The organism is Variovorax beijingensis, from assembly GCF_003951285.1.
In the GTDB taxonomy this organism is placed as follows: Bacteria; Pseudomonadota; Gammaproteobacteria; order Burkholderiales; family Burkholderiaceae_C; genus Variovorax; species Variovorax beijingensis.
This window is the reverse complement of sequence record NZ_RXFQ01000005.1, coordinates 298,838-354,386: the sequence shown is the minus strand read 5'-3', so window position 1 is coordinate 354,386 and position 55,549 is coordinate 298,838. Positions and strand designations below refer to the sequence as shown.

At 69.5% G+C, this 55,549-nt stretch carries 50 protein-coding genes and 1 tRNA gene (2 of these 51 cut by a window edge); 15 read left to right on the top strand and 36 right to left on the bottom strand.

The features are described from left to right. Positions 1-472, top strand: the 3' portion of a protein-coding gene (gene pdeM, locus EJO66_RS11020; RefSeq protein ID WP_125965287.1) for a ligase-associated DNA damage response endonuclease PdeM. The gene continues 212 nt to the left of window position 1, outside the view; 472 of the gene's 684 nt are visible here — the last part of the coding sequence; its start codon lies beyond the left edge, outside the window; its stop codon occupies positions 470-472. A 119-nt stretch (positions 473-591) separates the two neighbouring features. On the opposite strand, the gene EJO66_RS11015 is transcribed toward pdeM, so the two are convergent. Genes EJO66_RS11015 through EJO66_RS11005 form a run of 3 tightly spaced genes read right to left on the bottom strand, consistent with a single transcriptional unit; the run spans position 592 to position 2,648 of the window. Next, positions 592-1,110 carry a TPM domain-containing protein gene (locus EJO66_RS11015; RefSeq protein ID WP_125965286.1) on the bottom strand — a complete coding sequence of 173 codons (519 nt, stop codon included), beginning with the start codon at positions 1,108-1,110 and terminating at the stop codon, positions 592-594. A gap of 2 nt (positions 1,111-1,112) precedes the next feature. Then, complete coding sequence (locus EJO66_RS11010) at positions 1,113-2,042, bottom strand: TPM domain-containing protein (protein ID WP_125965285.1); 930 nt, start codon at positions 2,040-2,042, stop codon at positions 1,113-1,115. A gap of 12 nt (positions 2,043-2,054) precedes the next feature. Further along, on the bottom strand, positions 2,055-2,648 hold the full coding sequence (locus EJO66_RS11005; protein ID WP_124958968.1) for a LemA family protein: 594 nt from the start codon (positions 2,646-2,648) through the stop codon (positions 2,055-2,057). 56 nt (positions 2,649-2,704) lie between these two features. Here EJO66_RS11005 and EJO66_RS11000 point away from each other — a divergent pair, with 56 nt between their 5' ends. Beyond that, positions 2,705-3,463: a Rossmann-fold NAD(P)-binding domain-containing protein gene (locus EJO66_RS11000; RefSeq protein WP_125965284.1), complete on the top strand. Its 759-nt coding sequence runs from the start codon at positions 2,705-2,707 to the stop codon at positions 3,461-3,463. 7 nt (positions 3,464-3,470) lie between these two features. On the opposite strand, the gene EJO66_RS10995 is transcribed toward EJO66_RS11000, so the two are convergent. The 7 genes from EJO66_RS10995 to EJO66_RS10965 all read right to left on the bottom strand — a co-directional run bounded on the left by EJO66_RS10995 (position 3,471) and on the right by EJO66_RS10965 (position 10,343). After that, positions 3,471-4,145 carry a cysteine hydrolase family protein gene (locus tag EJO66_RS10995; RefSeq protein ID WP_124958901.1) on the bottom strand — a complete coding sequence of 225 codons (675 nt, stop codon included), beginning with the start codon at positions 4,143-4,145 and terminating at the stop codon, positions 3,471-3,473. Beyond that, positions 4,142-5,074 carry an ABC transporter permease gene (locus EJO66_RS10990; RefSeq protein WP_125965283.1) on the bottom strand — a complete coding sequence of 311 codons (933 nt, stop codon included), beginning with the start codon at positions 5,072-5,074 and terminating at the stop codon, positions 4,142-4,144. Before EJO66_RS10990 ends, EJO66_RS10995 begins: the two co-directional genes overlap by 4 nt. After that, positions 5,071-6,222 (bottom strand): ABC transporter permease, encoded by a 1,152-nt coding sequence (locus tag EJO66_RS10985; protein WP_164547810.1) that lies wholly within the window; start codon positions 6,220-6,222, stop codon positions 5,071-5,073. The genes EJO66_RS10990 and EJO66_RS10985 overlap by 4 nt, the downstream gene beginning before the upstream one ends. Then, positions 6,215-7,747: an ABC transporter ATP-binding protein gene (locus EJO66_RS10980; protein WP_125965282.1), complete on the bottom strand. Its 1,533-nt coding sequence runs from the start codon at positions 7,745-7,747 to the stop codon at positions 6,215-6,217. The genes EJO66_RS10985 and EJO66_RS10980 overlap by 8 nt, the downstream gene beginning before the upstream one ends. Positions 7,748-7,769: 22 nt before the next feature. Further along, positions 7,770-8,879 carry a BMP family ABC transporter substrate-binding protein gene (locus tag EJO66_RS10975; RefSeq protein ID WP_125965281.1) on the bottom strand — a complete coding sequence of 370 codons (1,110 nt, stop codon included), beginning with the start codon at positions 8,877-8,879 and terminating at the stop codon, positions 7,770-7,772. Positions 8,880-8,949: 70 nt separating this feature from the next. Continuing rightward, positions 8,950-9,336 carry a VOC family protein gene (locus tag EJO66_RS10970; protein ID WP_124958897.1) on the bottom strand — a complete coding sequence of 129 codons (387 nt, stop codon included), beginning with the start codon at positions 9,334-9,336 and terminating at the stop codon, positions 8,950-8,952. 2 nt (positions 9,337-9,338) lie between these two features. Then, positions 9,339-10,343 carry an isopenicillin N synthase family dioxygenase gene (locus tag EJO66_RS10965; protein WP_125965280.1) on the bottom strand — a complete coding sequence of 335 codons (1,005 nt, stop codon included), beginning with the start codon at positions 10,341-10,343 and terminating at the stop codon, positions 9,339-9,341. A 195-nt stretch (positions 10,344-10,538) separates the two neighbouring features. Between EJO66_RS10965 and rutR the strand changes: the two genes are divergently transcribed. Then, positions 10,539-11,261 (top strand): HTH-type transcriptional regulator RutR, encoded by a 723-nt coding sequence (gene rutR, locus EJO66_RS10960; protein WP_125965279.1) that lies wholly within the window; start codon positions 10,539-10,541, stop codon positions 11,259-11,261. A gap of 1 nt (position 11,262) precedes the next feature. Here rutR and rutF read toward each other — a convergent pair whose 3' ends face one another. Genes rutF through rutA form a run of 6 tightly spaced genes read right to left on the bottom strand, consistent with a single transcriptional unit; the run spans position 11,263 to position 15,571 of the window. Further along, a complete protein-coding gene (gene rutF / locus EJO66_RS10955) occupies positions 11,263-11,805 on the bottom strand; it encodes an NADH-dependent FMN reductase RutF (protein WP_124958894.1) in 543 nt (180 codons plus the stop codon). Positions 11,806-11,833: 28 nt separating this feature from the next. Beyond that, positions 11,834-12,433: a malonic semialdehyde reductase gene (locus EJO66_RS10950; protein ID WP_125965278.1), complete on the bottom strand. Its 600-nt coding sequence runs from the start codon at positions 12,431-12,433 to the stop codon at positions 11,834-11,836. Continuing rightward, the gene (gene rutD / locus EJO66_RS10945) at positions 12,430-13,230 is read right to left on the bottom strand and encodes a pyrimidine utilization protein D (protein ID WP_125965277.1); all 801 of its coding nucleotides are present in this window, start codon (positions 13,228-13,230) and stop codon (positions 12,430-12,432) included. Before rutD ends, EJO66_RS10950 begins: the two co-directional genes overlap by 4 nt. Positions 13,231-13,232: 2 nt before the next feature. Beyond that, positions 13,233-13,625, bottom strand: a complete 393-nt coding sequence (gene rutC / locus EJO66_RS10940; RefSeq protein WP_124958891.1) for a pyrimidine utilization protein C — start codon at positions 13,623-13,625, stop codon at positions 13,233-13,235. Between the two features lie 27 nt (positions 13,626-13,652). Beyond that, positions 13,653-14,444, bottom strand: coding sequence for a pyrimidine utilization protein B (rutB, locus tag EJO66_RS10935; RefSeq protein WP_125965276.1), 792 nt, complete (start codon positions 14,442-14,444; stop codon positions 13,653-13,655). 14 nt (positions 14,445-14,458) lie between these two features. Beyond that, a complete protein-coding gene (gene rutA / locus EJO66_RS10930; protein WP_125965275.1) occupies positions 14,459-15,571 on the bottom strand; it encodes a pyrimidine utilization protein A in 1,113 nt (370 codons plus the stop codon). A gap of 218 nt (positions 15,572-15,789) precedes the next feature. Between rutA and EJO66_RS10925 the strand changes: the two genes are divergently transcribed. The 3 genes from EJO66_RS10925 to EJO66_RS10915 are packed head-to-tail and all read left to right on the top strand — an operon-like array spanning position 15,790 to position 17,861. Beyond that, positions 15,790-16,242 (top strand): YybH family protein, encoded by a 453-nt coding sequence (locus EJO66_RS10925; protein ID WP_124958888.1) that lies wholly within the window; start codon positions 15,790-15,792, stop codon positions 16,240-16,242. 51 nt (positions 16,243-16,293) lie between these two features. Continuing rightward, positions 16,294-17,304 carry a YheT family hydrolase gene (locus EJO66_RS10920; RefSeq protein WP_124958966.1) on the top strand — a complete coding sequence of 337 codons (1,011 nt, stop codon included), beginning with the start codon at positions 16,294-16,296 and terminating at the stop codon, positions 17,302-17,304. Between the two features lie 5 nt (positions 17,305-17,309). Continuing rightward, entirely contained in the window at positions 17,310-17,861 is a 552-nt protein-coding gene (locus EJO66_RS10915; RefSeq protein ID WP_124958887.1) for a DUF2946 family protein, read from the top strand. Positions 17,862-17,927: 66 nt separating this feature from the next. On the opposite strand, the gene EJO66_RS10910 is transcribed toward EJO66_RS10915, so the two are convergent. The 4 genes from EJO66_RS10910 to EJO66_RS10895 all read right to left on the bottom strand — a co-directional run bounded on the left by EJO66_RS10910 (position 17,928) and on the right by EJO66_RS10895 (position 24,537). Beyond that, positions 17,928-18,536 carry a c-type cytochrome gene (locus EJO66_RS10910; protein ID WP_124958886.1) on the bottom strand — a complete coding sequence of 203 codons (609 nt, stop codon included), beginning with the start codon at positions 18,534-18,536 and terminating at the stop codon, positions 17,928-17,930. A gap of 116 nt (positions 18,537-18,652) precedes the next feature. Then, entirely contained in the window at positions 18,653-20,077 is a 1,425-nt protein-coding gene (locus EJO66_RS10905) for an efflux transporter outer membrane subunit (protein ID WP_125965274.1), read from the bottom strand. After that, positions 20,070-23,234, bottom strand: coding sequence for an efflux RND transporter permease subunit (locus EJO66_RS10900; RefSeq protein ID WP_124958884.1), 3,165 nt, complete (start codon positions 23,232-23,234; stop codon positions 20,070-20,072). Before EJO66_RS10900 ends, EJO66_RS10905 begins: the two co-directional genes overlap by 8 nt. Positions 23,235-23,250: 16 nt before the next feature. Continuing rightward, positions 23,251-24,537 (bottom strand): efflux RND transporter periplasmic adaptor subunit, encoded by a 1,287-nt coding sequence (locus tag EJO66_RS10895; RefSeq protein WP_125965273.1) that lies wholly within the window; start codon positions 24,535-24,537, stop codon positions 23,251-23,253. A 178-nt stretch (positions 24,538-24,715) separates the two neighbouring features. Here EJO66_RS10895 and EJO66_RS10890 point away from each other — a divergent pair, with 178 nt between their 5' ends. Together EJO66_RS10890 and EJO66_RS10885 are read left to right on the top strand one after the other, a co-directional pair. Further along, entirely contained in the window at positions 24,716-25,396 is a 681-nt protein-coding gene (locus EJO66_RS10890) for a TetR family transcriptional regulator (protein ID WP_124958882.1), read from the top strand. A 43-nt stretch (positions 25,397-25,439) separates the two neighbouring features. After that, positions 25,440-25,514: transfer RNA gene (locus EJO66_RS10885), tRNA-Arg, on the top strand. A gap of 321 nt (positions 25,515-25,835) precedes the next feature. On the opposite strand, the gene EJO66_RS10880 is transcribed toward EJO66_RS10885, so the two are convergent. The 10 genes from EJO66_RS10880 to EJO66_RS10835 all read right to left on the bottom strand — a co-directional run bounded on the left by EJO66_RS10880 (position 25,836) and on the right by EJO66_RS10835 (position 43,489). Then, complete coding sequence (locus EJO66_RS10880) at positions 25,836-27,707, bottom strand: sensor histidine kinase (RefSeq protein WP_164547809.1); 1,872 nt, start codon at positions 27,705-27,707, stop codon at positions 25,836-25,838. A 14-nt stretch (positions 27,708-27,721) separates the two neighbouring features. Continuing rightward, the gene (locus tag EJO66_RS10875; protein WP_223262263.1) at positions 27,722-28,384 is read right to left on the bottom strand and encodes a response regulator transcription factor; all 663 of its coding nucleotides are present in this window, start codon (positions 28,382-28,384) and stop codon (positions 27,722-27,724) included. 68 nt (positions 28,385-28,452) lie between these two features. Next, positions 28,453-37,185, bottom strand: a complete 8,733-nt coding sequence (locus EJO66_RS10870) for a hemagglutinin repeat-containing protein (RefSeq protein WP_125965271.1) — start codon at positions 37,183-37,185, stop codon at positions 28,453-28,455. Between the two features lie 21 nt (positions 37,186-37,206). Continuing rightward, complete coding sequence (locus EJO66_RS10865; RefSeq protein WP_223262262.1) at positions 37,207-38,958, bottom strand: ShlB/FhaC/HecB family hemolysin secretion/activation protein; 1,752 nt, start codon at positions 38,956-38,958, stop codon at positions 37,207-37,209. A 221-nt stretch (positions 38,959-39,179) separates the two neighbouring features. Next, on the bottom strand, positions 39,180-39,617 hold the full coding sequence (gene aroQ / locus EJO66_RS10860; RefSeq protein WP_124958878.1) for a type II 3-dehydroquinate dehydratase: 438 nt from the start codon (positions 39,615-39,617) through the stop codon (positions 39,180-39,182). A gap of 18 nt (positions 39,618-39,635) precedes the next feature. Further along, the gene (gene aroE, locus EJO66_RS10855) at positions 39,636-40,457 is read right to left on the bottom strand and encodes a shikimate dehydrogenase (protein WP_125965270.1); all 822 of its coding nucleotides are present in this window, start codon (positions 40,455-40,457) and stop codon (positions 39,636-39,638) included. A 14-nt stretch (positions 40,458-40,471) separates the two neighbouring features. Then, complete coding sequence (locus EJO66_RS10850) at positions 40,472-41,695, bottom strand: CaiB/BaiF CoA transferase family protein (protein ID WP_185738312.1); 1,224 nt, start codon at positions 41,693-41,695, stop codon at positions 40,472-40,474. Then, positions 41,692-42,147 carry a MaoC family dehydratase gene (locus tag EJO66_RS10845; protein ID WP_125965269.1) on the bottom strand — a complete coding sequence of 152 codons (456 nt, stop codon included), beginning with the start codon at positions 42,145-42,147 and terminating at the stop codon, positions 41,692-41,694. The genes EJO66_RS10850 and EJO66_RS10845 overlap by 4 nt, the downstream gene beginning before the upstream one ends. Positions 42,148-42,172: 25 nt before the next feature. Next, on the bottom strand, positions 42,173-42,559 hold the full coding sequence (locus EJO66_RS10840) for a VOC family protein (protein ID WP_124958875.1): 387 nt from the start codon (positions 42,557-42,559) through the stop codon (positions 42,173-42,175). Continuing rightward, on the bottom strand, positions 42,560-43,489 hold the full coding sequence (locus EJO66_RS10835) for a ketopantoate reductase family protein (protein WP_125965268.1): 930 nt from the start codon (positions 43,487-43,489) through the stop codon (positions 42,560-42,562). A gap of 87 nt (positions 43,490-43,576) precedes the next feature. On the opposite strand from EJO66_RS10835, the gene EJO66_RS10830 reads away from it, so the two are divergent. Beyond that, a complete protein-coding gene (locus EJO66_RS10830) occupies positions 43,577-44,539 on the top strand; it encodes a LysR family transcriptional regulator (protein WP_124958873.1) in 963 nt (320 codons plus the stop codon). A gap of 12 nt (positions 44,540-44,551) precedes the next feature. On the opposite strand, the gene EJO66_RS10825 is transcribed toward EJO66_RS10830, so the two are convergent. Further along, complete coding sequence (locus tag EJO66_RS10825; RefSeq protein WP_125965267.1) at positions 44,552-45,490, bottom strand: MurR/RpiR family transcriptional regulator; 939 nt, start codon at positions 45,488-45,490, stop codon at positions 44,552-44,554. A gap of 102 nt (positions 45,491-45,592) precedes the next feature. Here EJO66_RS10825 and EJO66_RS10820 point away from each other — a divergent pair, with 102 nt between their 5' ends. Then, positions 45,593-46,762: a M20 family metallopeptidase gene (locus EJO66_RS10820; protein WP_124958871.1), complete on the top strand. Its 1,170-nt coding sequence runs from the start codon at positions 45,593-45,595 to the stop codon at positions 46,760-46,762. A gap of 25 nt (positions 46,763-46,787) precedes the next feature. Then, positions 46,788-47,789, top strand: a complete 1,002-nt coding sequence (locus EJO66_RS10815; protein ID WP_124958870.1) for a Bug family tripartite tricarboxylate transporter substrate binding protein — start codon at positions 46,788-46,790, stop codon at positions 47,787-47,789. Positions 47,790-47,815: 26 nt separating this feature from the next. Here the strand turns inward: EJO66_RS10815 and EJO66_RS10810 are convergent, their stop codons facing one another. Continuing rightward, the gene (locus tag EJO66_RS10810; RefSeq protein ID WP_125965266.1) at positions 47,816-48,703 is read right to left on the bottom strand and encodes a LysR family transcriptional regulator; all 888 of its coding nucleotides are present in this window, start codon (positions 48,701-48,703) and stop codon (positions 47,816-47,818) included. A 105-nt stretch (positions 48,704-48,808) separates the two neighbouring features. On the opposite strand from EJO66_RS10810, the gene EJO66_RS10805 reads away from it, so the two are divergent. Continuing rightward, a complete protein-coding gene (locus EJO66_RS10805; RefSeq protein WP_125965265.1) occupies positions 48,809-49,441 on the top strand; it encodes an FMN-dependent NADH-azoreductase in 633 nt (210 codons plus the stop codon). 54 nt (positions 49,442-49,495) lie between these two features. Next, positions 49,496-50,227 (top strand): glutathione S-transferase, encoded by a 732-nt coding sequence (locus EJO66_RS10800; protein ID WP_125965264.1) that lies wholly within the window; start codon positions 49,496-49,498, stop codon positions 50,225-50,227. Positions 50,228-50,230: 3 nt separating this feature from the next. Here EJO66_RS10800 and EJO66_RS10795 read toward each other — a convergent pair whose 3' ends face one another. From EJO66_RS10795 to EJO66_RS10785, 3 genes are read right to left on the bottom strand one after another with little or no spacing between them, the layout of a single operon-like run. Continuing rightward, positions 50,231-51,013 carry a citryl-CoA lyase gene (locus EJO66_RS10795; RefSeq protein WP_125965263.1) on the bottom strand — a complete coding sequence of 261 codons (783 nt, stop codon included), beginning with the start codon at positions 51,011-51,013 and terminating at the stop codon, positions 50,231-50,233. Then, positions 51,010-52,545, bottom strand: a complete 1,536-nt coding sequence (locus EJO66_RS10790; RefSeq protein ID WP_125965262.1) for a class I adenylate-forming enzyme family protein — start codon at positions 52,543-52,545, stop codon at positions 51,010-51,012. Before EJO66_RS10790 ends, EJO66_RS10795 begins: the two co-directional genes overlap by 4 nt. Before the next feature lie 37 nt (positions 52,546-52,582). Next, positions 52,583-53,575 (bottom strand): tripartite tricarboxylate transporter substrate binding protein, encoded by a 993-nt coding sequence (locus EJO66_RS10785; protein WP_125965261.1) that lies wholly within the window; start codon positions 53,573-53,575, stop codon positions 52,583-52,585. 99 nt (positions 53,576-53,674) lie between these two features. Between EJO66_RS10785 and EJO66_RS10780 the strand changes: the two genes are divergently transcribed. Beyond that, positions 53,675-54,514 (top strand): IclR family transcriptional regulator, encoded by an 840-nt coding sequence (locus EJO66_RS10780; protein WP_125965260.1) that lies wholly within the window; start codon positions 53,675-53,677, stop codon positions 54,512-54,514. Between the two features lie 15 nt (positions 54,515-54,529). Here the strand turns inward: EJO66_RS10780 and rsmI are convergent, their stop codons facing one another. Further along, positions 54,530-55,477: a 16S rRNA (cytidine(1402)-2'-O)-methyltransferase gene (gene rsmI / locus EJO66_RS10775; protein WP_124958862.1), complete on the bottom strand. Its 948-nt coding sequence runs from the start codon at positions 55,475-55,477 to the stop codon at positions 54,530-54,532. Between the two features lie 45 nt (positions 55,478-55,522). On the opposite strand from rsmI, the gene EJO66_RS10770 reads away from it, so the two are divergent. After that, positions 55,523-55,549: the beginning of a YraN family protein gene (locus EJO66_RS10770; protein WP_125965259.1), read on the top strand. It continues 345 nt past the right edge of the window; the window shows 27 of its 372 coding nt (coding positions 1-27); its start codon is at positions 55,523-55,525; the stop codon falls past the right edge of the window.

The following is a 55,549-nucleotide window of genomic DNA, read 5'->3' as shown; positions in this document are numbered from 1 at the left end:
GGTCGCGGGCCATGCGCCGCAGCGCATCGTTTTCCTTGGCGATTTCCTGCATGCGGCGCAGGCGCGCACGCCGCAGGTGCTGGCGGCGCTGGCCGCCTGGCGCGCGGCGCATGCGCCCATCAGCATGACGCTGGTGCGGGGCAACCACGACAGCCGCGCGGGCGATCCGCCGGCCGCGCTCGGCATCGAGGTGGTCGACGAGCCTTACCTGCTCGGCCCTTTTGCCTGCTGCCACCATCCGCAAGCGCATGCCACGCACTTCGTGCTCGCGGGGCACCTGCATCCCGTGTGCAGGCTGCACGGGCCGGGGCGCGACAGCGTGCGGCTGCCGTGTTTCGCGAGCGATGCGCGGCAGGCCGTGCTGCCGGCCTTCGGCGAGTTCACGGGCGGCTGGCTGATGGAGCGCGCGCCGGGGCGGTGCTTCTATGCGGTGGGTGGAAAAAGCGTGTGGGCGCTGCCCGCATCGGAGTAAGGTATTGGCTCCTTCCCCTCCCGGGGGAAGGTTGGGATGGGGGCAGGCAGAGCGTGACCACTGCCACCGCCGCTTGCCCCACCCCGGCCCTCCCCCGGAAGGGGGGGAGAGAAAGAAAGTCAGAGCACGACGGGCTCGTCGGGCAGCTCGTTGGTGTCGGGCTGGTCGTGCGCCAGCGGAAAGTGCGCCACCAGCAAGGCCGACATTTCTTCCAGCGCCTGCGTGAGCCCGTCCTCGAAGCGGCCTTCGCGGAAGGCCGCGCCCATGCGCTGCGCCATCGTGGCCCATTCGGCATCGTCGACGCGCGCATCGATGCCGCGGTCGGCCACGATCTCGATCGCATGCTCGGCCAGCAGCAGGTAGATGAGCACGCCGTTGTTGTGTTCGGTGTCCCATACGCGCAGCTTGCCGAACAGCGTGACGGCACGCTCGCGCGCCGAGGCGTCGCGCCGCAGGTAGGACCAGGGCAGGCCCGCTTCCACGCAGATGCGGATCTCGCCGCTGTGGCGGCGCTCGCTCGCGGCCACGCGCGCCGCAAGGCGCTCCATGGCGGCATCGGGCAGCACGCGCCGCACATCGGCCTCGTCCATCCACTGGTGGCGCCAGATGCGGGCGAGCTTCGAGAAAAGCGTTGCCATGCCTACCAGTCCCCCGAGGCGCCGCCGCCCCCGAAATCGCCGCCGCCGCCAGAGCTGAAGCCACCGCCTCCGCTGCTGCCGCCACTGCTCCAGCCACCGCCACCGCCGCCGCCCCAGCCGCCGAATCCGCCACCACCACCGCCGCGCCGCCCCGGGCTCGTCGCGGCCACGGCCGAGAACAGCGACACCATGAGCGCCGCCATGCCCGCCAGCACCGCGATGACGATGCTGGTCGTGATGAGGAAGGCAATCACGCCGATGCCGCCGCCCATGACCACCGAGCCCAGCTTCTTGCCGACGATCGAGCGCACGATCGGCGCTGCGACGAAGACGCCGATGAACAGGAAGATCGCGAGGTTCTCCCAGTCGATGCCTTCGCTGGAATCCTTGCTGTCGCCGCCGCTGGAAGGCGCGGGCAGCGCCTCGCCGTCGACCAGCCCGATGAGCCGGGCCACGGCCGCGTTCAGCCCGCCCGCGAAGTCGTTGTTGCGAAAGCGCGGCTTCATCTCCTCGTCGATGATGCGGATGGCCGCGAGGTCGGGCACCGCGCCCTCGAGCGCCTTGGCCACTTCGATGCGCATCTTGCGATCGTTCTTGGCCACGATCACCAGGATGCCGTCGCCGACCTCCTTGCGCCCGATCTTCCAGGCGTTGCCCACGCGGTTGGCGTAGCTCGCAATGTCCTCGGGCTCGGTGGTGGGCACCATCAGCACCACCATCTGCGAGCCCTTGCGCTGCTCGAACGCGGCCAGCTTGGCTTCGAGATCGGCGCGCTCGGATTCGGCCAGCGTCTGCGTCTGGTCGATCACCCGCGCCGTGAGCGCCGGCACCGGCAGCAGGCCCTGCGCCCATGCCGCTGCCGCAAGCCCGCCCCACGCGGCCGCAGCCAGCAGGACGGTGGCCAGCGCGCGGCGGATCAGGGCAAGGGCCATCAGGAGGGTGTCTTACTTTTTAGGCGCACTGAAATCGACCGTCGGCGGCGTCGAGATCTGCGCTTCGTTCTGCACCGAGAAGTTGGGCTTGGGCTCGTAGCTGAAGATCTTGGCCGTGATGTTGGTCGGGAAGCTGCGCGCCAGCACGTTGTATTCCTGCACCGTCTGGATGTAGCGGTTGCGCGCCACGGTGATGCGGTTCTCGGTGCCTTCGAGCGTCACGCGCAGGTCGCGGAAGGCCTGGTTGGCCTTGAGCTCCGGATAGCGCTCGACCGTCACCATCAGCCGCGACAGCGCGCTCGACAGCTCGCCCTGCGCCTGCTGGAACTTGTTGAAGGTCTCGGGGTTGTTGAGCGTCTCGGGCGAGACCTGGATGGAGGTGGCCTTGGCGCGCGCCTCGATCACCTTGGTGAGCGTGTCCTGCTCGAAGCTGGCTTCGCCCTTCACGGTGGCCACGATGTTGGGCACCAGGTCGGAGCGCCGCTGGTACTGGTTGAGCACCTCGCTCCAGGCCGACTTGCTGGCCTCGTCGAGCGACTGGAACTGGTTGTAGCCGCAGCCGCTCAGGGACAGGGCGGCCGCAAGAATCAGGAGCCAGCGTTTCATCATCGTCATTTGCATTACCTCCGCAGAAGGAAGCCGAAGTTAGCATAGAAGGCTCCATGGCCCTCGATCCTCTCCATGCCCTGCGGGGCGCGAACCGCGCAGTGATGCCCGCTGCGGCGGCGGGCGCCGGCACGCTGCTGATGGCCGGCGCGACCGGCGCCCTGGGCCAGGAGCTGCTGCGCCGGCTCGCGGGCAGCCACCGCTTCGCCCATGCGCGCGTGCTGGCGCGCGAGCCGATCCGCGACGGGCTGCGCGGCGTCGAAACCTACCTGAGCCCCGGCCTGCCGATCGCGCAATGGCCGCTCACCTCGGCCGACAGCGCCGTCATCGCCTTCGACCCGCCGCGGCTCTACCACGACCGCGAACGCGCGCTCTGGGTGCCGCAGCCTTCGGACCTGCCCGAGCTCGCGCGCTGGCTGCGCGCCTGCGGCGTGCAAACGCTGGCCATCGTGCAGCCGCACGACCAGGGCAAGCTGCCCGAGGCGCTCAAGCGCGGCCTCGCGAGCCTCGACGAGCAGGCCATGGTCGCCAACGGCTTCGACCGCGTGATCCTCGTGCGTTCGGCGCGCAAGCCGCTCCATGCGAAGTTTGCCAACCCCGCCGAAAGGCTCGCGGCCTGGATGCTCTCGATCGTGCGCTTCATGGTGCCGAGCAGCGAGCAGCCGGTGCGCGCGTCGAAGGTGGCCGAGCTGGTCGACCTGGCGCTGCGCATTGCGCCGCCGGGCGTGCACGTGGCGGCGCCCGAGCTGGTGTGGGAGTCCGCGCAGGGCGACATGCAGGCCGTGGCCCGCCGCTGGCTGGGGCTTCCAGGCTGACGGGCCTTCAGCCGCGCCACTGGCGCAGCAGTTCGGCCGAGTCCATGACCAGCCCCAGGTGCAGCGACACCATCGCGAGCGCCGCGCCTTCCAGGTGCGCATCGGTGCCGCGCACCAGGTCGCGCAGCACGATCACGCGGTAGTTGCGGTTGCTGGCGTCGAAGGCCGTGTTGAGCACGCAGCAATCGGTGAAGCCGCCGTTGAGCACCACCGTCTCGATGCGCTGGTTGCGCAGCAGGAAGTCCAGGTCGGTCGGATAGAAGGCCGAGAGGCGCCGCTTGCTGTCCACGCGCATGTCGCCGGGCGCCACGCGCGTGACCCACTCGGTCCACTTCGAGCCTTCGATGGCGTGCGCGTCGGCATTCGGAATCGCGCCCACATGCAGCGGAAAAGTGCGGCGCCATGCGGACGGAATGCCGTGGACGTCGTCCACGCCGCCGGGCCGCAGCACCGACCGGATGTGCACGATGCGCACGCCCAGCGCGCGCACCGCGTCGTGGAAGCTGTCGATGGGCGCCACCACGTCGCGCGCCCGCGGGGCGGGGCAGGGGCAGTCGGGGCTGTCGTCCAGGTGGCCCCGGTGCATGTCGATGGACACGACCGCGGTGGTGGCCGGGTCCAGGTAGTCGGCGAACTGCGCCGCGTCGAGCTCGCGCTCCTCGTTGTAGACCCAGGCCTTCATCGGCGCTCTTCCCGCACGTAGGGTTGGCCCAGCGCACCGGGCTCTTCGTCGGCGCCGCGCCGCGAGAGCGCGACCCACACCATCACCCCGAGCGTCACCGCATAGGGCGTCATCATCACGAAGTACTGCGGCAGCTGCACGCCGGCCGCCGCGAGCTGCGGGATCAGCGCCTCGATGCAGCCGAACAGCAGCGCGCCCACGAGCGCCTTCCACGGCGACCAGCGCGCGAAGATCACCAGCCCCACCGCGATCCAGCCGCGCCCGCCGGTCATGCCCGCGATCCACAGCTTGGTGCTGACCACCGAGATGTAGGCGCCCGCCAGCCCCACCAGCGCCGAGCCCGCGAGCACCGCGGCCAGCCGCCACACGGTGACGCGGATGCCGGCCGCATCGGCCGCCTGCGGGTTCTCGCCCACCGCGCGCAGCCGCAGCCCGGCCGAGGTGCGCGAGAGAAACCACGCCACCGCGAGGAAGATCGGCAGCGTGAGCCACACCATCGCGTTCTGCTCGAACAACCGGCCGGCGCCGGGCAGGAGCGACAGCGGCCACAGCGCCATCGCGCCGATGCCTGCGGTGGCATGGTTGGTCCATTCGGCCAGCGAGCCGACCAGCGCCGTGAGGCCCTGGCAGAAGAACACCAGCGCGAGCCCCGCGATCACCTGGTTCACGCGCAGCCAGATCACCATTACCGCGAACAGCAGCGACACCGCGCTGGCCGCGAGCATCGCCAGCACCAGCGACACGGCCGGCTGCCCCATGGCGATCTGCGCGCCGATGCCCGCGAGCGCACCCACGAGCATCAGGCCTTCGGCGCCGAGCGACAGCACGCCCGCGCGCTCGCTGATGATCAGGCCCAGCGCCGCGAACGCATAGGGCACCGCGAAGTCGGGCGTGCTCGCGAGCCAGTTGAGAACAATGCTTCCGCTCATTGCACTGTCTCCGCACCCACGCGGCGCAGCCGATGGCGGATGAAGAAATCGCTGGACGCCACGCACACCACGATGATGGCCTGGATCAGCTGCACCATCGAGAACGGCACCTGGTAGAACACCTGCAGGCTGCGGCCGGTGACGAACAGCGCCGCCACCAGCAGCGCCACCACGGTGGCCGCGAGCGGGTTGTTGCGCGCAAGAAAGGCAATCAGGATGCCCGAGAAGCCGTACCCCTGGTAGAACGCCTGCGTGAGCCGCCCTTCCTGCCCGGAGGCCACCGCCAGGCCCGCGAGCCCGGCCATCGCGCCTGAGAGGAGCACGGCGCCGTAGATGGTGCGGCGCACCGGCACGCCATTGGCATGCGCCACGCGCGGATTGGCGTCGACGAAGCGCAGGTACAGCCCGGCGCGGCTCAGGCCCACCAGCCACCATGCGAGGAGCGCCACCACGGCCGCGAGCACGATGGCGCTGCTCACGCCGGCGCCCAGTTCGGGCAGCCGCTCGAAGGCGCGGAACTGCGGCGAATAGGGGAAGTTGTCCTTCGGATCCTTCCAGCTGCCATAGACCAGGTGCAGCAGGAAGTTGGCCGCCATGTAGTTGAGCATCAGCGTGGAAATGATCTCGTTCACGCCGAGCCTGATCTTCAGCCACGCCGGCCCCAGCACCCAGAGCAGCCCGCAGCCGATGGCGGCCGCGAACATCAGCGGCAGGCGCAGCGGCTCGGGCCCGATCTGCCACATCGAGACGGCCGTCGCGCCGATGGCGCCCCAGATCATCTGGCCCTCGAGCCCCAGGTTCCAGAAGCGCGCGCGAAACGCCAGCGAGCCGGCCAGGCCCACGAGGATCATGGGTGCGGCCTGGAACAGCACGGCGCGAAAGTTCTGGCCGTCGAAGAAGGTCTGCATCACGAACTCGTTGGCGAGCTCGTCCGCGGGAACGCCGGCCGCCACCAGGATGGCTGCGGAGATCGCAAGGCCTGCAAGGAGCGCCGCCGCAAGGATCAGCGCCTGCCGCCGCCATCCCATGTGCTGGCGGATCTCCAGCGCATAGCGCCGGCGCGCCAGCGGCTGGCGCCGCGCCCGTTGCGCGGCATCCGGATCGGTCTGCGCCGGCTGCGCGATGGCCGCGAGCGTGGCGTCAACCATGGTCCACCATCGCCTGTCCGATGGCCTGCCGGTCGGCGGGCTGCGCGAATTCGCCGGCAATGCGCCCGCGCGTCATCACGCCCACGCGGTCGGCCAGCTGCAGCACCTCGTCGAGGTCCTCGCTGATCAGCAGCACCGCGGCACCGCCGTCGCGCGCGGCGCGCAGGCGCGCATGCACCTCGGCGCTCGCGCGCACGTCGAGCCCGCGGCTCGGGCTGTGCGCGAGCACCAGCGAGGGCGCCTTGCCGAACTCGCGCGCAAGCACCAGCTTCTGCGCATTGCCGCCGGACAGCAGCGCGGCCTTCTGCGCCACCGAGCGCACGCCCTGCACGTCGAAGGCGCGAACCGCTTGCTGCGTGTCGTCCTGGATGCGGCCGCGCCGCAGATGCCAGGCAGGGCCGTAGCGGCCCGTGTGCACGCGGCCGATGGCGTAGTTCTCGGCCACCGAAAGGCCACCGGCCAGCGCGAGCCCGTAGCGGTCGGCCGGAATCGCGGCAATGCCCACGTTGCGGCGCTCTGGTGCACCCATGGCCTTGAGGTCGCCGTGGCCGCTCAGATGGATCTCGCCTTCGAGCGGTCCGCCGGCATCCGGCAGGCCCATGATGGCGCCGGCCAGCTCGCCCTGCCCGTTGCCGCCGACACCGGCCAGGCCGTAGATCTCGCCCGCATGCAGTTCGAGCTCGACGCCGTCGAGCACGCGGCGGCCCTCGGGCGATGCCGCCGAGCGCAGGCCGCGCACCGTGAGCCGCACCGGGCCGCGCGGCGACTTCGCCGCCTGGAAACCCTGCGTGGCAATCGATTCGCCCACCGTGAGCTTCACGAGCTCGGCCACCGAAGTGGCGCCCGGCTCCAGCGTGGCCACCGTGCGGCCGCCGCGCATCACCGTCACGCGGTCGGCATAGGTCTTCACGTCGGCCATCTTGTGCGTGACCAGCACCACGGCAGAGCCGCCGCGCGCGAGGCCCTGCACCGTCTGCAGCAGGCGCGTGGCTTCCTGGTCGGTGAGCACCGCGGTGGGCTCGTCGAGAATCAGGATGCGCGCACCCGCCAGCAGCACCTTGAGGATCTCGACGCGCTGCTGCTCGGCGATCGAGAGCGTGTCGATGCGCCTGGCCGGGTCGATCTCGAAGCCCAGCTCCGAGGCCTTGTTGCGGATGTCGCGCGAGATCTCGCGCAGGCGCTCCCCGTGGCTCTGGAACTCGGCCGGCGCCGGCGCGGTGAGCAGGATGTTCTGCGCCACCGTGAACGGCCGCACCAGCTTGAAATGCTGGTGGACCATGCCGATGCGGTGCCTGGCCGCATCGCGCGGTCCGGCGAAGCGCACCAGGTTGTCGTCGACCCGCAGCTGGCCCGCCTCCGGCGCATAGAGCCCGGCCGCGATGTTCATCAGCGACGACTTGCCCGCGCCGTTCTCGCCCAGCAGCGCATGCACTTCGCCCCAGCGCGCTTCAAAGTGCGCGTCGGTCAGTGCCGCAAAGCCGTCGAAGGACTTGCGGATGCCGGTGAGCTCGAGCGCGTTGGGCATTGGCGTTGCCTTCTTTCTTTTCCTACTTCTGCGTCACCACGCCCTTGACGAACCAGTCCATCTTCCAGAGGTCGGCATCCGACAGCACTGCGCCCTTGGCCACGCGCTCCTTGCCGTCGCGGTCGGCGAGCGGGCCGGCGTAGACCTGCTTGCCCTTCATGATGGCGTCGCGCTCGGCCGTGATCTGCGCGGCCTTGTCCTTGGGCACCGCGGGGCCGAAGCCCGCGATGTCGGTGCCGCCGTCCTTCATCTCGATGAAGGCGCCGTACTGGCCGGGCTTCCAGTTGCCGGCCATGATCTTCTTGAGCTCGGGCGTCAGGAAGCGGTCCCACACCCACACCGACGAGCACAGCGTGGCCTTGGGCGCGAACTGGCGCAGGTCGCGGTGGTGGCCGGTGCCGTACACGCCGCGCTCCTGCGCCACGATCTGCGGCGTGGGCGAGTCGACGTGCTGGCCGATCACGTCGGCGCCCTGGTCGATCAGCGCGGCCGCGGCGGCGCGTTCCTTCACCGGGTCGTTCCAGGCGCCGGTGTAGATCACGTTGACCGTGGCGTTGGGGTTCATCTTCTGCGCACCGAGCGCGAAGGCGTTGATGGTCCAGTTCACCACGCCGAAGGGGTTGGCCGCGACGAAGCCGAGCTTGCCGGTCTTCGACGCCGCGCCCGCGGCCATGCCGCAGAGGTACTGGCTCTCGTAGGTGCGGCCGTAGAAGGATTCGAGGTTGCTGCCGTTGGTGGTGCCCGAGCCGTTGAGAAAGGCCACGCCGGGGTACTTGGCGGCCAGGTCCTTGAAGCTGTCGGAGTATCCGAAGGCGGTGCCGATCACGATGTTGGCGCCGCGCTGGATGAACTTCTCGGCCGCGGGCTTGATGGCCGATGCGTCTTCGGGCACGTTCTCGACGAACTGGATCTTCTGGCCGATCTCCTTCTCGATCTTCACGCGCGCCTCGTCGAAGGCCTGCGTCCAGCCGCCGTCGTTCTTCGGGCCGAAGTAGAGCATGGCGATCTTCGGCTTGTCCTTGAGCGTGAAGCCGTCGGCGGCCACGGCGGGCAGCGTGAACAGCGCGCCGCCGGCCGCGAGCGCCGATGCAAGGCCGAAGGCGAAGCCGTGGGTGGGAATGCGCAGCAGCATGGAGCAACCTTTCGTGGGAAGCGTGTCGAGGGGGAGGGAAGGACGAAGAGGGAAGGGCGCGCGGCGTGCGTCACATCATGAAGTTGATGCGAAACACATTGCCCTCGGGGTCGAGCAGCACCGACTGGTACCAGTTGTAGTAGGTGACGTAGGGCGGCTTCACCAGCGTGGCGCCGGCCTCGAGTGCGACGGGCACCATGCGGTCGACGTCGTCCTTGCTGTCGACATCGATGTTCAGCAAGAACTTCACGCCGCGCGCGTCGGAAAACTCGGCCAGGTGCAGCAGCTCGTAGGCATCGAGCGCGTTGAAGCCCAGGCTCGACTTGCCGGTGTCGAGTCCGCGAAAGATCGGAGATCGAATGGCCTCGATCTCTGGGAAGCCGAACACGCGCTGATAGAAGCCGCTGAGCGCGACCACGTCCTTCGCGAAGACGTTGACGTAGGAGAGATGGGCCATGCTCAAGCCACGGCCTTGGTGCCGCCGAAGGTCGTCTGCTTGACGAACTTCGACGTGAGATGGTCGCCCGAAGAAATGGGTGCGTACTTCGGCTGCTCGCCCGGTGCCAGGCAACTCGGCAGGCACTCGACCATCGCGTCGTAGTTGGGCTGGTGAAAGAACACCAGCGACTGGCGGCGGTTGGTGCTGGCCACCTCGAACGGCGGGTTGACCACGCGGTGCAGCGTCGACACCCACTGGTCGTTGGTCCACTGCATCATCAGGTCGGCAATGTTGACCACCAGGCCGCCTTCCACCTGCGGCACGTCGACCCACTGGCCCGCCTTGTTGAACACCTGCAGGCCCTTGTCGTCGGGCAGCACGATGGTGAGGCTGCCGTAGTCGCTGTGCGCGCCCGCGCGCAGCTGGCCCGGCAGCGGCGCTTCGCGCTGCGGCGGATAGCTCAGCACGCGGAACATGCTGATGTGCCTGTCGATCTTGTCGTCGAAGAAGGTCTCGGGCAGCGCAAGGCCGAGCGCGAAGATGCGCATCAGCGAACGCGAGAGATCGCTCATGGCCTCGAAGTAGCTTTCATAGGCCTCGCGGAAGCCGTCGATCGGCGGCCAGCTGTTGGGCTCGAAGTGCGGGCCGGCGGCAGGGCCGCGGTGGTAGTCGTCGTCCGGCACGTTGGAGGGGCCGACGGAAAACGATTCCTTCAGGTCGCCGGGCGCGGCCTCTTCCAGGCTGTACGAAAGCCCCTCTTCGCCGACCGCGCTGTAGCCGCGCACCGCGTCTTCGCGCGGACGGTCGACCTTGCGTTTCTCGGCCAGCGGCATGTCGAAGAACTGGCGCGAGAGCCGCGACACGCGCGCGATCAGCTCGGCCGGAATGCCGTGGTTGGTGATGACGAGAAAGCCGATGCTGCGGCAGGCCTCGTCGACCTTGGCCGCAACCTGCGCCTTGCCTTCGGCCGTGCCGGCGAAGTAGGGCGCGAGATCGATGATGGGTACGGACAGCAGGGTGGTCATGTGTCGGTCCTCGTGCTTGGCATGCCTTTCGCCATGCAACGTCTGTGCCAGTTGGACCAAATGGACAAAACGCGTTGGCCGCGTCAGCATGGTGCGTGCCGGCGGCGCGCGAAGGCCGCGCTGGCGCAACGCGATGCACCGCGGCCTTACAGTGGTGCGCGTTGAAAGAACCAGCAATCGATGAAGCGAGGGAAGATGCCGAAGACCAAGGCGCTGGCCGCAGCCAGCAGCGCAAAGAAGAAGATCCCGGTGAAGAGCCCGGCGCGCAAGCGCGCGAAACCCGCCGTGCGCAGCGCGTCCGCGGTGAGCCGCAGGCTGCGCCAGATCGAGGACAAGCGCAGCGCCATCCTCGGCGCCGCGCTGGGCCTGTTCTCGCGCTTCGGCTTGCATGGCACGTCCATCGACCAGGTGGCGGCGCGCGCCGATGTGTCCAAGAGCAACCTGCTCTACTACTTTGCGAACAAGGAGGAGCTGTACGTCAACGTACTGCGCGACCTGCTCGCGCTGTGGCTCGAGCCGCTGCGCGGCTTCAGCCCCGAGCAGGACCCGTCCGAAGCCATCGGCGGCTACATCCGCCGCAAGCTCGTGGTCTCGCGCGACCGGCCCGATGCATCGCGCCTGTTCTGCCTCGAGATGATCCAGGGCGCGCCGCTTTTGCGCGACGAGCTCGACCGCGAGCTGCGCGCGCTGGTGGAGCGCAAGTCGGAGGTCATCCGCTCATGGATCGCAGCCGGCAAGCTCGCACCGGTCGATCCGCACCACCTGATCTTCACGCTCTGGGCCGTCACGCAGCACTATGCGGATTTCGGCGTGCAGGTGCAGGCGCTGACGGGGCATACGCTGGAGGATCCGGCCTTCTTCGAGCAGACGGTGGAGAACGTGCAGCGCATCGTGCTGCAGGGCATCACCGTTCGCTGAGTCAGTGCGGCGGCGCCGCGATCTCGTGATACCGCCGATCGAAATAGATCAAGCTCTGCGCCGCCCCCCCCATCGCAATCGCCAGCGCTTCGCAGAACAGCACGTCGTGCGTACCCGCACTCGTGGCCTGCACCACGCGGCAGTCGAACGAGGCCGCGGCATCTTCGAGCACCGGCGAGCCCGTGGCCTTGCGGCTCCAGCGGCCCGCGGCAAAGCGCTCGTCCATCGGCGTCTTGCCGCCGAACAGGCCCGAGAGCGCCTGGTGGCCCGCGGCCAGCACATTCACGCAGAGCACGCCGTTGGCCGTGAACGCGGGGTACACCGAGGCCGAACGGTTCAGGCACACCAGCAGCATCGGCGGCTCGTCGGTCACGCTGCACACGGCCGAGGCGGTGAAGCCGGCGCGGCCCGCGGGGCCATCGGTGGTGATGATGTTGACCGCCGCGCCCAGCCGCGCCATGGCGTTGCGGTAGTCGGCCTTGGGCAGCGCGGGCGGCGCGCCGCTCGGCATGACGTGGTTGGAGGCCATTGCGTTCAGCAGCATGAGAAGAATAATTTCCGTGACGGTGGCTTCAGGCCAGGACGCAGGCTTCGTCGAAGGCGAGCCGCGGCAGGCGGCCGAACACCTTGGCCGGATCGCCATGGCCGAGGTTGATCAGGAAGTTGGCGCTCCAGTCGGTGCCCTCGAAAAAGGCGGCGTCGACCTTCGCCTTGTCGAAGCCCGACATCGGCCCGGCGTCCAGCCCCACCGCGCGCGCGGCGAGCAGCAGGTAGGCCGCCTGCAGGCTGGCGTTGCGAAAGGCGGTTTCGTGCGCGGCCTCGGGGCTGCCGGTGAACCAGCTGCGCGCGTCGGCATGCGGGAACAGCGCGGGCAGCTTGTCGTAGAACCTGCGGTCCCACGCCGCAATCACCGTGACGGGGGCCGCCATGGTCTTGTCGAGGTTGCCCTTGGAAAGCGCCGGCGCGAGGCGCTGCTTGCCTTCGGGCGTGCGAACGAACACGAAGCGCGCGGGCGAGCAGTTGGCCGAGGTCGGGCCCATGCAGGCCAGCGCATAGACCTGGCGGATCTGCGCGTCGGTGACGGGCTCGGCGGTCCAGCCGTTGTGGCTGCGCGCCTCGGTAAAAAGAAGGGCCAGTGCGGCGTCGTCGAGAGCAGGTTTCATCATGGTCATGCGGGAACGCCGGGTGCGCTGACCCGGGCGAGAAAGTCGAGCAGGCTGCGGTTGAAGGCGCCGGCCTCGGTCACGCTGTGCGCGTGGCCGCCATGCGGCATGAAGTGGAGCGTCACGTCCTTGAGGCCGTCGGCCAGGTGCTGCGAGCAGGTCCACGGCACCAGGGCGTCGTCCATGGCGGCGGCCACCAGCGTGGGCGCGGTGATGGCGCCAAGGCGCGCGTCGATGTCGAAGGCGCGCAGCGCATCGATGCGCGCGCGCATGTTCGCTTCTCCGGGGAAGTGCGCAAACGCATGGTCGACCTCGTCGGCCACGCGCTGCGCATGTTCCGCGCACCAGGCCGCGGGGTACAGGAAGATCGGCTGCGCTTCCACGTACGCGCGCGGGCCGCAGGCGTCGAGCAGCGCGAGCCGCGCATCGAAGCAGCGCGCCGAATGCGCATTGGGCTTCGACCACGCATTGACCAGCACCAGGCTGGCCACGCGCGCCGGTTCGTCGAGCGCCAGCTGCAGGCCCACGAGCCCGCCCAGCGCATGGCCCACCAGGTGGCAGCGCGGCGTGGCTGTGGCGTCGAGAATCTGCACCACGTCGCGCGCCATGTCGGCGATGGCGTAGCCCGCGTTCAGCGCGGCGGGGCTGCGGCCCGTTCCGCGCTGGTCGTACGCGATCACGCGATGGCCCGCTTCGACCAGCGCGCCGAGCTGCGGTTGCCAGAAGGCGGCCGACCCGCCCAGGCCCGACGACAGCAGCACCGCCTCGCCATCGGCCGGCCCATGCACTTCGTAGTGCAGCGGCATGCTCAGGCCTTGTTGCCGACGTGGGCGATCGAGGCGATCTCGACCAGCGCATCGGGCTTCACCAGGCCGCACTGGATGCAGTAGCGCGCGGGCTTGGTGCCCGGAAAGAACTCGGCGTACACCGCATTGACCTTCGCGTAGTCGGCCCAGTCCTTGATCATGATCATGTTGAAGGTCACGTCGTCCATGGTGCCGCCGGCCGTCTTGATCACGTTCTGGATCGTCTCGAGCACGTGGCGCGTCTGCGCGGAGGCGTCGCCCACGTGGACCACGTTGTTGTCCTTGTCGAAGGGCAGCGTGCCCGACACGTAGACGACGCCGTCGGCCATGGTGCCGGGCACGAAGGGAGCGATCGGCGTGGTGGTTCCGGCCGGGATGATGGCTTGCTTGGGCATGGGGGTGGGCTCCTTTGAAAAAATCAATCAGGCAATGGCCGGTTCGGCCGGAACAGGCTGGGCGACAGGCTCCGGCGCAAAGGTGGCGCAGAACTGGTCCACCGTGGAGACCCAGCCGAAGAAGGTCTCGACGTTGTAGACCGACGCCTTCTGGATGGCCGCGCCGCCAAGCTCGTGCGTCGCGTCTTCCAGCATCACGGCGAAGTATTCGAGGTGGAAGGCATCGCGCAAGGTCGACTCCACGCACACGTTGGTCGCGATGCCGGTGAACACCAGGTGGCGGATGCCGCGCGCGCGCAGCGTGCTGTCGAGCGTGCTGTTGAAGAAGCCGCTGTAGCGCGTCTTGGGCACCACGATGTCGCCGGGCTGCGGCTTCATCTCGGCGATGAGCTCGTAGTCCCAGCCGCCCTTGGCGAGGAACTTGCCCTGCAGCTCGGGCTTCGCGCGCATCGTCTTGAGCGCGTTCGACTTGTGCCAGTTGGGCGAGCCCGGCCCGCCGGCTTCGACGTAGGCGGCGTCCCAGCCGTTCTGCAGGAACACCACCAGCATGCCGGCTGCGCGCGCCGCCGCGATGGTGCGCGCGATGTTGGCAATGGTGCCCTGCGCGCCGGAAATGTCGAAGCCGGCCGAATCGACATAGCCGCCGATCGACGCATAGGCGTTCTGCATGTCGACCACGATCAGGGCCGAGTCGGTGGCATGCAGCGCGAGCGGTTCGGGCCGCGCGGGCAGCACCCGCGGTGCCGGGGCGCCGGGCAGGCGCGGCGCGCCGACCGGCGTGGTCGAGGTGAGCGTGGTGTTGCGTGCAGGCGTGGTCATGCGCGTCGTTCCTTTCAGGCCGCAAGGCGCTCGGGTTCGGCCTGCGACGGCACGGGGCTGCGCACATGCGCGCGGCTTTTCATCAGCGGCTGGATGCGTTCGCCGAAGGCCGCGACGCCCTGCACGAAGTCGTCGAAGGTCAGCAGCACGCCCTCGGTGCCCGGCACCTCGGCCATCTCGTCGAGCAGGCGCGCGACGGTGGCGTAGGAGCCGACCAGCGTGCCCATGTTGATGTTGACGGCCGAGGTCGGGTCGGCCATCTGGCGCACGTTGGTGTCGGCGCCCGACCTGGTGTCGGCCGCGCCCTGCTGGCCCAGCCAGGCGATGGCCTCGTGGTCGGCGCCGGCCTTGTAGTGCTCCCACTTGGCGCGCGCGGCTTCGTCGGTTTCGTCGGCAATCACCATCACCAGCACGTAGGTGGTGACGTGGCGGCCGGTCTTGCGCGTGGCCTCGATCAGCTTCTCGGCCGCGGGCGCAAAGGCCTTGGGCGTGTTCACGCCCTTGCCGAAGCAGAAGTTGTAGTCGGCGTACTTTGCGGAGAAGTCCATGCCCGCATCGCTCTGGCCCGCGCAGATCACCTTCATGTCGGCCTGCGGCCGGGGGCTCAGGCGGCAGTCGTCCATCTGGAAATGCGCGCCCTTGAAGTCCGACCGGCCGCTGCCCCAGAGCTCGCGCAGCACCTGGATGTATTCGGAGAGGTACTGGTAGCGCGTGCCGAAGAACTGGTCGCCGGGCCACATGCCCATCTGCGAATACTCGGGCCGCTGCCAGCCGGTGACGAGGTTCAGGCCGAAGCGGCCGTTGGAGATGGAGTCGATGGTCGATGCCATGCGCGCGACGATGGCCGGCGGCATCACCAGCGAGGCGGCGGTGGCAAAGAGCTTGATCTTCGTGGTCACCGCCGCGAGCCCGGCCATCAGCGTGAACGATTCGAGGTTGTGGTCCCAGAACTCGGTCTTGCCGCCGAAGCCGCGCAGCTTGATCATCGAAAGCACAAAGTCCACGCCGTAGCGCTCGGCCGCCAGCGTGATCTCCTTGTTGAGCTCGAAACTGGGCTTGTACTGCGGCGCATTCTCGGAGAGCAGCCAGCCGTTGTTGCCGATGGGAATGAAGATGCCAACGTTCATGCAGAAGCTCCTGTTGCGGGTTTGCAAAGCCCTATGCATGGCCCGTGCCAATTGAAAAATCCTTTTGAAATCAACGGCTTGAGTGTTTTCGGATGTTGTGTTTTGACCATTTGGTCCAAAGTGGAGCGGACGAACCGCCCGCGCTGCGGCAACGCGGTGCGCCGCAGGGCCAAAGCGGTGCAGCCCCCGCGTCATGGATCGCGCGGCAAAATCACGCCATGCCCAAGACCCCACTCCGCGCCGCCGCGGCCATCGGCGGCACTGCCGACGACATCGAAGCCGCCTTCTACGAGGCGCTGCAGCGCGGCGACATCGATGCCCTGATGGCGTGCTGGGCCGACGAGGACGAGGTGTTCTGCGTGCATCCCGGCGGCCCCCGGCTGGTGGGCGCCACCGCGATCCGCGCGGCCTTCGAGCAGATGTTCAGCAACGGCGCCATCCATGCCACGCCGGCGCGCGTGCGCAAGATCGAATCATTGGCAAGCGCGGTGCACAACGTGCTCGAGCGCATCGAGGTGCTCACCGCCGAAGGGCCCAAGCATGCCTTCGTGCTGGCCACCAACGTCTATCACAAGACCGTCGAAGGATGGCGCCTGGTGGCGCACCACGCGAGCCCCGGCAGCGCGCGCGAGCCCAGCGACGTGAACGAGCTGCCCCAGACCCTGCACTGAGGCGACGCGATGCCCGCCGACGCCTCGCCTTCATCCTCCCTGCATGCGGCCATGGGCTACATGGCGCCGCGCTGGCTGCCCGGCGGCAACCTGCAGACCATCTGGCCGGCGCTCTACGCCCGCCGCTTCGAGGGGCCCGCGCCCGCCTACCGCCGCGAGCGCTGGACCGCGCCCGACGGCGACTTCATCGACGTCGACTTCGTCGATGCGTCCCTGCCCGGCCCGCAGCCGCTGCTGGTGCTGTTCCACGGGCTGGAGGGATCGTCGCGCAGCCACTATGCGGAAGCCTTCGCGGCCTTTGCCGCCGCGCAGGGCATGGCGTATGCGGTGCCGCATTTCCGCGGCTGCAGCGGCGAGATGAACCTGGCGCCGCGCGCCTACCACTCGGGCGACTACGAGGAGATCGGCTGGATCCTGCAGCGCATGCGCGACCAGCATGCACAGCGCGGCGGCGGCCCGGTGCTGGCCGTGGGCGTCTCGCTCGGCGGCAATGCGCTGCTGCGCTGGGCCTGCGAGGCCGGCGACACGGCCCGCGACTGGGTGAATGCGGTGGCTTCGGTGTCTGCGCCGCTCGACCTGGCGGCCGGCGGCGCGGCCATTGGCCGCGGCTTCAACCGGCTGGTCTACACGCGCATGTTCCTGGCGACCATGAAGCCCAAGGCACTGGCCAAGCTGGCGCAGTTTCCCGGCCTGTTCGACCGCGAGCGGCTGCTCGCGGCGCAGGATCTCTACGCCTTCGACGACGTGTTCACCGCGCCGCTGCACGGCTTTCGCAACACCGACGACTACTGGACGCGGGGCTCGTCCAAGCCGCACCTGAGCGCGATCCGCGTGCCCACGCTGGTGGTGAATGCGCTCAACGATCCGTTCATTCCGGCATGGAGCCTGCCCGGCCCCGGCGAGGTCGGTCCGCACGTCACGCTGTGGCAGCCCGCGCATGGCGGCCACGTGGGCTTTCCGCTCGGGCTGCCGCCCGGCCATGTGCGTGACATGCCCGAGCGCGTGGGCGGCTGGCTGGCCGGGTTTGCACCATCCAATCCGCCGCAGGCGCGCGCAAAATAGCTTCCATGGACGACATCGTCAAACAGGCGCTCGCCAAGTGGCCCAACGTGCCGCACTGCTACGGCTGGCTCGGCCTGGACGCGCGCGGCAACTGGTACATGCGCGACGACCGCACGCAGGCCGAAGGCGCCTTTCCCGCGGCCAAGGGCTCGATGCTGCGGCACGAGAAGCTGATCGACTTCATCCAGCGCAACTACGACCACGACGAAGAAGGCCAGTGGTTCTTCCAGAACGGCCCCCAGCGCGTGTACGTCGAACTCGAGGCCGCGCCCTTCGTCTGGCGCATTGCCGATGGCGCGGGCTTTGCCGCCACGGCCCATACCGGGCAGGCGGCGGGCGCCATCTCGGCCTGCCTGCTCGACGAACAGGGCCGCCTCTTCCTGGCGGCGCCCCTCGGGCTCGGGCTGGTCCATACGCAGGACGTGGGCCTTGCCGCCAACGCGGTGGAGCAGGGCCTGTGGACCCCCGAGCCGGTGCACGCGGCCGATCTGCCGCAGCGCTTCGGCCATGTGCTGAGCCCTTCGGCGCGCCGGCTCGTCGTGCTATCAAAAGAGTAGCTGCAGCTTGCAGCGGACATGAAAAAGCCGGCTCGAAGCCGGCTTTCTCTTCAGGGCTGAGCCCCGTTACTTGCTTGCAGCCGCTGCGGGTGCCGAAGCCGCGCCATCGGCAGGAGCCGCAGCCGCCGCGGGACGCTCGGGCACCGGGAACTTGGCGCCGCCGGCATTGGCCAGGTAGACCACGGCACGGCCGATTTCGAGGTCTTCGAAGTCGCCGCCGCCCTGGGCCGGCATCGCGCCCTTGCCATGCAGCGCATGGTCGAGCAGCGTTTCGTAGCCCTGGCCGATGCGCGGGCCCCAGGCTGCCGCGTCGTTCAGGTGCGGGGCGCCGGGAATGCCGGGCGGCGCGTGGCAGGCCGCGCACTGCGCCTTGAAGACGGCATCGCCGGCTGCCAGCGGACGGTTGGCATCGCGGATCTCGATGGTGCCGACCTTCTTGAGCCGCTCGGCCACTTCGCGGTCGCGCGTGTCCTGCGACACGCCGTACAGCGCCATGCTGTCGCCCTCGGCCGTGCCCGCGGGCTTGTTGTCCGAAACCACATAGGCCACAAGGCCCACGATGATCAGGATGGGTGCAACGAAGGAAAAAAATACCGCGAGCAGCAGTTGCTTCGGGTTCTTGATCGGGCCGGTGTGGGCTTCTTCTTTGGCCTGGTAATGCGGGTCTGCGCTCATTGGCGTCCTCAATTAACGGGGGCTCGTCGGGGGGCTTTTTCGAATCAACCGGCGATTATAGAGAGGCCCTCCGCCCAAAGGACGGAAGGCCTCTTCGAGTCCGTCGCGCGAAAGCCTCAGCCCTTGCTGCCTTGCGTGGCCCAGCCGCCGCCCAAGGTCTTGTAGAGCGTGACCTGGTTCTGCAGTTGCAGGAGCCGCGTGGTGACCGCCGATTGCTGCGCCGTGTACAGCGAGCGCTGCGCATCGAGCAGGTCGAGCGCGCTGGCAATGCCGTTGCGGTAGCGCATGTCCGAGAGCCTGAAGCGCACCGCCTCGGCATCGGCCTGCGCGCGCTGCGCGCGCACCTGCTCGCCCAGCGTGGCGCGGCCGGCCAGGGCGTCGGCCACTTCGCGGAACGCGGTCTGGATCGACTTCTCGTACTGGGCCACGGCAATCTCGCGCCCCGCCTTGGCCGAGTCGAGCGTGGCCCGGTTGCGGCCCGCATCGAAGATCGGCAGCGTGACCGACGGCGCGAACGACCAGGCCTTGGAGCCGCTGTCGAACAGGCCCGAGAACTCGCTGCTCGCGGTGCCCAGCGTGGTGGTGAGCGAGACGCGCGGGAAGAAGTTGGCGCGCGCCGCGCCGATGTTGGCGTTGGCCGCAATCAGCTGCTGCTCGGCGGCGCGGATGTCGGGCCGCTCGGCCAGCAGGTCGGAGGGCAGGCCCGCCGGCACGTCGGGCATCGGCTTGACGCTGTCCAGCCCCTTGATGCCGCCCGCGGTGGCGTCGGCCGGAACCGGCGCGCCCAGCAGCAGGGCGAGCGCGTTCTCGTCCTGCATGCGCGTGCGCTGCTGCTGCGCATACGAGGCGCGCGCGGTTTCGGCCAGCGAGTTCGCGGCCTGGAAGTCGAGCTCGGACGACACGCCGTTGTCGAAGCGCATCTTGGTCAGGCGCACCGACTCTTCGCGCGTGACCAGCGTCTGGCGCGTGAGTTCGAGCAGCTCGTCGTCGGCAATCAGCGTGAGCCAGCCGGTGGCCACCGCGGCGATCAGGCTCACCTGCGCGGCCTTGCGCGATTCCTCGGTGGCCAGGTACTGCGCCAGCGCCTGGTCCTTCAGCGCGCGGATGCGGCCGAAGAAGTCGATCTCCCAGGCCGTCACGCCCAGGTTCACGCTGTACTGCGACGACACGCTGCCCACGCTGCTGTCGAAGGCCTGGTAGGGGTTGGGGCTCGAGCGCGAGCCGCTGCCCGTCAGGCCCAGCGCCGGGAACAGCGCCGAGCGCTCGATCTGGAACTGCGCGCGCGCCTGCTCGATGTTGAGCACCGACACGCGCAGGTCGCGGTTGTTCGCGAGCGCGGTGCGGATCAGCCCGTTCAGCCGCGCATCGGTGAAGAAGTCTTCCCACGGCACGGCCGCCGCGGCCTGGCCGGCCGGCTGCGCCGGGTCGCCCGGGTAGGTGGTGGGCACCGGCGCCGCCGGGCGCTCGTAGGTCGGAATCAGCGAGCAGCCGGCCAGCAGCATTGCCGCGGCCAAGGCTGTGGGAATCAGTTTCTTAGTCATGTGCTTTTTCTTCCGTGATGCCGGCTGCTTCCGCGTGCCGCTTGTCGGCTTCATGCTGGCGCGCACTGCCCTTGAACAGGCTGCGCACCACCACGAAGAACACCGGCACGAAGATCACGGCCAGCGCCGTGCCCGTCACCATGCCGCCGAGCACACCCGTGCCGATGGCGCGCTGGCTGGCCGAGCCGGCCCCCGAGGCGAGCACCAGCGGCACCACGCCCAGGCCGAAGGCCAGCGAGGTCATGATGATCGGGCGGAACCGCAGGTGGGCCGCGGCCAGCGCCGATTCGACGATGCCCTTGCCCTGCGCCTGCAGGTCCTTCGCAAACTCGATAATCAGGATCGCGTTCTTCGCCGAGAGGCCGATGATGGTGATCAGCCCCACCTGGAAGTACACGTCGTTCGAGTAGGCGCGCAGCATGGTCGCCAGCAGCACCCCCAGCACGCCCAGCGGCACCACCAGGATCACCGACAGCGGGATCGACCAGCTCTCGTACAGCGCGGCCAGGCACAGGAACACCGCCAGAATCGCAAAGCCGTACAGGATGATCGCCTGCGAGCCCGCGAGCTTTTCTTCGCGCGACTGGCCCGTCCATTCAAAGCCGAAGCCCTGCGGCAATTGGCTGGCGAGCTTTTCCATCTCGGCCATGGCGGCGCCCGTGCTGAAGCCCGCGGCGGCGTCGCCGCTGATGCGGATGGCCGGGTAGCCGTTGTAGCGCACCGTCTGCGTGGCGCCCTTGACCCACTTGGTGGTCGCAAACGCCGACAGCGGCACCGGCTGGCCCTGCGTGTTGCTGGCGTTCAGCCGCAGCAGGTCGTCGGGCTGCATGCGCGCCGGCGCATCGGCCTGCACCACCACGCGCTGCAGGCGGCCGCGGTTCGGAAAGTCGTTGATGTAGCTCGAACCCAGGCCCGTCGACAGCGTGGCATTGATCGCGTCGAAGGTCACGCCCAGCGCGCTGGCCTTGTCGCGGTCGATGTCGATCTGCAGCTGCGGCGCGTCTTCCAGGCCGTCGGGGCGCACCTGCGACAGGATCTTGCTCTGCGAGGCCATGCCCAGCAGCTGGTTGCGCGCGTTGATCAGCGCCTCGTGGCCCGCGCCCGAGCGGTCCTGCAGCCGGAAGCTGAAGCCGCTCGCATTGCCCAGTTCAGGAATGGGCGGCGGGCTCAGCGGGTAGATGAACGCGTCGCGAATGCCCGAGAGCGCACCGAAGGCGCGGCCCGCAAGGGCGCTGGCCGAATGGGCCGGGTCCTTGCGCTCTTCCCAGTCCTTCAGCGTCACGAAGGCAAGGCCCGCGTTCTGCCCCTGGCCCGAGAAGCTGAAGCCCATCACGCCCACCATGCTCTGCACTTCAGGCTGCTTCAGGATGAAGCCCTCGACCTGCTGCATGACCGACAGCGCCCGCTCCTGCGTGGCACCCGGGGGCAGCTGCACGTTCACGATGATGTTGCCCTGGTCTTCCGCCGGCAGGAACGAGCTTGGCAGGTGCGTGTAGGTGTACACCACCGCGCCGATGATCGCCACGTAGATGATCAGGTAGCGCGTGGCGCGGCGCAGGATGCGTGCGACCAGGCTTTCATAGCCCTTGGCCGTGCGCGTGAAGCCGCGGTTGAACCAGCCGAAGAAGCCGGTCTTCTCGTGGTGGTGGCCCGCTTCCACCGGCTTGAGCAGCGTGGCGCACAGCGCGGGCGTGAGCGACAGCGCCATGAAGGCCGAGAAGGCGATCGAGGTCACCATCACCGCCGAGAACTGGCGGTAGATGTTGCCCGTGGAGCCCGCGAAGAACGCCAGCGGCACAAACACCGAGATCAGCACCACGGTCACGCCGATGATGGCGCCCGAGATCTGCTTCATGGCCTTGCGCGTGGCTTCGAGCGGCGACAGCCCCTCCTCGCTCATGATGCGCTCGACGTTCTCCACCACCACGATGGCGTCGTCCACCACGATGCCGATCACCAGCACCATGCCGAACATGGTCAGCACGTTGATCGAGAAGCCCATTGCAAGCAGCATGGCAAAGGTGCCCAACAGCGCAATCGGCACCACGATGGTCGGGATGATCGTGTAGCGCCAGTTCTGCAGGAACAGGAACATCACCACGAACACCAGCGCCACCGCTTCCAGCAGCGTCTTGACCACTTCGGTGATCGAGATCTGCACGAAGCGCGAGCTGTCGTACGGAATGTCCCACTTCACGCCCTGCGGGAAGAAGCGGGCAAGCTCCGTCATCTTGGCGCGGATCGCCTTGGCCGACTCCAGCGCGTTGCCGTTGGGCGTGGGCTGCACGCCAATGCCCACCGCCGGCACGCCGTTCAAACGCGCCGAGGTGGCATACGACTGGCCGCCCAGCTCCACCCGCGCCACGTCCTTCAGCCGCACGGTCGAGCCGTCGGTGTTGGCGCGCAGCACGATGTTCTGGAACTGCTCCACGTTGGCCAGCTGGCCGTTCACCACCACCGTGGCCGCAATGGCCTGGCCGGGAATGTTGGGCAGGTCGCCCAGCGTGCCCGAGGACACCTGCGCGTTCTGCGCGCGGATCGCGTTGTTCACGTCCGTGGCCGACAGGTTGAAGCCCTGCAGCTTGGCCGGATCGATCCAGATGCGCATCGCGTTTTCGGAGCCGAACAGCTGGGCCTGGCCCACGCCGACCACGCGCTGCAGTTCCGGCACCACGTTGCGCGCGGCATAGTCGCCGAGCGCAATGGGGTCGAAGGCGGGATTGTCCGAAGACAGCATCACGAACATCAGGAAGTTGTCGCGCGACTTGTCCACGCGCACGCCCTGCTGCGTCACCGCCGCCGGCAGGCGCGGCGTGGCGCGCGAGAGCCGGTTCTGCACGTCCACCTGCGCGAGGTCGTCGTTGGTGCCGGCCTCGAAGCTGATGGTGATGGTGCCCGTGCCGTCGGCCTGGGCCACCGATTCCATGTAGATCAGGCCTGGCGAGCCGTTCATCTCGCGCTCGATCACGGACAGCACGCTGTCCTCCAGCGTCTGGGCCGAGGCGCCAGGGTAGGCGACGTTGATCACGATGGCCGGTGGAGCCACCGGCGGGTACTGCGAAATCGGCAGCTGGGTGATGGCGACACTGCCCCCCACCAGGATGAACAGCGCGATCACCCAGGCGAAGATCGGTCGGTCGATAAAGAATTTGGCCATGCGGGCGCGCTCCTGATTACTTCTTCTCGGCCGTGGCAGGCGCCGGACCGCTCGCTGGCGCCGCCGCGGCAGACGCCGCCGGCGCTGCCGGTTGTGCCGCGCCGTTGGGCGCGGGCTTCTTCCAGGGCACAGCCTTCACCGGCGTGCCGGGCGGCATCATCTGCAGCTTCTGGAAGCCGTCGACCATCACCTGTTCGCCGGCCTTCAGGCCGTCGAGCACCACCCACTGGTTGTCCTTGGCGGCGCTGATCTTCACCGTGCGCTGGCTGATCTTGCCGTCGGCGCTCACCACCGACAGCGTGTCGCCCTGCTGCGTGCGCGTCACGGCCTGCTGCGGCACCGTGATCGCGTTGGTCGCCTGCGCCTGCTCCAGCCGCACGCGCACGTACAGGCCCGGCAGCAGTTCGCCCTTCGGGTTGGGCACCTCGGCGCGCAGCGTGACCTGGCCGGTGGTCGAATCCACCGTCAGGTCGGAGAACAGCAGCTTGCCGGGCAGCGCGTAGTCGGTGCCGTCTTCCAGCACCACGTTCACGCTGGCCGCCTCTTCGCCGTTGGCGCGCTTGTACTGGCCGGCCGCCAGTGCGCGGCGCAGCTTCAGCACGTCGGACGCCGACTGCGTGAAGTTCACGTACATCGGGTTGATCTGCTGCACCACGGCCAGCTCGGTCGCGTCGCCCTGGCCCACCAGCGCGCCCTCGGTCACCAGCGCGCGGCCGATGCGGCCGGCAATGGGCGAGGTCACGTCGGCGTAGCCCAGGTTGATCTTGGCCGTCTGCACCGCGGCGCGGCCGGCGGCCACGTCGGCCTCGGCCGTCTTTTGCGAGGCCACGGCCGTCGCGTATTCCTGCTTGCTCACCGCGTTGGCCTCGACCAGCGGCTTGTAGCGGTCGGCCAGTGCCTTGGCCTGCACCGCGTTGGCTTCGGCGCGCGCCAGCGTGGCCTGCGCGTTCTGCGCGGCGGCCACCAGCGGTGCCGGGTCGATGCGGAACAGCAACTGGCCGGCCTTCACGTCGCTGCCTTCGCGGAACTCGCGCTTCAGCAGGATGCCCGAGGCGCGGGCGCGAACCTGCGCCACGCGCGAGGCCTCGAGCCGGCCCGGCAGTTCGGTCACCAGGCCCACGTCGGTTGGCGCGGCCACCACCACGCCCACCTCGGGTGCCGGCGGGGCGCCGCCGCCCGCGCCACCCGGGCCGGCAGGCGCATCGCCCTTGGAACAGGCCGCGAGCACCAACACCACAGCAGCGGCCACGATCGCGAGGCGCGGCGAGAACGACGATTGACGCGAAACATGCAGGAGAGGCATGCGAATCCTTTGAAGCAAAGACGGGAGATGGCGCGTTCGCGAAGCGAACACAGAAAGCCAGCATAAACAGCCGGGCCATCGGGGAAGTCCGCTAGTTTACATACATTCATGGATGTATAGTGACAGTGTCGAATGGCCCTACGCCTGGGAAAGGGCTTGGCTTTACAAATTGGGAGACTTGGTGGCACGTCGTACGAAGGAAGAGGCACTGGCCACGCGGAATCGATTGCTCGATGCCGCGGAGCTGCTGTTTCAGGCGCAAGGCGTCTCGCAGACCTCGCTGCAGCAGATTGCGCAGCAGGCCGGGGCCACGCGCGGCGCCATCTATTGGCACTTCAAGGACAAGGCCGCCCTCTTCAACGCGATGATGGAGCGCGTCATCCTCCCGCTGGAGGCCGGCCCCCGGGCCGCCGCCGCGGCCACGGGCATCGACGACGACCCGCTGGCCGAGATCGAGGAGGGCATGGTGCATGCCCTGACCCTCATGGCCACCGACCCCCAGGTGCGCCGCGTGTTCGACGTGGCCACCCACAAGGTCGAATACACCCACGACATGGCCTCGGTGCAGCAGCGCCACCTGGACGCGCGCAACGCCTGCGTGAGCGATTTCGAAAAAGCCCTGCGCCTGGCCGCGCGCCGCGACCACATCAAGCTGCCCGTGCCCGGCCACGCGGCCGCCCAGGGCCTGCACGCGCTGATCAGCGGGCTCATCCAGAACTGGCTGCTCGACCCCACCGCCTTCGACCTGGTGCCCACCGGCCGGCGCACCTTCCGCGTTTACCTGGCCGGCCTGGGCTTTGTGCGGAACTCCCCGGCGGGCATCGGAAACGAAGCAGGTGAAGAAGAAATCGCCGCGTGATGGGCGATAATGCGAGGCTCCGGTTCTGCCGGAGCCCAGATTCCTCGCTGTATTTCAACGGATAGAATTCGGCCCTCCGAAGGCTGAGATCCAGGTTCGATTCCTGGCGGCGGGACCAGATAGCAAAGCAAGCCGGACACTTTCAAAAAGGTGTCCGGCTTTTTGTTTTCTTGTCTGGGCCGATTTCTCTCCATTTTCTGGCGTGGTATCGAATGCCGAGCACCAAGAGGCGCATCGAGTTCGAGGCATAGAGACGCAACGATGGGGATGGGATCTCGACAAAGCGGTCTGGGTGCGCTCGTTCAGGTTCGCCGCAAAGTCGGTCGTGAAGGCGAACGACATTCGCGCGGAGTGAGCGCGGGGGGCGGCGGGCCCATTGCTGGCGGCGTGCGCGAGGTGGTCCGGCGCGTCTTCGATGGCGCGACGGCCGCCAGGCCCCTTATGCCGCAACCGCCCCACCACCCGGCAACTCGACCGGAAAGCGCAGCGCCACGGTGGTGCCGTTGGGTGTCGGGCGGATGTCCAGCGTGCCGTTCAGCCGGCGTGCGCGCGCTTCCATGTTGCGAAAGCCCATGCCGGCGGGCGCGTCGCGGCCGGCGGTGAATCCGCTGCCGTCGTCCGCCACCGAGAGCGAGAGCTCTCCGCCGGCCGCCTCGATGCCGATGCGCACCTTCGAGGCGCGGCTGTGCTTGAGCACGTTGGCCAGCGCTTCCTGCAGCAGCCGAAGAAAGTCGAGCCCGCGCCGGTCGTCGAGGCGGCACTGGTCCAGGCCCTGCAGCGCCCAGGTGCATTCGATGCCGGCCGCCTCCAGCACGCGCGTGGTGCGGTGGCGCAATGGGGCGATCCGTTCGGACAGCCGGTCGGTGTCGTCGAGTGCCGAGCTTTCGATGATCAGGCGCAGGTCGTCGCGCACTTCCTTGAGCGCCCACAGGGCGGTGTCGTGGCCGGCCGCGCTGCGGTTCTCCAGCGAGGCGATGTGGCCGCTGAGTGTCATGCCCAGGCCGTCGTGCAGGTCGCGCACGAGGTTCATGCGTTCGGCCAGGCGCGTGTTCTGCAGTTCGGTGGCGTGCTCGCGGTGCAGCATCGAGGACAGGCGCCGGGTGGCGTCCTCCACGTGGTGCCGCAGCTCGTCGTTGAAATGCTCGACCAGGCGCATGCCGACCACGAAGCGCCAGGTCAGCACGAAGGAGATGCCCACCAGCATCGCGCTGGAGGACCAGGGCGTGTAGTAGAGGTTGGTGGCCAGCACGCCGTGGAACACGAGCACGTCGTGCGTGCCGGCGGCCAGCGGCAGCAGGGTGCACAGCGCCAGCGCCTGCACCTCGCGCCTGCGCGGCGAGGCCAGCGCATGGCGGCAGATGATCCAGGCGCTCAGTGTGTAGGTGGCCAGCGCCACCACCACCGCCGCGCCGCGAACCTGCGACAGCAGCGCGTGCGGCGCGAGCGGCGCGAGCCACAGGGCGGCCGTGGTCAGGCCGACGGCGCCGCCGATGAGCTGCACCGCGCGGCGCCGCTGCAGGCCGCAGAAGCGCAGGGCGAACATCAGGAAGGCGGCGGTGCCCAGCACCAGGGCGGACATGTTGACGGCCTGGTAGGTGTCGGTGCTGCCGAAGGGCCAGGTGCTCCGCGCGACGTAGTTGTAGCCCACGGGCACCCACAGCAGCGAGAACAGGCTGAACCAGCCGTAGAAGGTCTCGTTGCGCCGCAGCAGCCAGAACAGGCCGTAGAGCACACCCATGGCGAGGGTGATGCCCAGGCTGAGCATGTGCAGCGACTCCCGGATCAGCTGCTCGTGCCGGTAGTGCGCCTCGGCCGCGGCCGGGCTGTCCACCACCACCGGGCCGAGGCCGGGGGCATAGGCCGCAAGGCCCGAGACACGCACCAGCAGCTCGTTGGGGCCGGGGCGCAGCAGCGGCGCGCTCAGCAGCCAGTGGCGCGGATGGTTCCAGCTGCGCGACAGGGGCTCCTCGAGCTGCGGGTCGCGCGCCAGCAGGGCGCCGTTGAGATAGATGGCGCCGGCCATCGAGAGATAGTCCATCGCGAGGCCTCGCGGCGCGGGCACGCCGGCCGTGGCGGGCTCGTTCCACCGCAGGCGGTACCACACCACGCCATCGTGCGCCGGCCAGCGCCCGGCCCAGGCGTCGGGCAGCGTCACCGCGGTCCAGCCCCCGGCCGGTGGCGTGTCGGGGCTCGCCGGGTCGGCACGCGCGGCCTCGATGCGTTCGAAGCCGGGCGCATCGAGCGCAGCGGCCGGCGCCAGGCCCGCAAGCAGGAACAGGAACAGCAGGCCCGCCAGCAGCTGCTGCAGCACGCGGCAGCGCCGGATCAGGGCAGCAGGCCGCGCCCGCGGGCGCTGTGGACGGCCGCGGCGCGCGAGTGCACCGCGAGCTTGCGATAGATGTTCTTGGCGTGGCATTCGACGGTGTTGACCGAGATGAACAGGCTTTGCGCGATCTCGCGGTTGCTCTGCCCCTGCGCCACCAGTTCGAGCACCTCGATCTCGCGTTCGCTGAGCAGGCCCTCGTCCGCCGGCGCGGCCGCCATCCTAACCACCTGCGCGGCCGGCGGCGCGGCCATCAGTTGCAGGATGCGCCGCGCGATCACGGGGTCGATGGGGGCGCCGCCGCGCTGCATGCTGCGCAGCGAGAGCTCCAGCTCCACGTCGTCGCCGTTCTTCAGCAGGTAGCCGGTCGCGCCGCCGCGAATGGCGCGCAGCACGGTCGCGTCGTCGCCGAGGCTGGAGACGATCACCGCCTCGGTCTCCGGCGCATGCGCCTGCATCCATTCCACGAGCTCGATGCCGCTGCCGTCGGGCAGGCCGACGTCGACCAGCGCGAGATCGAAGCGCCGCAGGGCCAGCTGCGCCCGCGCTTGCGCCAGCGAATCGGCCTGCTCGCACAGCGCGTGGCCGTGCACCTGCAAGACGATGCGCTGCAGGCGCGAGCGCACGGGTTCGTCGTCATCGACGATCAGGACGTTCAACAACAAGCGTTCTTCCTTCATCGGGCCATGCCGGCGGCGGGACGGACCTGGATTCTCTCAACAACTTCCGTGCCTCACTGGCCGGAGAAGCTCATCGGCACCGACTTGGTCGTGCCGTCGGCCTGCGGCACGGTGACGTTGACCTTGAGTTCGCCCTTGAAGCCGGCCGGCGGCTTGCCCTGGAAGGTGCCGGTCTTCGGGTCGAACTTCAGCCATGCCGGCAGCGGCTTGCCGTCGCTGGTCAGGGCCTGGGCCGTCTTGCCGCGCGGCATCGTGGCGGGCAGCGGGACGCTGGCCTTGATCTGCTGCGCGCCGGGCGTCGACTTGCCCTGGTTGACGACGATGCCGCCCGCGCCGCCGCTGATCGTGGTGTTCTGCACGGTGGTGTTCTTCTGCTTGTCCACATAGACGTTTGCCATGCCGCCGCCCTTTTGCTGTTCGTAGGGAGAGGCCGGGGGCTTTGCGGCCGGCGCGGCCGGTGGATTGCTGCTGCCGGGCGCTGCGGGGGAGGGCGTCGTCGTGGTTGGAGCCGGAGCCGGGGCAGGTGCGGGCGCGGGTGCGGGTGCGGGTGCAGCCGGAGGATTCGTCTTGGCACCCGTCTTGTCGGAGGGCGTCATGCTCGATCCGGAGGCGGAGGCCGAGAAGCCCACCACCTGCGAGCTGCTGGTGCTGACGGCCGCCTTGGTCTCGAAGCTGCCGCCGGTGTCGACCGCCACGCCGTTGGCCGCCGCCACCTGCGTGCCTTCGAGCGAGGTGTTGCCGCCCGAGGACAGGCTGATCTTTCCGCCGCTCGAGATGCTGCCGGCGGTGGCGGTGTTGCTGTCGGACTTGGAGGAGCCGACGCCGAGCGATGCCTGCCCGCTGCGGTGGTTGACGGCAGTGCCCTTGTCGGACGGCAGGCTGCCGATGAAGGTGCTGCCCGTGACCTTCTCCTTGTTGCCGCCGCCGCCCGCCGCCGAGACGTCGACGCCGAGCGACTCGCTGGTGGCGATGGTGCGCGCCGCGTTCATCGCCAGGTTGCCGCCAGCCGCCACCGTCACGTCGCCGGCCGTGCTGGCGATGGCCGTGCCGGTGAAGCTCGCGTCGCCGCCGCTGCGCAGTGTCAGCGGCCCGCTGCCGCTCGAAATGCTGCCCGCCACGTCCTGGTCGAGGCTGCTGCGCGACTTGCCGACGCTCACGTCCACGTTGCCGCTGCCGCCCTTCTTGGTGGCGGTGACGCCGGCCGCCACGCCGACCTGCTCGCTGCTGGAGGAGGCCGTGTTCTTCGCCGCCGCGAAGTCGAGCTTGCCGCCCGCATCCACGGTGGCTGCGCCGCCCGCGGCGATGTTGGTGCCTTCCAGGCGCGTGTCGCCCTGCGTCCTGATGGTGAGGTTGCCGCCGCTCGCGATGCCGCCGGTCACCGCGGTGCTGGTGCTCTCCTTGCTCTTCTCGCCCTGGTAGCTGACTTCGGCGGTGCCGCCCTTGTTGACGATGTCGGCCTTGACCGAGCCGCCGGCGCTCGTCGTGCTGGAACTGCCGCTGCTCGTGTTCTGCGCGGCCCTGTAGTCGAGCGATCCGGCTTCCAGCGTGACGTCCTTCTTCGCTTCGATCTGCGTGCCCTCGAGCGTGGTCTGGCCGCTCGAGCTGCTGCTCACGCTGCCGCCCATCCTGATGGTGGACACGACGGCCGTGCTGCTGCTGGATTGCGCGCTCTCCTTGCCGTACTCGTAGCTCGCCTTCACGCCGCCGCCGACGCCGACGTTCATCGACTGCTTGCTGGCGCCCGGCCCGACCTGCCCCTCCGCCGAGACGCTGGCCGATGCCTCGCCGTAGGCGCCCACCTTGGCGGTGTGGCTCGTGCTCTCCGAGCTGCTGTAGGTGGTGTTGGCCGCCGCCAGGCTGGTGATGGTCTTGGCCGACTGGTCGAGGTTGCCGCCGCCCTCGATGCGCGTGCCCACGTCGGTGATGCTGTTGGCCGCCTTGCGCGTGATGTTGTTGCCGGCCGAGAGGCCGGAGGTCACGGCCGTCGTCGATCCTTCGACGGAGTTCGCCTTGGTGTTCGATCCGTACAGGCCCACTTCGCCCGTGGCCGAGGCATTGGCCTGGGCGCCCCCCTTGGCACCGATTCCCACGCCGGCTTCGGCGCTCGCGCCGGCCTGCGCCTTGCCCGATGCGTAGAGGCCCGCGGTGGTGCTGCTGCTGGTGGTCGACACCTGGTGCTCGTCGTGCACCGCCTTGAAGCTCATGTCGGTTGCCGCAAGGCTCATGTCCTTGCCCGCGCTCATGGTCGATCCTTCGAGCGCCAGGGTGTCGCGCGCCGTGACGTCGAGGTTGCCCTTGGCGTTGATGGCCGAGCCCTGGTGCGTCGTGTCGAGCGTGCTGGTGGTGCTCTTCGTCTGCTGGAAGACGTCGAGGTGGTTCTCGCTCGTGGCCGAGGCACCGGCATTGGCGTCGGCGCCCGCGTTCGGGTTGCCCTTGCCGCCTGCGGCCGAGGCGCTGACGCCCGCGCCCGACTGGGCCTTGTTGTCGGTGCTGGCCATCAGTCCGACCTTGGTGGTGGTCGTGCTGGTGGTGGAGGTCTTCTTGTCCTGCGCGGCGAGCAGGTTCACGTTCTGCGCGTTCACCGCCGCGTTGCCGCCGGCATTGACGCTCGAGCCCTGCAGCGTGAGGTCCTTTGACGCGTCCACCGCGAGGTTGCCGCCGAAGCTCAGGTTCGAGCCGACATGGCGCAGGTCGGTGCTCTCGGTGGTCGTGGTGGTGGTCGAGCTGAAGGCCAGGCCGGCGGCGCCCTTGCCGGCCGCGCCGGCCGACGCTTCGGCCGAGGCATTGGCGAGCCCGCGCCCCGAGCCGGCTTTCGACCCCGAATCGGCGCTGGCCGAACCCTTGCCGGAGGCGCCGACCTGCATCACGCCCGTGTTCCTGGTCGTGGTGCGGGTCTCGTCGTAGTCGCGGCCCGCGAGCACGTTGACGTTGGTCGCGCGGATGCTGCCGTCGCCCTTGACGTCGACGTTCGAGCCCTGGACGGTGATGTCGTTCTTCGCGGCGAGGCTGGCGTTGCCGCCCACTTCGAGGCTGCTGCCCACGTTGCGCACCGACAGCGAATCGCTGGTCGTCTTCGTGCTGCCGTACAGCGAGTTGTTCATGCCGAAGCCGCTCGCCTTGGTCTCGGTGTGCGTCGTCGTCGTGTTCTCGCGCGCGACGATGTCGAGGTTGTTGCCGGCCTGGAGATCGGCGTTGCCGCCCACCTTGGCGTCGGTGCCGGCCAGCGTGATGTCGTTGCCGGCCTGCACCGCCAGGTTGCCGCCGACGGTGAGGCCGGACTTCACCTGGGTGACGCTCGTCGTGGTGCTGTCCTGGGTGCCGCTGCCGTGCTTGACCTGGATGTTCGAGAAGGTGCTGCTCGTCTCCGTCTTCTCGATGGTGTCGAAGGTCACGTTGCCGCCGGCCTTGAGGCTGGCATCGGTGCCGGCATTCAGGGTGGCACCCAGATTCGTGATGTCCTTCTTCGCGTCCAGCGACAGGGTGCCGGTCGACTCGATGCCCGCGGTCTTGCCGAGCACCGTGTTGTAGAAATGCTCGCCGCCGCCGCCCTCGCTGGCCGTCTTGTTGACGATGCTGCCCTGCGTCGAGCTGAGGCTGACGTCGCCGCCCTTGATCAGGCCCGACAGGTTGGTGATGTCGCCGGCCGACGCGATCACGAGCGAGCGGCCGCCCACGATGGTGCCGCCGGTGTTGGTCAGCGAGGTGAGGCTGAGGTCGGCGTCCTGTGCCGAGATCACGGCGCCGCCGGCAATCTTGTTCTTCGTGCTCTGCGCGAGGTAGACCACCGGCGCGAGCACGGTCTTGTCGCCGATCTCGGTCTGCACCATCCACACGATGTCCTGCTTGAGCGATGCCTGCTGCTCGGGCGTGAGCGCCTTGCCGTAGACCAGGCCCAGCGAGCCGCTTTGCGTGGCGGCACTCTCCATCAGCCCCTTCATCTGCGTGTCCGCGCCCTGGTAGCTCGCGAGCACCGCGCTGCCCGTCTGCTTGATGAGCTGCTGCTTGACCAGCCAGGCTTCGTAGCTGGCGTCGCCCAGGCGCATCGTCAGCTTGTCGGCGTCGTACCCCAGCAGCCGGGTCAGGTAGTCCGACCCGACCGAGGCCGTGCCCGCCAGGTAGAGCGGATTGCTCTCCACCAGGTATCTCGCGCCCGGCGACTGCGCCGTCACGAAGTAGCCGTTCGGATTGGTCGGCAGCGCGATGTCGATGCCGCCGAAGGACGTTCCCCTCACGCCGTTGGCGGCGTTGGCGTCCAGGAAGGACATGGCCGGCAGCGGGCGCGTGCCGGTGCTGCCGCCGAAAGGCGCGGCGTCGATGGCAGCGACGGCGACGCTGGGGCCCCGGCCGACGGCGCTGCCGGGCAACGCGCCCTGGCCGACCGTGCGCGGCGTGTCCGTCGATGCGGGCGCCGCGGCTTCGCGCACGCCGTCGAGATTCTGGTTGCTGCCCACGTCCTGCGCCGTGGAGCCGTTGTTGAAGAGGCTGAAGCCGGAGCCGCGCAGGCTCGCGGTGTACAGGCCGGCCCTCAGCACGTTGTTGGCGGTGGGCGTCTGCGGGCTGTCTTCGTAGCCGCTGGTGTAGCAGACCGCGTCCCACGTGCCGTTGCGGTCGCACAGGCGGTCCCTGTACTGGGTCTTGGGACCCAGCAACTCGTACTTTGTCGTCAGCGAGTAGCGCACGATGTGCGTGGTGGTGGTGAGCGCCAGGTTGTCGTTGGTGAACTTCGCGCCGGTGAGCTGGAAGCCGTGGCCCGCATCGTCCGCGATGCCGAGGCCGGCATGCAGGCTGCCGTTCGCCTGCGCGGGATCGTGCGAGAAGCCCTGCAGGTTCATCGAGGCGCCGGCATGGATGGTGCCGCCGATGTTGCGGCCTTCATGGAAGGCCAGCCGCATGTTGCGCCCGGCGGTGATCTGCGGCATGACCTCCGGCAGTGGCTGCGAATAGGACTGCGTGGTGGTGTAGCTGTACTGGTACAGCGTGGCCTCGTCCTTGTTGCCGCCATCCGCGGCCCCGTCGTGGTAGTCGTCGCGCGAGGCGACCTCGGTGTGGGCGCTGTCGGGCCCGCGCGTGGTGATGCGCTCGAGTCCCGGGACCTCGTTCCTCAGGGTGGCCGCCACGATCGCGATGTCGTTGGCGGCGTTGATGATGCGGCCGTTGAGCAGCGTGTTCGCGCGCAGCGAGAGGCTGTCGTCGCTGTGGATGTCGCCCGTGTTGGTAAGCGTGCCGTTGGCCTGGGCCGTGAGCATGCGGCCCGCGTACAGCAGGCCTGCGTTGTTCAGGTTGCCTGCCTGTGCATCGGGCGTGGCGGCCGCGAGGTCGAGCGCGCCGCCGTTGGCATGCACCTTCAGGTCGTTCAGCGCCGAGATCGCGCCGGTCGCGCCGACCGCGATCGAAGGCGCCTGAACCTCGAGGTCGTGGGCCGAGAACAGCAGGCCGTCGTTGGTGAAGGCATTCGAAACATGGATCGTGCCCTTGCCCTGGCGGCCTGCGTCCACCGCGGCGAGGATGCGGCCGGTCTTTGCGCTCGCGCCGGCTCCCTCGACCGCCAGGGACAGCGTGGAGGCATCGAGGTCGAGCGTGTACTGCGACACCATCGCCGCCTGTGCGCCGATGCCGACCTTGCCGATGTTCACGGCGATCGAATCGCCGAGTGCATTGCCGTTGAGCGCCAGCGTGGAGTTTGCGTCGCCTTGCACGCGCAGCAGGCCGCCGCTTTGCAGCGAGCCGTTGACGGTGGCCGTGAAGCTGTTGGCGCCAAGGGCCTGAAGCGTCAGCGCGCCGTTGGCCACGATGTCGCCGTGGCCCGCCGTGCCGTCCGCCTGGGTCGTGAGCCCGCCGCTGCCGATGCCGAGCGTGAGCGCGCCCAGCGACTGCACCATGCCGGCATTGGCGATGCTCTGGCCGGACAGCGTGCCGCCGCCGGTGCCCGTGCTGGCAAGGGTGATGGTCGCGCCAGCCTGGTTGTCCACGCTGCCCGTGGCCGCGATGCTGGAGTCCGCGCTGGTGCCGCCCTGGATCGTGCCGGTGTTCGTGATCTCGCCGACCGAGATCGCCAGCCTGTCGCCCAGCATCAGGCCTGCATTGGCAAGCCTGCTGCCGGTGCCCGAGATGCCGAGCGTGCTGCCGGCCTGCATCGTGCCGGCGTTGCCCAGGCCATCGGCGGCGCTGACGTTGGCCTGCAGGCGGCCGCCGGTGCGCAGCAATGCCCCCGCCTGGTTGTCGATGCGGCTCGCGCTGAGGGCCGCGTCCTCCCGCGCCTGCAGCGTGCCGCGGTTGGTCAGCAGGCCCGCCACGTTCACCTGGCTCGGCGCCGCGCCGCTTTGCGTGGACAGCAGCCAGACGCCTGCGTTGTCGAGCGAGCCTGCGCCGACCCGGCTGCCGCCCGCGGCCTGGATCCATCCGGCGGCCTGGTTCCGGGCCGTGCCGGCGGCAAGCGCGAGGCTGCCGTCCGAGAGCAGCTTGCCGCTGTTGTCGAGCGTCTGGGTGCTGCCGCCGCTGCGGTCGGCGATGTCCAGCGAGGTGCCGGCATGGATCGTTCCGCTGTTGGCGATGGTGCCGTCCGCGCGCACGACGGCGCTGCCGCTGGCGGCATCCACGACGCCGGCGTTGTCCAGCCCATGCGCGGAACTCAGCGCGACGTTCGTGCCGACCAGCGTGCCGCCCGCGGCATTGCCGAATGCGCCGCCGCTCGCGAGCGAGAGCGTCTGGCCTGCCTGCATCACGGCGCCGTTGGCATTCTGGAGGCCGCCGGAGGCGGTGGCGCCGAGGTTCCCGCCGGCAGCGATGGCATGGCGGTTGTCGAGTACGCCGGCCGTGATCGCGACATCGCCGGCGGACTGCACGACGCCGCTGTTGCGCAGGGTTGCGCCGATTTCCATGCGATCCGCCGCACCGGCCTGTTGCGACAGCAGCCAGGTTCCCGTGTTGTCGAGCGAGCCGGCGCGGATGACGGAGCCGGTGGCCGCCTGGATCCAGCCGCCCGCCTGGTTGTCGAGCGCGGCGGCGTTCAGGTCCATGGCGCGGCCGGCGAGCAGGTCGCCGCTGTTGGCCAGGAGCTGCACGGCCGTGCCCTCGCGGCCGGCGACGGCGATGTCCTGCGCGGCGCGCACGCTGCCGGTGTTGGCGAGCGTGCCTGCCACGTGCAGCGTGGCGGTGCCGGTCACCGCGATCACCTTGCCGCTGTTGTGCAGGCTCGCGGCGTCGATCGTGTTGGCGCTGCCGGCCTGCATCCAGCCGCTGTTGCCGATCGCAGCGGCGCGCGTCGTCATCGACCGGCCCGCCAGCAGGCTGCCGCGGTTGTCGATCGCCTGGGTCGCGCCGCCCGCGGCGTCGGCGATGTCGAGGTCCTGGCCGGCGTTGATCTGGCCGCTGTTGGCGATGGTGCCGCCCGCGCGCAGCGTGACGCTGCCCTGGTCGGCCGTGATGGTGCCTGCATTGGCGATGCCCTGCGCCGCATCGATGGCGAGTTGCCCGCCGGTGCTCTGCACGCCCTGGCCGTTGCCGCTCGTGGTCGACAGCGTTCCGGCCGCAGCCAGGCGCAGGTCGCCTCCGGCCCGCACGGCCGCGGCGCCGAGGGCCAGGTCGCCCGCGGTGGCGCGCGCTTCCAGGGCCCGTGCCGACTGCAGGCGCGAGCCTTGCTCCGCGTCGATGCGCATCGCGCGCGCCTCAAGGTCGTTGCCGGCAATGAGCGACGCGCGGTCGAGCGCCAGGCCGCCCTGCGCCGCGGCCACCCGGGCGTCGCGGGCAGCGGTCAGCGTGGCATCGGCCAGCGCGATGGCCGCGGCGTCGTTGCTGCTGCTCGCCACCAGCACGTCGCGCTGCGCCGACAGGCGGTTGCGCAATTCGATGCGGCCGGCCGCCGAGAGCGTGAAGTCCTCGGCGCTGGCCGCCGCGTCGCCCAGCATGCGCACGCCCACGCCCGCTTCGGTGGCCATCAGGCGGATGCGGTTGGCGTACATGCCGCCCAGCGCCGAGCTGTCGATGGCGTAGGCCGGCGCAGTGCCCAGCGCGTCGGCGCTGCCGGTGATGGCGCGCGTGCCGTAGTCCCACCGGTTCGGGCCGGTGAAGATGCCCAGGTCCTTCGCGTTGACGTTGGCCTCGAGCCGCACCGACCGCGTCACCAGGTCCAGCACCTGCTGTGCGCTGGCGTTCAGGCCGGTGCCGGTAATGAGGATGTCGCCCTGGTTGACATTGAAGCCGCCGAGCGCACCGTTCGCCGTGAAAAAGGGCACGCCGGTCGAGAGCGTCACCCGGTCGGTGTTGATGAAGCCGCAGCCCGAGCAGGTGATGCCGTAGGGATTGGCCAGCACCACGTCGGCCCTGTTGCCCAGCACCTCGGTGAAGCCGGCCAGCGTGCTGCGGTTGTTGCTCACCACCTCGTTGAGGATCACGTTCGCCGGCGTGACCATGTTGAAGTTCGCGAGCACCTGGCCGGCGAGCTGCGACTGGTAGTTGATCTGCTGCGTGCTGGTCGTGTTGTTCAGCACCAGGCCGCTCGCGTTCACGTTGAACTGCTGGTAGCGGTTGTGCGACAGCCCCGCCGCGTTGGCGGCGTTGATGTTGACCACCGTCGTGCCGTTGGGCGAGACGTAGGCGCTGGCCTGGCCGCCGGGGGCGAGCACGGCGGAAGGCACCTGGGCCTGCGCGGCCGACAGCGCGGCCGCGAGCACGGCCGTGGCGGCCAGGCGCGAACGCCTGCCGCCCTTGCCGCGTCCGCGCGCGGTTTCGGCGACGGCGACCCAACTGCCGAAGGCGGCGTTCCAGACGACACGATAGATGTGGTTCATGAGAGGCCTTTCAGCGCGGGTTCAGAGCGAATAGGACAGGCGCACCCCGACGCGCGTCGATTCGCGCGTCATGGAGGCGGGCAGGTGGAGGGCGCGCGAGGCGAAGACGTCCACGCTGAGCCGGCGCCACAGCAGCGAGGCGCCGAGCGTGGCGCCCGACATCGAGCCCGAGGGCACGCCGTCCGCGCGGTTGCTCACGCGGCCGAAGTCGTAGCCGAGGTAGACGCGGCCCGACAGCGCTTCGCCGCCCGCCACGGTCTGCCAGGGCAGGGCGATCTCGTTGCGCCAGTAGTAGCCGCTGTCGCCGCTCAGCGTGTTGAGCAGCGAGCCGCGCACGGAGGCGATGCCGCCCACCAGGATCTGCTGCGAGCCGTAGAGCGTGTCGCGGCTGTGCTGCCCGCTGAACTGGCTCGACCACACGAGCGGCTGGCCGCCGGCGTCGAAGCGGCGGCTGTAGCCCAGGTCGAGCGTGAACTTGCTGAACTGCGCATGCGGCAGCTTGTCGGAGAGCCCCGCCGGGTCTTCCAGCGCGCCCAGGATCGCCAGGCCCCGCACGAAGCCGAGGCGGGCGTTCAGCACACCGCCGCCCAGCTGGGTGAAGGCCGCAGTTCCGAGGTCCAGCGTGCTCAGCTTGCGGCTGCTCACCGAGAGGAATTCGCCGCCCAGGAAGTTGCGGCTGTCCTGCACCGCGAGCCTGGCCGACATCGATATGCGGCTGGCCTGGTCGCGATACACCACGTGGTCGACGCCGAGGCTCTGGGTGGTGGTGCGCCCTTCGGACGCCAGCTTCCTGCCGCTCGGGAGCACCAGCGTGTTGGTGTAGTCGCTCTCGCTCGCGTCCAGGCTGAAGCTGCTGTAGCCGAAGGGCACCGAGGCGCGCAGTGCCGTCGTGCCGGCGTTGTGCTCGCGGTCGTGCGGCACCGATTGGCGGCGCGTGATCGCGATCAGCTCGTTCAGGCCCAGCAGGCCGTCCAGGCTCAGGGTGGCCGAGGCGCTCCTTTCCCCCGTGGCCGGTGTCCCCGTGTTGTCGTAGGTCGTGAACAGGTGCACCGGCAGGCGCGCCTTGTTGCGCACCACCACCACGCTGCGGCCGGGCTCGCTGCCGGGCTGGACATCCAGCGTGGCTTCGTTCGAGGACAGGCTGTTGATCTGGTCGATGCCTTGCTCCAGGTCGCGCAGGTTCAGCAGGTCGCCGGGGCGTGCCGGGAAGGCGCCGGGAATCGACACCGCGCTGGCGCTGCGGCCCGTCTGCTGCAACTCGAAGCGTTCGATGCTGCCTTCCACCACCGCGATGTCGAGCACGCCGCCGCGCAGGTCCTGTGCAGGCAGGTAGGCGCGCGTCGTGATGAAGCCGCGGTCGATGTAGCTCTTGGTGAGCGCCGCCAGAATGGCTTCGAGTTCGGCCGCGCCGAGGCAGCGGCCCGCGTGGTCGCGCGTGATGGCGGTGCGAACGTCCTCAGGCAGGCGGCTCGCGCCGCCGATGCGGATCTCGCGGATGTCGCGGCACGGGGCGCCGATGTCCGGCACCGACACCTTCGGCTCGATCGTCCGCAGGTCGGTGCCGCCCGGCGGCGGGCGCTGCGGCAGGGCACGCTCCTGTTCCTGTCGCAGCAGCTCCTGCTGCTGGCGCTCGATGAGCTGGTTCTGGCGGTCCAGGGCGCCCGGGGCGATCTGCGCCTGCGCCGGCACCGCCGCTGCCAGCAGGAAAAATGTCAGAAGATGTATTTTTTGTGTCTGCCGCGAGGGGCGGCGCCGGCGCTTGGCGAGAGGCATGGTTCGGGTCCGATTCGACGCCGGCACCGAGGGCGGGATGCAGCCCTGCGAGGGGCCTCGGGGCGGCTTCGTTAGGACGCGGACTGTTACATGTGACCGCGATTCTGGGAATCACGGAAACCGGTGATTGGTGCGCGAGTCCTGCGCGCAAAGTCAATGGATCTTCGCCATCAAGCACCGCTGCGCCCGACGCGACAGTGGCGCAGGACGGCTTCGTTGAACTACCGGAGAGCGGCCGACACGGCCGCGCGCAGCGCGAGCAGATAACTGTCGACGCCGAACCCGCAGATCTGCCCCTTGACGATCTCGGCAAACACCGAGTGGTGGCGGAAGGTTTCGCGTGCATGGATGTTCGACATGTGCAGTTCGACCACCGGCACCGTCAGGATCGCCAAGGCATCGCGGATGCCGTAGCTGTAGTGCGTCCATGCGCCGGCGTTGATCAGCACGGCATCCACGCCGTCGGTGAAGCCCTGGTGGATGCGCTCGCACATCGCGGCTTCGCTGTTGGTCTGGAAGCTCTCGACCTCGGCGCCGAGGTCGCGGCCGAGCGCCTGCAGCTGCGCATCGATCTCGGCCAGCGTGACGGTGCCGTACTGCACCGGATCGCGCTTGCCGAACATGTTGTGGTTGATGCCGTGCAGCATGAGGATCTTCATGGTGTCTCCTCTTCTTCTTCAGGCCAGCGGGATGGTCATGCGCTCGATGAGGGCGCGCGTGTCGGGGCGCACGCCGCGCCACCACGCGAAGGCCTCTGCCGCCTGCTCGACCAGCATGCCGACGCCGTCGGCCAGCTGCGGCACGCCCGCGTTGCGGGCCAGGCGCAGGAACGGCGTGAGGCCTTTGCCGTAGACGAGTTCGTAGGCCAGCTTGCTGTCCTTGAACACATCGGCAGGCACCGGCGGCAGTTCGGCCTTCAGGCTGGCGGAGGTCGCGTTGATGACGATGTCGAAGCGCTGGCCGGCAAGGTCGCCGTAGCCTGACGCGATCACCCGGCCATGCGACGCGAAACTGTCCGCCAGCGCCGTGGCGGTCGCCAGCGTGCGGTTGGCCACCACGAGCTCTGCCGGCTGCTGCGCGAGGAAGGGCAGCAGCGCACCGCGCGCAGCGCCACCGGCGCCAAGCAACAGCACGCGCGCGCCCTTCATCGCGACGCCGAGGTTGCGCGTGATGTCGCTGACCAGCCCGACCCCGTCGAAGTTGTCCGCATGGATGCGGTCGCCCTCGAACTTCAGCGCGTTGGTGGCGCCGGCCAGCCTGGCCCGCTCGAGCTTGTCGGTTGCGAGCTCGAAGGCCTGCAGCTTGAACGGCGCGGTGACGTTCATGCCGCGGCCGCCGGCGTCGCGAAACGCATGCACGGCGCCGGCGAAACCGTCGAGCGGGCCTTCGATGGCGCTGTAGTCGATGTCCTGGCCGGTTGCCTGCGCGAAGCTCGCGTGAATCATGGGCGACTTGGTGTGCCCGATGGGGTTGCCGATGACGGCGTAGCGGTCGGTCATGACGTTCGTCTCCTTCACTTGCTGTAGAGCACGCCGTCGGCCTGCATGGCGGCGATCTGCGCGTCGCTGAAGCCCAGGCTGGCGGCGACCTCGGCGTTGTGCTCGCCCAGGTCGGGCGCCACCTGCGTCTGCGTGGTGTCGCAGCCCGAGAAGCGGAATGGCAGGTTGGGCAGGCGGATCTTCCCCAGCGCCGGATGGTCCTGTTCGAGCACCATGCCGCGCGCCTGGATCTGCGGGTCGGCCAGCACCTCGTCGATGCGCTGGACCTTGGCGCAAGGCACGTCGATCGCGTCGAGCATCTCCAGCACCTCGGCCACCGGGCGAGCTTCCACCCAGGCCCGGACGACCGGCAGGATCTCCAGCCGGTTCGCGTTGCGCCCGGCCGAGGTGTGATAGCGCGTGGCGTCGCCGAAGCCGGCCGGCCCGCCGGTCTGCGCCACCAGCGCGGCGAAGCGCTTCCAGGCGTCGTCGACCTGCGCCGCGATCACCAGGTCGCCGTCCTGCGCACGGAACACGCCATAGAGCGTGGAGTTGGGCATGTCGTGACCGGTCTGCACCGGCACTTCCTTGCCGCCCGAAAGGGTGTAGCACTGCACCGCGTACTCGTGCATCGAGACCAGCGTGTCGTACAGCGCCATGTCGATGTGCTGGCCCTGGCCCGACTTCACGCGGCCGAGCAGCGCGGCATTGATCGCGGCCACCGCATGGATGCCGGTGTACATGTCGCCGAGCGAGATGCGCAGCAGCGGCGGCGCCTCGCCGGGATTGCCGACCATCTGCATGATGCCGCTCTTGGCCTCGGCGATCAGGCCGAAGCCGGCGCGGTGCGCATCGGGACCTGTGTGGCCGTAGGCCGAGATCGAGCAATAGACAAGACCGGGATTGCGCGTCGCCAGTTCCTCGTAGCCAAGGCCCAGCTTCTTCAGCGCACCCGGCCGGTAGTTCTCGACGAACACGTCGGCGCTGTCCACCAGCTTCTGCATCAGCTCGTTGCCGCGCGGGTCCTTGGTGTTGACGCACAGCCCCTTCTTGCCCATGTTCTGCTGCAGGAAGTAGCCGCTGTGGTCGCCAACGAACCAGGCGTGCTGGCGGCCGGCGTCGCCGGTGCCGGGCCGCTCGACCTTGATGACTTCGGCGCCGAGCGCCGCCAGGCAGCGGCCGACATACGGGCCGGCCAGGAAGTGGCTGTAGTCGACGACGCGGATGCCGGCCAGCGGCAGGGCTTGCTGCACGCTCATGACGACCTCCGCGGCACCATCACGCGGTGCTCGCCCTTTTGCACCACTTCGCCGCGCTGGTTGATCAGCTCCGATGGCAGCACCAGGATGCCCCAGCCCGGGCGGCTCTTCGATTCGCGCTTGGTGCCGACGTGGAACTTCACGCGCACCGTATCGCCCAGCTTGATCGGCCCGACGAAGCTCCATTCCCAGCCCAGCGACATGCCGGGCATGAAGCGCATGTCGCTCTTCGTCTTGAGGCCGTCGGCGACCGACAGGCCGAACAGGCCGTGCGCGACGCGCGTGCCGAATGGCGTGGTGCGCGCATAGGCCTCGTCGGTGTGCACGGGCGTGTGGTCGCCGGTGAGGTCCGCGTAGGCCATCACACGGGCTTCGGTCACTTCGTAGGGCGGGCTGATGCACGCCTCGCCGACGACGGCGTCGTCCCAGTACTTGTCTTCGATGGTGGTCATGGTGTGTCTCGGTGGAATGGGTTGTTCAGGCGCGGGGATTGACGGCCAGGGCCTGCGCGACCGCGCCGGCACTGGCCTGGATGAATTCGACGGCGAGGCCGTCGGGCAGGCGCAGCCAGTTGCGGCCCTGCGGCATTTCGGTGACGCCGAAGGCGCGCGCCGCGGCGAGCGCGGCTTCGAGGTCTTCGCACATCACGCCCAGGTGGCCGAGGCGGCCCTCGGGGCCTGCGTAGTCGGGCTTGGCCATGAACTGCATGCCGCCCAGCGTCCAGTACTGGATCGGCTCCTCCACCGTGCCCTGCACTTCGCGCATGGTCATGCCGCACACGTCGTGGAAGAACTTGATGTGCCAGTGGATGTCCTTCACCCAGATCGCGACATGCTCGACATAGGCTTTGGGTGCGGTGCTCATCTATTTCGCCTCCATGCGCCGCTCGATGCCCTTGATGGCGGCGACCAGCGTCTGGTTGACCGGCGTCGGCACGTTGTACTTGTGGCCGTTGCGCACCACCGAGCCGTTGATGAAGTCGATCTCGGTGATCGACCCCTTCTCCAGGCTCTGCAGCATCGAGGTCTTGAATTCGTACGGCAGGCCTTCGGCGGCCATCACCCAGGCGTCGCGCGGTTGCCTGATCGACAGGGTCACGCCGCCGGCCTTGGCCACCGCCATGGCCTCGGCGACTGCCGCGATGGCCGTGGCTTCGATCTCCGGCACCGCATAGAGGCTGCCGTAGACCTGCCCCGTGATGGCGCTCAACGCGCCCGTGGAGACGTTGATGAGGAGCTTGTCCCACATCACGCCCATGATGTTGCCGCTGACCTCGCAGGGCAGGCCGGCGCGCTCGAACTCGGCGGCGATCGCGTTGGCGCGTTCGCTGATGGCGCCGTCGAGCTCGCCGATCACCGTGCGCTTGCCTCGCGTGCCGGCAATGATGCGGCCGGGGCCGAGCAGCACGCCGCCGACATAGGTCTTGCCGGCCAGCACATGCCCGCGGCCCACCACCTCGGACAGGATCTCTTCGTGGCCCATGCCGTTCTGCAGCGACATCACGGCCGTGCCGGGTCCGACGATGCCCTTGGCGCCTTCGATGGCCGAACGCGTATGGAAGGACTTGACCAGCACGATCACCAGGTCGGCGGGTTCGAGGCCGCTGCTGTCCAGCGTCGCGCGAACCCTGACGGCGCGCTCCGTGTCTGCGTCCTTCATGCGAAGGCCATCGCGATTGATGGCGTCGACGTGCGCCTCGAAAGGGTCGATCAGCGTGACGTCGGACCCTGCTGCCGCGAGTGTTCCGCCAATGGCGCACCCCAGTGCGCCGGCGCCAAGAAAGTAGATCTTCATGCGTGTCTCCGTTGGATGCCTGAACGATAGGTTTCGACCCTCATTCCGTCCATGACATGGTTGAAATGATCTACATTCCGTTTTGAAATGAACCTCGACGACGACACCGATGACGGCACGGCGCTGCTCAGCGTCAAGCTGCTGCGGCTCTTCGACTTGCTCTACAGCACGAACAGCGTGACCCGCGCCGCCGAGCAGCTCGGCCAGAGCCAGCCGACGGTGAGCAACTGGCTCGGGCGCCTGCGCAGGCAGCTGGGGGATGAGCTGTTCGTGCGCACGGCCGCCGGCATGCAGGCCACGCCGCGCGCGGAGGAACTGATCGTGCCGGCGCGCGAAGCGCTGGCTTCGCTGCGGCGTCTGGCCGCGCCCGCGCAGGCCTTCGACCCATCCAGTGCCACGCGCCGTTTTCGCATCTGCATGACGGACGCCAGCCACATCACGCTGCTGCCCCGGTTGCTGGCGCACGTGCGCGCCGTGGCGCCGGGTGTGCGGCTGGAAGCGGCACGCATCGACGAGCAAAGCGCGCAGGCGCTGCAATCCGGGCAGGCGGACCTGGCCATCGGATTGGTGCCCTGGCTGGAGTCGGGCTTCTATCAGCAGGTGCTTTATCCGCAGGATTGGGTGTGCCTGGTCAACGCACGCCACCCGCGCATCGGCGGCAAGGGCTTCAGCCTGCGCGACTACAAGGCGGAGGCGCACGTCGGCATCGTTGGCGGCACGGGTGTCCAGCTGCTGGAGGCGGCCTTGCTGCGGCAACGCGTGGTGCGCCGCATCCTGCTGGAGCTTCCGGGCTTCCTGGGCCTGGCCGCCATCGTGTCGACGACGGACCTGGTTGCCACGGTACCGCGCCACATCGGCGAGACGCTGGCGCGCACCGGCGAGCTCAAGGTGTTCGAATGCCCGGTGCCGGTCCCGCCCTTCACCGTCAAGCAGCACTGGCATGCGCGCTACCACCAGGACCCGGCCAACCGCTGGCTTCGGGGATTGTGCGAGGACTTGTTTGCGAAGAGGGCTGCCAGGCCGGCGCCGAAGCGCAACCGCGTGCCCTGACTCCCTGCCCGCCTACCCCTTGCCCGCCTTGCGCCGCGCGGGCCCTGAACGCCCAGGCGCCTCATCCACGATGAGCTGCGACGCCTCCACGTCCTTCCACAGCTGGTCGCGCCGCGCCAGCACCTGCGGCACCGCCTCGTGCCGCAACTGCGCCACGGCCGACACCAGCGCGTTGCAGACAAAGAACGCCGCCGTGTAGGAATCGAACGGCGATGCGTTGGACGTGCGCACCTGCACCCGGTGGTGCGCCAGCGCGGCCAGCGGCGCGGTGGCGCTGTCGGTGATGGCCAGCACCTGCGCGCCCGCTTCGCGAAAGCGCCGCGCCACATTCACCGGCCCGCTGGAATAGCGGCGGATGCTGAAGGCCAGCAGGGCGTCTTCGGGCTGGATCCACAGCAGCTGGTCGGTGGCGGTCACCGCGCCCGCGCCCAGCTCGTGCACGCCGGGGCGGCACATGTTGAGGTGCAGGGCCAGCCAGGCCGCCACGGGCGCGCTGTTGATCTGCGCCAGCACGAAGAGGCGCCCCTTGCCCTTGGCAATGCGCGTGGCCATGGCCTCGAACGCCGCCATGTCCAGGCCGTCGCGCGTGGCGGTGATGTTGTGCTGGTCGTGCAGCAGGGCGTCGTCCACGCACTGCTGCAGGCTGCGCCGGGTGCCGATGGTCACGGGGGCGCGCTGCCCGGCGGTCTGCAGCAGCGCGGTGACTTCCGCGCGCGCTTCGCGCTGCGCCTCGGCATAGCTCGCGTAGCCCAGCTTGGCGAACAGCCGCACCACGGTGGAGGCGCTGGTGCCGTTGTGCGCGGCCAGGGCGGTGGCGGATTCGAGCAATGCGTGCGGATAGTCGCGCCCCAGGGCCTCGGCCAGGGCGCGTTCGCTGGCCGTGAGCTCGCCGCCCTGGCGGGCCAGGCGCTCGGTGAGCAAGCCCGCGGATTCTTGCAATGATGATTTCATTGATGCCTCTTTTATGAAAAAAGTATTGCAAACATCGGCAACGCATGCAACACTGCGGCCCAAATTTCACCCCGGCGCCGCGGGGTTCATCGAAGGACGAAGATGCAGGATACCCTTGAAGAGAGCCGCTCGCAGCTGCGAACGCGCATCCTGGACTGGCTGGCCGGCCAGGCGCAGGCCATGCAAGAGCTGTTGCAGAAAGTGGTCGACATCGACAGCGGCAGCCGCAACGAAGCGGGCGTGACCGCCGTGGCCACGGCACTGCGCGAGCGCCTGGAAGCGGCCGGCGTGGCGGTGCAGTTCGAGCCCGTGCCGGGCTATGGCGTGCTGCTGCACGCGCAGGTGCCCGGGCCCGCCGAGGGCGCGCCGATCCTGCTCATGGGACACATGGACACCGTGTACCCGGCGGGCACCGCGGCGCGCCGGCCTTTCCGCGTGGAAGACGGGCGCGCCTACGGTCCCGGCGTGGCCGACATGAAGTCGGGCCTGGTGATGAACGTGTTCGTGGCCGAGGCTTTTGCGCGCTGCGGCGGGCTGAAGGCGCCGCTGCAGCTGTTCTTCTCGTGCGACGAAGAGATCGGCTCGGCCGCCACGCGCGACCGCATCATGGCCAAGGCGCGCGGCGCGCGGGCGGTGCTCAACGCCGAACCGGGCCGCGTCAGCGGCAACCTCGTCACCAGCCGCAAGGGCTCGATGGTGGTGGAGTTCGAGGTCGAGGGCGTCGCCGCCCATGCGGGCATCAACCACGCGGCCGGCGCCAGCGCGATCGAGGCGCTGGCCCGCAAGACGCTCGCGCTGCATGCCCTGACCGACCCGGCCACGGGCGTCACCGCCAACGTGGGCGTGGTGCACGGCGGCATCGTGCCCAACATGGTGGCGCCGCACGCCAAGGCCGAGCTGGACATGCGCTTCACCTCGGACACCGATCCGGACGAGCTGCTCGCGAAGGTGCGCGCCATCGTCGAGGAAGAGTCCGTGCCGCGCACCAGGGGCCGCGTCACCGAAGCGCGCCGCACCATGCCCATGAAGCCCACGCCCGACGAACTGCTGGCGCTTTACCAGCGCGGCGCCAAGGCACTGGGCTTCGAGGTGCAGGGAGAGTTCACGGGCGGCGCGGCCGACAGCGGCCTGACCGCCTCGGTGGGCGCACCGACGCTGTGCGGCACCGGCCCCGTGGGCGGGCACGCGCACACCGAGCGCGAGTACTGCGAGCTCGCCACCTTCGTGCCGCGCGCCCAGGCCGTGGCGCTGGCCATCTTCGACCACCCCTGATTTTTTGCCTTCGAGAGCAGATTCCATGCACCCCACACAACCCACTCGCCGCCACATCCTCAACGCCGGCCTGGGGCTTGGCCTTGCGGGCCTGGCTCCGCTGGCGGCGCACGCCGCCGACGACAAGTTCCCCTCGCGCCCCATCACGCTCGTGGTGCCGTTCCCTCCGGGCGGGTCGGTGGACATCATGGCGCGCCAGTATTCGGAGCCGCTGTCGAGCGTGCTGGGCGTGCCCATCGTGGTGGAGAACCGCGCCGGCGCGGGCGGCTCGGTGGCGTCGCAGATGGTGGCGCGCGCCAAGCCCGACGGCTACACGCTGGTGGTGTCGTCGCAGAGCAGCCACCTGGCCAACCCGCTCACGCAGCCCAAGGTGGGCTACGACCCCATCAAGGATTTCGAGAACATCGCCATCCTGGGCCGCCAGCCCAATGCGCTGGTGGTGCATTCGAGCCTGCCCATCAAGAGCTTCAAGGAGTTCATCGACTACGCGAAGAAGAACCCCGGCAAGCTCAACTACGGCAGCGGTGGCGTGGGCAGCATGGGCCAGCTCAACGTGGAGATGCTCAAGGCTGCCACGGGCGTGTTCACCACGCACATTCCCTACCGTGGTGGCACGCCGCTGATCACGGCGGTGCTGGCCAACGAGGTGCAGTTCATCCTCGACAACCTGGTGATCATGCTGCCGCACGTGCAGGCCGGCAGGGTGCGCGCGCTCGCCGTGGCGGCCGACCAGCGCCTGCCGCAATTGCCCGACGTGCCCACCATGGCCGAAGTGGGCTACCCGCAGCTCAACCTCAGCTCGTGGACGGGCCTGGCCGCCCCGGGCGGCACGCCGGACGCCATCGTGCAGACGCTGTACAAGGCCGTGCGCCAGGTGGCCACGTCGCCGGCCATGCAGGCCAGCCTCAAGGAGCGCGGCGTGATCGCGCCCGAGGAAATGACGCCCGCCGCCTTCGAGAAGATGATGTCCGAGCGCCTCGTCAAGTTTGGCGAGGTGGTGCGCAAGGCGGGGATCACGGCCGAGTAGCCAGCAAGCGAGCCGGGGGCGCGGCGCTACGCGTCGAGCGCTCCCGCATGCGCCCCGCGCCACCTGAAGCAGGCCTCGCGCACCTCGTCGACCAGCGCCGCCAGCGGCTCCGGCGCGCTGCTCCCTTCGGCGCGCTGGATCACGAAGCGCGCAGGCGGCAGCGGCGGCAGGAAGCTGCCCGGCGGAATGGAGCGCAGCAGGGGCGGCATGCCCGAAGGCGTCAGCACGGTGATCGCCAGGCCGGCGGCCGCCGCGGCCACCAGTGCGCCCGAGCCCTGCGCGGTCAGCACGACCTGCCAGTTCGTCGTGCCGTGCCCGGCCAGCGAGGCGAGCGCGGCTTCGCGGAACGGGCAGGGCTCCGACAGGAACGCGAGCGGGGCGGGCGCATCGGGGTCGAGCAGCGCCTTTGCCGAAAAGGTCCACACCAGCGGCTCCATCCAGAGCGTTTCGGTGTCGCTGCCGGCGTCGCAGACCGTGCCCACCATCAGGTCGAGCGAGCGCTGCCGCACCTGCTTGGCCAGCACCGTGCTGATGCCGCAGCTGATTTCCACATGCACATCGGGCCTGCGCTGGCGAAAGCCCGCGAGCGCGGCGAACAGCCATTCGCTGGGAAACCCCTCCGAGCATCCGAGGCGCAGCGTGGCCGGCGCATGGCGCGGCGCCGCAAGCCGCGAGACCGCCTGCTGCTGCAGCTCGAGGATGCTCCTCGCATAGCTCAGCAGCACGCTGCCCTGGGCCGTGAGCTGCAGCGAGCGGGTGGTGCGGTCGAAGACGCGGCAGCCCAGCTGCTCTTCGAGCCGCCGGATCTGCGCGCTCACGGCCGATTGCGTCAGGTGCATGGCATCGGCCGCGCGCGTCACGCTGCCATGGTCGGCCACCGAAACGAAGGCGCGCAGCTGTTGGGAGTCGAGCATGGGTTTCAGTGAAATTCGTTCTGAATGGCTGCAAATTATGTTGCTTGTGTGCAGGGTCCGTGCTGCCTAGCCTCGGCGTTCCGAACCACTCACCCTCTGCGCGCCATGAAAGAACTGCTTTACATCGAGACCTCGCCCAGGAAGACGCGTTCCGCCAGCATCGAAGTGGCCGGCGCCTTCATCGACGAAGTGAGGCGCATCCACCCGGCCTGCCATGTCACCACGCTGAACCCCTGGACGATGCAGCTGCCGGAGCTGTCGCAGGACATGCTCGACGCCAAGTACGCCGGCATCAACGGCGTGCCGCTGACCGATGCCCAGCAAGTGGCCTGGGACGAGGTCCGGCGCATTGCCGCGCCTTTCCACGCCGCGGACCACATCGTGCTGGCGATGCCGCTGTGGAACTTCGGCATTCCCTACAAGCTGAAGCACCTGATCGACTTGGTGTCGCACAAGGACGTGCTGTTCCGCTTCGACGCCTCGGGCCTGTCGGGCATGCTGCAGACGCGGCGCGCGACGGTGGTGTGCGCGAGGGGCCTGGACTACCCCTTGGGCAAGGACGGCTCCGCGCACGCGCTCGACTTCCAGCTGCCCTACATCGAGACCTGGCTGCGCTTCGTCGGCGTGCGCGAGGTGCGCTCCGTGGTGGTCGAGAAGACGCTGACGGGGCCGGAGGTCGATGCCGGCGCCAGGGCCGAGGCCAGGCGCCGGGCCATGGAGCTTGCCGAGGGGCTCTGAGGGCCTATGAGCGGGGCGGTTGCAGGGGCATGCGGAGCCTGACACCATGGCTGCATGACCACCTATCAACTCCACTACTGGCCCACCATCCAGGGGCGCGGGGAATTCGTGCGGCTCGCGCTCGAGGCGGCCGGTGCGGACTATGTCGACGTGGCGCGGCTGCCTGAATCGAAGGGCGGCGGGGAGTCCGCATTGGCCGACCGGCTCGACGACCCGGACATCGTCCGCCCGTCCTTCGCGCCGCCGTTCCTGATCGACGGCGACATCGTCGTGGGACAGACCGCGGCCATCCTGCTGTACCTCGGGCCGCGGCTGGGCCTGGCGGGCGTCGGCGAATCCGACGGCCTCTGGACGCACCAGCTGCAGCTCACCATCGCCGACGTGGTGGCCGAGGCGCACGACACGCACCATCCGATCTCCACCGGCGCCTACTACGAAGACCAGCGCGATGCGGCTGTGCAGCGCGCGCGGGCCTTCCGCGAAGAGCGGATTCCCAAGTACCTGAACTGGTTCGAGCGCGTGCTGCAGCGCAATCCCGCGGGGCCGTCGCACCTCGTCGGCGATGTGCTGACCTATGCCGACCTCTCGCTGTTCCAGCTGGTCGAAGGCCTGCGCTACGCCTTCCCGAAGTCCGCCGCCCGGGCGCTGGCCGCCACGCCCGCGGTCGAGAAGCTGCACGACAACGTCCGGCGCCGCCAGCGCGTGCACGACTACCTGCAAAGCCCGCGCCGCATCGCGTTCAACGAGGACGGGATCTTCAGGCGCTATGCGGAGCTGGATGGCTGAGGGTCACGCGGACTTGCCGCTCGCGCCGACGAACGGAATCGCGTGCTCGACGGTGTCCCAGATGAAACGGCCCGAGGGACTCTGCTGCTCCTCGACGATGTGTGCCACCAGCCCCGCGGCGCGCGAGATCACGGCAAAGCCGCGCATCACGCCGGTGGGCACGCCGATCTCGCCGAGCAGCGCGGCCACCGCGCCGGTCGCGTTGATGGTGATGGGGCGCCCGGCCACGGCGTCCACCGCGGCGGACAGGCGCTCCAGCGCCCGCACCTTGTGGCCGGCCAGTTCGGGCTCGGCGCGCGCCATGTCGAGCAGCTTGTAGGCGCGCGGGTCCACCGGCTTGTGCAGGTGGTGGCCGAAGCCGGGCACCGGGCTCTTGAGACCCTTGTAGTGGCGCGCGATGGCCATCGCCTCGGCATCCGGGTCGGCGGCGGCGCCGATGCGGTCGAGCAGTCCGGCGCAGTTCTCCATGGTGCCCACGAACGAACTGCCCACGGCCAACAGCCCGGCCGAGACGGCGCCCTGCAGGTTCTCGGGCGCGCTCATGTAGATCAGGCGCGTGGCAATGGCGCTGGGCGTGAGGCCATGCTCCATCAGCACCACCAGCACCGCGTCGGTGATGCGCAGGTCCACGCCGCGCGGCGTGCGGTCGAGGATCTGCATCAGCATCACCTCGGTGAAGGTCTTCTTGCCGAGCAGGTCTTCGACCAGGTCGGCCTCGCGGTAGTGCAGGCTGGTGAGCGTGTGGGTGCACAGGCGGGTGACGGGTTTCGCGGAAGTGGAAGTCATCGCGTGGTCTCTTTCATTCGGGAAGTGGCGGCGGGTGCCATGGCGAGTTCGCGCACGGCGCTCTTGAGCACCTTGCCCACGGGTGAGCGCGGCAGGGCCTCGTGGAAATGGATGTGCTTGGGCGTCTGCACCGGGCCCAGGCGCTCGCGCACGAAGGCGATCAGCTCGGCCTCGGTGGCGTGGCGGCCAGGGCGCAGCTGCACGGCGGCCTGCACCGCCTCGCCCCACTTGTCGTCGGGAATGCCGAACACGGCACATTCGTGCACGGCGGGGTGCTGGCCCAGCGCGTTTTCCACGTCCACCGGGTAGACGTTGAAGCCGCCCGTGATGACCATGTCCTTCAGGCGGTCCTTCAGGTAGAGGTAGCCGCGTTCGTCGATCAGGCCGCGGTCGCCGGTGTGCAGCCAGCCGTCCACCAGCGTCTCGGCGGTCTTTTCGGGCAGGCGCCAGTAGCCGCTCATCAGCAGGTCGCCGCGCGCCACCACTTCGCCCACTTCGCCCACAGGCAGCAGCCGTCCGTCCGGCGCCATGATGGCCACGTCGCTGAACCAGGCGGTGCGGCCCACGGCGGCCCAGTTGCGCTCGTCTTCGAAGTCCTCGGGACGCATCACGGTGAGGATCTGGGGCGCCTCGGTCTGGCCGTAGGTGGTGCCCAGCACCGGGCCGAAGAACGCGCGCACCTCGCGGATCTTTTCGGCGGGCATCGGCGCGCCGCCGTAGATCAGCCGGCGCAGGCGAGGAAAGTCGGCGCGCGACGCGCCCGGCAGCGCCATCAGCATGTAGACCAGCGTGGGCGGCATGAAGCACGTCGTGCCGCCGCGCTCGCGGAAGGCCGCGCGCACGGCCTCGGCGCCGGCCGCGGGCAGCACCACGTGGCAGCCGCCCTGCGCGAGGATGGGCAGCACGTAGGTCGAGGTGCCGTGCGTGATCGGCGCCGCCACGACATAGCGCTCGTGTTCGTCGAAGCCCCAGGCGTGGATCTGGTTGGCAATGTTCGCGAGCCACGCGCGGTACGGCTGCATCACGCCCTTGGGCGCGCCGGTGGTGCCGCCGGTGAACTTGATCGCCTGCGTGGCGTCCAGCGGCAGCGCGAATGAAGGACGCGGCGCGCCCGCGTGCCGGGCCGCCAGCGCCGCGATGGTGGCTTCGTGCTGCGGCGCCATGCCGGTATGGATGCGCGCGCCGGGCGCACCGTCGAGCAGCTCGGCGCAGGCGCCGTCGAGCACGAGGATCGAGGGTTCGGTGGCATCGACGATGCGGCGGATCTCGGGCCGCGTGCTCTGCGGATTCAGCGGCACCCAGACCTTGCCGCAGGCCAGCACCGCGAGCAGCGCGGCAATGTGCTCCGCGCTGTTCTTCGCGCAGATGGCCACGCGGCTTTGCGGCGCGGGGTCGATCGCGACCAGTGCGGCCGCCAGCGCCGCTACCTGCGCGGCCAGCGCCTGGTAGCGGAGGGTGCCCTCGGGCGCGTCGATGGCGATGTTGTCGGGCCAGCGCGCCGCGGCGCGCCAGAAGAAGTCGATGGGAAACATGGGTCGGTGTGCTCCTGTGCGGGCTTTCCTGTCGTCGTCACTCGGCCTTGGCGCCGGACGCCTTCACCACGTCGCGCCAGCGCCTGATCTCGGCCGCGGCAAAGCTGCGCATCTGCTCGGGTGTGCCGGGTTCGGGCGATGCGGCCAGGTCCTGCAGGCGCTGGCGCACGTCGGGCGCGGCCAGCACCTTGCCGAGCGCGGCGTTCAGGCGGTCGATCACGGGGCGCGGCGTGCCGGTGGGGGCCGCCAGGCCGAACCACGACTGCACGTCGAAGCCCGGATAGCCCGACTCGGCCAGCGTGGGCACGTCGGGCAGCAGCAGCGAACGCCGGGCGCTGGTGATCGCGAGCGCGCGCAGGCGCCCGCCCTGCACGTGCGGCAGGGCCGACGGCGTGTTGTCGAACATCGACTGCACCTGGCCGCCCAGCAGGTCGGTGACCGCGGGCGCGCTGCCGCGGTAGGGCACGTGCAGCATGTTGAGGCCGGCCCGCATCTTGAACATCTCGCCCGACAGGTGGATGGACGAGCCGCTGCCGGACGACGCGAAGGTGATGCCCTCCTTCGACTCCTTGGCGAAGCGCACGTAGTCGGCCACGCTCTTCACGGGCAGCGAGGGGTTCACCACCAGGATGTTGGGAATCTTCGCGATCAGGCCGATGGGCTCGAAGTCCTTGACCGGGTCGTAGCCCAGCTTGCCGTAGAGCGAGGCGTTGATCGTGTTCGCGATGGTGTAGACGTAGAGCGTGTAGCCGTCGGCGGGCGCGCGGGCCACGTACTCGGCGCCCACGTTGCTGTTGGCGCCGGTGCGGTTGTCCACCAGCAGGGGCTGGCCGAGCTGCTCGCCCAGCTTGACGGCGACGAGGCGCGCGATCACGTCGGTGGCGCCGCCGGCGGCGTAGCCGACCACGAGCTTCACGGGCTTGGACGGCCAGGGGGCGGCGGGCTGCGCCTGCAGCGGCAGCGCGGCGCTGCAGGCGAGGGCGGCGGCGAACGCCAGCCAATGCCGGCGGGGTGCGGAATACGAGCTCACTTCTTGTCTCCAGTTGGTATGCAATGCCTGTCGCGGGCTGCGTCCTGCCGTGCTGCGGCACACTGCGCGATGGCTCCGTCGACCAGGAAATTCTTTCGCATGCCCTCCCGAACCGTGAATAAGAATGTCCGCCAGCCGGACGTTTCGGCCCGCGCCGTGGCCGTGCGCGCACCCGGCACCGAGCCCGTCGACGACCCCGGCAGCCGCACGCTGCGGCGCGGCCTGCAGCTGCTGGACGCGGTGCTGGCCAGCGGCCGCGAAGGCCTGCGCGTGGTGGATCTGTGCCGCGCGGCCGGGCTGGAGCGCGCCACGGTGCACCGCCTGCTGGCCACGCTGGTGGAAAGCGGCTATGCCGCGCAGCGCGGGCGTTTTCGCTATGTGGCGGGGCCGCGGCTGGCGGCCATGGCACAACCCGCCGGCATGCCCAACATGGCGGTGCGCTTGCGTCCGGTGCTGGAGCGCGTGAGCGCGGCCTGCGGCGACGCGGCTTTCGCCATCGTGCGCGAAGGCCCGGCATCGCACTGCATCGCGCGCCATGTGGGCACGCATCCGGTGCAGATCCTGGTGATCCAGGTGGGCACGCGCCAGCCGCTCGGCGTGGGCGCGGCGGGCCTGGCGCTGCTGTCGGCGCTGCCCGACGACGAGGTCAATGCCGCCATCGCGGCCAATGCGCTTGTGCTCGGTCGCTACGGCGGCATGACGCCCGAGCGCATGGCGCTGCTGGTGCGCGCGACCCGCGAGCGCGGCTGGTCGGTCATCGGCAACCATGCCACCGACGGGGTGCTGGCGGTGGGCATGGCGGTGCGCAGCAGCGAAGGCGAGCCCGTGGCCGCGATCAGCGTGGCGTCGACGCTGGACCGCATGCCGCGCGAGCGCCAGCAGTTGATCGCGCGCTGGATGCGCGAGGCGCTGGCCGCGCTGTTGCCGGGCGGGCTGTGAGCCTGCAAGGTGCGGCTACGCGCCGCTCTCGTCTCCGTCGTCATTGCGAATGCGCAGCGCCGCCTCATACAACGCATTGCGCGGCGCACCGCTGATCTCGGCCGCGAGCCGCACCGCGGTCTTCACGGGCAGTTCGGCCAGCAGCAGGCGCAGCACGCGTTCGCCTTCGGCGCCGTCGTCGGCGGCCGCGGCCACGGGGTGCAGCACCAGCGCGAATTCGCCGCGCGTGCGGTCGCGGCCGGCTGCGAACCAGCCCGGCAGCTCTGCGGCGGCGACGGTCGCGATTTCCTCGAACTGCTTGGTGAGCTCGCGGCCGACGGTGATGCGGCGCTCGCCCAGTGTTGCGAGGGCGCGCGCCACGGCCTCGATGCGGTGCGGCGCTTCCAGCAGCACCACCGCGCGCCGTTCCTGCGCGAGCGCCAGCACGGCCGCGTCGCGCTCGCCGGCCTTGGTCGGCAGGAAGCCCGCGAACACGAAGGCGCTGCTCTCGTCGCCCGCCGCCACGAGGCCGGCGGCGCCGACCAGCGTGGTGACGCTGCTCGCGCCCGGCAGCGGCAGCACGCGCTGCCCGGCGCCGCGCACGGCGGCGACCAGCCGGGCGCCCGGGTCGCTCACGCCGGGCGTGCCGGCGTCGCTCACGTAGGCGATGCGCTCGCCCTGCGCGAGCCGGGCGACCACGGCCTGCGCGGCCTCGGCCTCGTTGTGCTGGTGCACGGCCAAAAGCTGGGCATTCGGCCGGTCGATGCCGTAGGCGCGCAGCAGGCTCTGCGTGTGGCGCGTGTCCTCGCAGGCGACGGCATCGACCAGCTGCAGCACGTGCAGCGCGCGCAGCGTGATGTCGGCCAGGTTGCCGATGGGCGTGGCCACCACGTAGAGCGTGCCCTGCGGATAATGCTGTGCACCCGAGGCATCGCGCGCGGCCGAAAGGGCGGCGCCGAAGGAAGCGGGTGCTAGTGAAGCCAAGGGGTTTCTCCGTAGGAACAAAAAAGAAGCGGGCAGGGAGCCAGCATGAAGACCATCACGACCAGGCATCGC

Excerpts from the sequence above, each read along its gene's own strand:
- EJO66_RS11015 (WP_125965286.1), bottom strand. The coding sequence starts at position 1,110 with ATGGCAACGCTTTTCTCGAAGCTCGCCCGCATCTGGCGCCACCAGTGG.
- EJO66_RS11010 (WP_125965285.1), bottom strand. The coding sequence starts at position 2,042 with ATGGCCCTTGCCCTGATCCGCCGCGCGCTGGCCACCGTCCTGCTGGCT.
- EJO66_RS11005 (WP_124958968.1), bottom strand. The coding sequence starts at position 2,648 with ATGAAACGCTGGCTCCTGATTCTTGCGGCCGCCCTGTCCCTGAGCGGC.
- EJO66_RS11000 (WP_125965284.1), top strand. The coding sequence starts at position 2,705 with ATGGCCCTCGATCCTCTCCATGCCCTGCGGGGCGCGAACCGCGCAGTG.
- EJO66_RS10995 (WP_124958901.1), bottom strand. The coding sequence starts at position 4,145 with ATGAAGGCCTGGGTCTACAACGAGGAGCGCGAGCTCGACGCGGCGCAG.
- EJO66_RS10990 (WP_125965283.1), bottom strand. The coding sequence starts at position 5,074 with ATGAGCGGAAGCATTGTTCTCAACTGGCTCGCGAGCACGCCCGACTTC.
- EJO66_RS10985 (WP_164547810.1), bottom strand. The coding sequence starts at position 6,222 with ATGGTTGACGCCACGCTCGCGGCCATCGCGCAGCCGGCGCAGACCGAT.
- EJO66_RS10980 (WP_125965282.1), bottom strand. The coding sequence starts at position 7,747 with ATGCCCAACGCGCTCGAGCTCACCGGCATCCGCAAGTCCTTCGACGGC.
- EJO66_RS10975 (WP_125965281.1), bottom strand. The coding sequence starts at position 8,879 with ATGCTGCTGCGCATTCCCACCCACGGCTTCGCCTTCGGCCTTGCATCG.
- EJO66_RS10970 (WP_124958897.1), bottom strand. The coding sequence starts at position 9,336 with ATGGCCCATCTCTCCTACGTCAACGTCTTCGCGAAGGACGTGGTCGCG.
- EJO66_RS10965 (WP_125965280.1), bottom strand. The coding sequence starts at position 10,343 with ATGACCACCCTGCTGTCCGTACCCATCATCGATCTCGCGCCCTACTTC.
- rutR (WP_125965279.1), top strand. The coding sequence starts at position 10,539 with ATGCCGAAGACCAAGGCGCTGGCCGCAGCCAGCAGCGCAAAGAAGAAG.
- rutF (WP_124958894.1), bottom strand. The coding sequence starts at position 11,805 with ATGCTGCTGAACGCAATGGCCTCCAACCACGTCATGCCGAGCGGCGCG.
- EJO66_RS10950 (WP_125965278.1), bottom strand. The coding sequence starts at position 12,433 with ATGACCATGATGAAACCTGCTCTCGACGACGCCGCACTGGCCCTTCTT.
- rutD (WP_125965277.1), bottom strand. The coding sequence starts at position 13,230 with ATGCCGCTGCACTACGAAGTGCATGGGCCGGCCGATGGCGAGGCGGTG.
- rutC (WP_124958891.1), bottom strand. The coding sequence starts at position 13,625 with ATGCCCAAGCAAGCCATCATCCCGGCCGGAACCACCACGCCGATCGCT.
- rutB (WP_125965276.1), bottom strand. The coding sequence starts at position 14,444 with ATGACCACGCCTGCACGCAACACCACGCTCACCTCGACCACGCCGGTC.
- rutA (WP_125965275.1), bottom strand. The coding sequence starts at position 15,571 with ATGAACGTTGGCATCTTCATTCCCATCGGCAACAACGGCTGGCTGCTC.
- EJO66_RS10925 (WP_124958888.1), top strand. The coding sequence starts at position 15,790 with ATGCCCAAGACCCCACTCCGCGCCGCCGCGGCCATCGGCGGCACTGCC.
- EJO66_RS10920 (WP_124958966.1), top strand. The coding sequence starts at position 16,294 with ATGGGCTACATGGCGCCGCGCTGGCTGCCCGGCGGCAACCTGCAGACC.
- EJO66_RS10915 (WP_124958887.1), top strand. The coding sequence starts at position 17,310 with ATGGACGACATCGTCAAACAGGCGCTCGCCAAGTGGCCCAACGTGCCG.
- EJO66_RS10910 (WP_124958886.1), bottom strand. The coding sequence starts at position 18,536 with ATGAGCGCAGACCCGCATTACCAGGCCAAAGAAGAAGCCCACACCGGC.
- EJO66_RS10905 (WP_125965274.1), bottom strand. The coding sequence starts at position 20,077 with ATGACTAAGAAACTGATTCCCACAGCCTTGGCCGCGGCAATGCTGCTG.
- EJO66_RS10900 (WP_124958884.1), bottom strand. The coding sequence starts at position 23,234 with ATGGCCAAATTCTTTATCGACCGACCGATCTTCGCCTGGGTGATCGCG.
- EJO66_RS10895 (WP_125965273.1), bottom strand. The coding sequence starts at position 24,537 with ATGCCTCTCCTGCATGTTTCGCGTCAATCGTCGTTCTCGCCGCGCCTC.
- EJO66_RS10870 (WP_125965271.1), bottom strand. The coding sequence starts at position 37,185 with ATGAACCACATCTATCGTGTCGTCTGGAACGCCGCCTTCGGCAGTTGG.
- EJO66_RS10865 (WP_223262262.1), bottom strand. The coding sequence starts at position 38,958 with ATGCCTCTCGCCAAGCGCCGGCGCCGCCCCTCGCGGCAGACACAAAAA.
- aroQ (WP_124958878.1), bottom strand. The coding sequence starts at position 39,617 with ATGAAGATCCTCATGCTGCACGGCATCAACCACAACATGTTCGGCAAG.
- aroE (WP_125965270.1), bottom strand. The coding sequence starts at position 40,457 with ATGACCGACCGCTACGCCGTCATCGGCAACCCCATCGGGCACACCAAG.
- EJO66_RS10850 (WP_185738312.1), bottom strand. The coding sequence starts at position 41,695 with ATGAGCGTGCAGCAAGCCCTGCCGCTGGCCGGCATCCGCGTCGTCGAC.
- EJO66_RS10845 (WP_125965269.1), bottom strand. The coding sequence starts at position 42,147 with ATGACCACCATCGAAGACAAGTACTGGGACGACGCCGTCGTCGGCGAG.
- EJO66_RS10840 (WP_124958875.1), bottom strand. The coding sequence starts at position 42,559 with ATGAGCACCGCACCCAAAGCCTATGTCGAGCATGTCGCGATCTGGGTG.
- EJO66_RS10835 (WP_125965268.1), bottom strand. The coding sequence starts at position 43,489 with ATGAAGATCTACTTTCTTGGCGCCGGCGCACTGGGGTGCGCCATTGGC.
- EJO66_RS10830 (WP_124958873.1), top strand. The coding sequence starts at position 43,577 with ATGAACCTCGACGACGACACCGATGACGGCACGGCGCTGCTCAGCGTC.
- EJO66_RS10825 (WP_125965267.1), bottom strand. The coding sequence starts at position 45,490 with ATGAAATCATCATTGCAAGAATCCGCGGGCTTGCTCACCGAGCGCCTG.
- EJO66_RS10820 (WP_124958871.1), top strand. The coding sequence starts at position 45,593 with ATGCAGGATACCCTTGAAGAGAGCCGCTCGCAGCTGCGAACGCGCATC.
- EJO66_RS10815 (WP_124958870.1), top strand. The coding sequence starts at position 46,788 with ATGCACCCCACACAACCCACTCGCCGCCACATCCTCAACGCCGGCCTG.
- EJO66_RS10810 (WP_125965266.1), bottom strand. The coding sequence starts at position 48,703 with ATGCTCGACTCCCAACAGCTGCGCGCCTTCGTTTCGGTGGCCGACCAT.
- EJO66_RS10805 (WP_125965265.1), top strand. The coding sequence starts at position 48,809 with ATGAAAGAACTGCTTTACATCGAGACCTCGCCCAGGAAGACGCGTTCC.
- EJO66_RS10800 (WP_125965264.1), top strand. The coding sequence starts at position 49,496 with ATGACCACCTATCAACTCCACTACTGGCCCACCATCCAGGGGCGCGGG.
- EJO66_RS10795 (WP_125965263.1), bottom strand. The coding sequence starts at position 51,013 with ATGACTTCCACTTCCGCGAAACCCGTCACCCGCCTGTGCACCCACACG.
- EJO66_RS10790 (WP_125965262.1), bottom strand. The coding sequence starts at position 52,545 with ATGTTTCCCATCGACTTCTTCTGGCGCGCCGCGGCGCGCTGGCCCGAC.
- EJO66_RS10780 (WP_125965260.1), top strand. The coding sequence starts at position 53,675 with ATGCCCTCCCGAACCGTGAATAAGAATGTCCGCCAGCCGGACGTTTCG.